Consider the following 56,297-nt stretch of genomic DNA (forward strand, 5'->3'; position numbering starts at 1 on the left):
GGCGCCTCGAAGAAAATCACCGGCGTGCGACCCGGCAGGCGCACGATCTCCAGCCTCAGCCCGCGCACCGGCTGCTGCTCCGCCCACTTCGCTGCCTCCTGCACGACGCGCTCGAGATAGCCGTGCTGCGCCCACTGCGGGTCGAACGCCGGGCTCTTTGCGGGCACCGCGATGTAGTCGGTCAACGCCGGCACGATCTCGTCATGCCATTTACGTTCTACGAAGGCGCGCAATTCGTCGTGGTCGAGTTGGCGGGTTGCCTCGGACGGGTCGGAGATCATGGTGTGGGTTCCCAGCAATGAAAAACCCGATGATAGACCCGAACCCCCGCCCGCCGACACCCCCTGCAACCAGTGTTGGCCATTCGGTCAAGGCATGGCGTGCGCTTAGGTCCAATCCGCGCGACAATGAGCTGTCAGATATATTCCGCCCTTTTTTCTGGAGAATGAAATATGGTGAGCCGTTCCGTCTTCGAGATCGTCGTTCTCGCAGCGGTGGTTGCGCTCTACTTTCTCCCCGCGCTGATCGCTGACAGGCGCCAGCGTCACGACCTGCTGATCCTCGCCGTCTTCAACGCCGTACTCGGCTGGACATTGCTTGGCTGGCTGCTGGCGCTCTTCTGGGCGCTTCAGCCGAATCCGCCGAAGGATCTCGGCGGCCAGACCAAGATCCGCAGCCGCCGGCTGGGCATGCTGCTCTTCTCGCGCCGGCTCGACGATCGAGTCCACGCACGCGAAACGCGAACCGCCGAGCAAAAGCGCTCGCCGCATTGAAGCTTATCCGTCCGGCCAACGTTACAAGCCATGGCGAGCACACGCCGCCCTCGCATGGAATAATCACCGGGGGATCGAGCTGCTTTGGCCGCGCGGTTTTGACCACGCGATATGAGGCTGAAGCGCAAAGCCAATACCCGTCGCTCGATTCACCCTGACACCTATCAGCCACACCCAACACGGAGCCCCGTCATGCCACACGCCGCCCCGCTGTTCGCCTTTGCCGCCGTCGCACTCGGCATGGCGCTCACGCCCGGACCCAACATGATCTATCTGATCTCGCGCTCGATCTGCCAGGGCCGCAAGGCAGGCCTGATCTCGCTGGGCGGGGTCGCGCTCGGTTTCGTGTTCTACATGCTGTGCGCCGCATTCGGCATTACCGCGTTGCTGATGGCGGTGCCCTTTGCCTATGACGCCCTGCGCCTGGGCGGCGCGCTCTATCTGTTCTGGCTCGCATGGCAGGCGCTCAAACCGGGCGGCCGGTCGCCGTTCCAGGTGCGCGAGCTGCCTGCCGACCGCCCACGCAAGCTCTTTCTGATGGGCTTCGTCACGAATCTGCTGAACCCGAAAATCGCCATTCTTTATTTGTCGCTGCTGCCGCAGTTCATCGAACCGCATCACGGCAGCGTACTCGCGCAGTCCATCGTGCTCGGCAGTGTGCAGATCGCGCTTTCGATCAGCGTGAATGCAGCCGTTGCCATGACAGCTGGAACGATTGCAACGTTTCTCGGCGACCGCCCGGGCTGGCTCAAGCTTCAGCGCTGGCTCATGGGCACAGTGCTGGCCGGGCTCGCCGTGCGTATCGCCGCCGAAGGCCAGCGATAAAGCAAACGGCCGGGCGCCTCTGGCCCGGCCGCAATTTCGTACCTGTCTGGCACGTCTGCCGCGCGTTTGCGCGCCTGCAGGTCTGCCTGGGTCTGGCGCTTCAAATCCCGCCGAGGGCCCTTCCGCCAGCCGGGCTGCGCATTTTGACGAATGCCGCGGGAATCGAGCGGGGTTCGATTTGCACCATGTCCTGGGCGAACATATCCTGGCGCAGTTCGCCGTGCTCGTCGAACCACTGGCAGATCAGCCAGTGACCGCTGGCAAAGCCAACCGGACCGGCATACATGACGGTCATGCGCGGACCGCCCGATTTCAGGGTGACAACGTCGCCAATTCCGGCCATGGCAGCGAGCGGCTTTTCGGCTACGTCGATGGTCGTATCAAGCATGATGTTCCCCGTTAAAAAAGTCGCACAGAGAAAAAAACCGGTGGGTTAGCGCCCCCGGCTCCCTACCGCCCTTTCGATAATGAGTATGGGGCGGTCATTAATGAGTTTCGCAAGACTAACAACTCGAATTAATGCGTGCAAGCGATTTTCATAACACCTGCTGAAAACCCTGTTATTCGCTGCATGGCAAAACACCGCCCAATCCTGCTTCGCACAATTTACACGGAAAGCCGGCCATGTCTGGCAAAAGCTACCGGGCAGGGCTTCCCCTTCAAACAGTCATATTATTTCGCATTCGCCACTGGAAAATGCCGCGTCGCAACCGCAATAAATATGGCAAGCCAGCAACTGGATTAACGATTACGTCCAAAAAATGAACGCCCGGGTGGCGCGAGTGGAAACGTTTTCTGCATCAATAAACCGTCCGTTCGATTAATCCCCCTGCTGTGCAAGCAAACCTTGGCGCTCGAGAGTGAATCCTCATGTTTTAGCCGATGGATACCGAAAATTATGCGGCTGAAATACGGCTGTCACTTAACTGGAATTGCAGTGCAGTGCAAAAAAAAGCCCCATCCGAGAAACCGGATGGGGCGGCGCGTGTGCAGGGCGCGGTCGGGCCGCGCTTATTCCACGAACGGCAGTGTAGTCTGGCCCTCGGCGCGCATGCCGAAGACGTTGAGCGTCATCGCGACGAGCGCGTAGTAGCCAAGCAGCCCGACCAGGTTAATCGTGGTTTCGTGGCCAAAGCGCTCCACCGCGCGCGCGTACGTTGCGTCGGAAACGCGCTTCGCGTCGTACAGCTCGGTCGTGAAGGCGTGGATCAGCGCGTCATCGGGCTCGTCGAACTGCGGTGTCGCGCCCGTGCGGATTTGCTCGGCCAGCGCCTCGGGCACGCCCGCCCCCAGCGCGATGGGATAGTGGATGTACCACTCGGCCTGCGCCTGCCAGCGTGCGGCCGTGACGAGAATCGCCAGTTCAGAGAGGCGTAGCGAGAGGCCCGTCTGATAGCGGCAGAACGCACCCAGGCGTTGCGCATGCTGCGCCAGTTCCGGGCTGTGGATCCAGCCGAGGAACGGGCCGTTCAGGTTGCCGCGCGGACCGGAAAGGATCTCGTCCAGCACGGCCTTCTGCTCTGGCGATGCCTGTGCGGCGTCGAAGGCGGGAAGCCGTGAAAGCGGGTTTTGCGTCATCGATGGACTCCGTTGGAGGTCATGGCCTGCCGCGCGCGACCGCTTGCGGTCGCAGCGCTTGCGGTGGGCGTGAGCGGCGGACAGTTAGTTGCACATCATTCAGTGACGGCAAAGCTTACGCCGGGCGCGCCGCACCCGTCGTGTCGAGCGCACCGTCGACCGCGGCGGCAAGCCGCTCGACGATCGTGTCGATGTTCTGTTCGGTGCAAATAAACGGCGGCGCGAGCAGCACATGATCGCCGTTGCGGCCGTCCACGGTGCCGCCCATCGGGTAGACCATCAGGCCGCGCGCGAACGCATCGCGCTTGATCGCCGCATGCAGCTTGAGCGCCGGGTCGAAGCTCGCCTTCGTGTCGCGGTCCTTCACCAGCTCGACGCCCACGAACAGGCCGCGGCCGCGCACGTCGCCCACATACGGATGGTCTGCAAAACGCTCGCGCAATCCTGCGCGCAGTTGCTCGCCGCGGGCGAGCACGTTGTCGAGCAGCTTTTCCTCGGCGATCACGCGCTGCACTTCGAGCGCAGCCGCGCATGCCGTGGCGTGGCCAAGATAGGTGTGGCCGTGCTGGAAGTAGCCGCTGCCGCCCACGATCGTTTCGTAGATCCGCTGGCTCACGAGCGTCGCTCCGATCGGCTGGTAGCCCGCGCCCAGGCCCTTCGCGATCGTCAGCAGATCCGGCGAGACGCCGTCTTCTTCGCAGGCAAACAGATGTCCGGTGCGGCCCATGCCCGACATGATCTCGTCGAGGATCAGCAGCACGCCGTAGCGGTCGCACACTGCGCGGATCTTGCGGAAGTACTCGCGCACGGGCGGCACTGCGCCGGCCGTTGCACCCACCACGGTCTCCGCAACGAAGGCCGCGACCGTGTCCGGGCCAAGTTCGAGAATCTTCTGTTCGAGTTCGTCGGCAAGGCGCTGCGCGTAGGCCTCGTCGGCTTCGCCCTCGTGGCGTTCGCGGTACGCGTAGCACGGGCTCACGTGATGCGATTCGATCAGGATTGGCAGGAACGGCTCGCGGCGCCATGCATTGCCGCCGATCGCGAGCGCGCCGAGCGTGTTGCCGTGGTAGCTCTGGCGGCGCGCGATGAAGTGGCGGCGCGCAAGCTCTCCCCTTTCCACGAAGTACTGACGCGCGAGCTTGAGCGCGGCCTCGATCGCCTCCGACCCGCCCGACACGAAGTACACATGGTCGAGCCCCTTGGGCGCGGCGGCAATGAGATGTTCGGCCAGCTGTTCCGAGGCTTCAGTCGTGAAGAACGAGGTGTGCGCGTACGGCAGTTGTTGCGCTTGCCGCTTGATCGCCTCGATCACGCGCTGGTTGCTGTGGCCCAGGCACGAGACGGCGGCACCGCCGCTCGCGTCGATATAGCGCTTGCCAGTGGAATCGATGATTTCGATGCCCTCGCCCGCCACCGCGACGGGTAGGGTTTGCTTCGGCATTCGATGAAACACCTTGGTCATATGTGTCCTCGATGAAGTCCGTGAATGATTAACGGGTCGCGCCGTCGGCATGGCGCGCGTTCGAATCGATAAAGACGTCGAGCACGCGCTCGCCGCCCTGCCAGACGTCGAGCGCCACGCCGCGCGGTTCGACGTGCATGCAGGCCGTGGCGAGCGTGTTTTCGTCGTCCGGGTCGTGCGGGTCGTCGCGGAAAATCGGCAGGCCAGCGCCCGCGCGGTCTTGCAGTGCCTGCACGAACGCCACGCCGTCGGGCTGCGTGCCAAGCGTGGGCAACAACTCGGCGAGACGGACCTGGCGATCGCGCGACGATTCGGTGATGATCTGCGACTCACGCTCGCAGCCCGCGTGGATCAGGTGATTCGCGTGGCCCGAGGGCGTGCTCACTTCGTGCACCGAAGTGCGCTGCGCGGTGGCTTCGACGCTATACACACGCACCTCGCCCGCCTCGTCTGTCCCGCCGATCGTGTGGTGGAAGCCGCTCGCTCGCGGCGTGTCGCGCAGCAGCGCGAGGGCGTCTGCCAGCGTCGCGCAATCGAGCACGGCGCGCGCGAGGACCATGCGCGGCACACCCGCGCGCGGGTCGCGAATGCGCACGTTGTTGATCGCTTGCGCAAGCCCCCCACGCGTGGCCGCAAAGGTATGTCCCGGCAGCGAGCCCGGATAGTAAAAGCTCACGAAACCGGGCTTTCCTTCCGGCTCGACCTCGACCACACTGCAGCGGCCGCGCAGCCAGGGGTCGCCGTCTTCGTTGTGCGCAATGAGGCCCGCGGCAGGCGTGCGCGCTGCAAGCGTCGTGCAGCCGTCCGGCGCGTTGTGGATCAGCTCGCCGCGGCAATTCCAGAGGAACAGGTCGTCTGCGGACCAGTCCAGCGCCTGTGCCATGGCGTCGATTTCCGCGACATAGGCCGGGAAATGGTGTGTGGCTGCGGCGCGCAGTTGCTGCGCGAACGCACTGCCGCGCCAACGGCTCACCGCCTGCCAGGCGCTGCTTTGCGCCATATAGTCGGCAAAGATAGGCTTCACGTGTGCGCCGAGCTGCCGCCCGATCGCCTCGGGCGAGCCAGCCGCCCGAATGGCCGGCCCCCGGAGGGTGTTTAGTTCCTGCATCGGTTTTCTCGCTTCGCTACCGCGATGGGTCTTCGGATAGTGTGCTTTATACGCCTCAACAACATATGTTGTCAATTTAAATGCAAATAACAACAAATGCAATACAAACGGATAAAACAAGGCCGGATGCCGTTTTGCGACGGCATCCTCCTGCGGAAAAGCGAGTGTGAAAGGGTGCGGAAATGCCGGAGCGGCGCGCTCAGGGCACGTAAACGCCGCGGGCGTTCAACGTACGCTCGACCTGCTCGAGCTGCGCGATCGCACCCGAGCCTTCGAGTGCCACCAGATGGGCGACAAGCGACTCGGCCAGCGCCGTCGCCGCCACGAGCGAAGGGAAAAACGACGGGCTTTCGTGCGTGAAGATCAGCGCCTTGTCGGCGTTCAGCGCGATAGGCGAGACGGCACTATCGGTAATCGCGATCAGGCGGCTGCCTTTGGCAAGCGCGGCCTCGGCCACGCGCACCGCCTCGACCGAGTACGGTGCGAAGCTGACAACAATCGTTGCGCTGTCGCGCTCGATGCCGAGCAACTGCATCTCCAGCGTGCCCGCCTCGCCGCCCAGCAAGGACACGGAAGGCCGGAACAGGCGGTAACCGTAGACGAGCCCGAACGCCACCGCATAGCACGAGCGGAAACCCGCCACATGCACGTGTTTCGCGCGGCGCAATACACGCGCCGCCTCGACCATCGAGCGTGTGTTGTGCGCAGCGCTCGCCTCCAGATTGTGCTGCTGCGCCACGAGCAGGTCGCGCGCGAGACCGTCCTTGGCGCTGCCCGCCACGAGTGAGCGCGCCCGCGAGGAAAGCGGCTCCGGCCGCGTTCGCACCCGCGCGACGAACAGGTCCCGCAGCTCGTTCCAGCCCGGAAAACCCAGTTGCTGGGAAAGCCGCACGAGCGAAGCGGGCTGCACGTTGGCGCGCTCGGCCACCTTGCGCATGGACGAGACGGCAACCTCGTCGGGGTGGTCGAGCAGAAAGGCAGCGCCGGTCTGGAACTGCGGGCTCAAGTCGGAGAAACGCGCGCGAATCAGCGCGGCGAGCTGGTCGAAACTGTCTGGCATGCGTCGCTCGGGCAGTGGGTGACAACAAATGTTACCACTCGTGTTGCCAGTTGTTGCAAGTCGGGACAGATTGGTGAGCGGCAAAGGAATTTTGCCGAATCGGCCGCTGCTTAATTAACTCGCCGAGTAAGTCCGAAGCTCCGTCTCAGTTCGAACCAGGTCGGGGTCGTCGATGGAGACAACCGCTTCGATTGCCCGCACATAATCTTCAGGCAGGTTCGCCTCCTTTGCGCCTACCAATACATGATGCTTGTACCAGTGGTATGGCAGCAGACCCGGTTGCTTTTTCGTGGCGACGTAGGTCAGTGCATACATTCCGCCAATCGCGGTCTCCACCCGAATACTCAATGGTTCGTAGCCCTTCCCCGCTCCCTCGAATGTGTCGAGCGCCTCTCGTTCGCTACTCACCACCGAGAAAATGACACCATAGACTCTGTCACCAGCGTTTCCTGTGTGCTCACAATCGCATTTACCGGAGCCGTCCTTTTTGCTCAATTTGTCGAACGCGAGTTTGTAGCCCGTCACGAACCCCGTGGTGACCACCTTCGCTGACGGCAGCCTCGCAGCGAGGCGTCGTACCGACATATTGGAGCCGTAAGCGAAATAAGAAAATTCGTTGCTCGAGTTCATTGCTGTGATTGCCCTCGTGACAATTGCAGCTCAGCAAGAAGAACACGGTGCCCATGTATCTCAAACCGGCCCTTCTGCTTCCGAAATGAGTTCGCAGCACGGTGCGAGGATGCACACGCCAGACTCATTGGTGGCGCATATTTAGGGCAAGCGGAATCGGGACATGAATATAACCGCCTTTCGTGTCGCCGTACGCATACGTCTGCCCTTCGATCAGGTATCTCGCGCACAGTGCACACAGTGCGGCATCGAAGTCGTCAATAGACTTCAATCCTGAGGCGTCGATTTTTGCGCTTTCCAGTACTTTGGGTCGTTGCCAGCGCTTTTGCTTCGCGGACGTTCCCTCCTTGCCCCGGAGCGCACAGGTCACGGCATGGGGAAACGTTTCGAAGCTCACACGCCCGCCTTCGAATGCGCGAGATGCCAGCAGCGGCCAGGTGGAAGAGAAGACTTCGTAAATCTGCTCTCCGTTGAACATCCACCGGTAGAAGCGACTCGGGTTCTCATCTGCCCGCTTTCGAGTTGGCGTGGCAAAGGAAAAGATATGTTGACGCGCAAGTTCCCTTTCCGCACGCCGCCCTTCGCCTTCAACGCCCCATCGGCAAGGAGCGTCTATTCCAACGGCCTGAACGTCGTACTCAAGACACGCCTGCAGCATCTGTTGAGGCGTTTTCGCATCCGGAGGCCGGAACGCTCGACCGCCCTCCAGAATGACTAGATGGCAGCCCTTTTTGTCTCCGCCTACATCGATGCCAGCGACCGTGCATGTGTTCAAGCGGTCCCCGCCACGCGTATCAAGCGTTGAACCGGGCTGCTAGCATGCTTGCAGCCCGGTGTGTCACTTAGGCTGCGGCGGCCGTGCCCGCACCTTCAGCCGCCACCTGAGGCGCGGCAACTTCGACAGGCGCCGCCACTACGAGCTTCGGCGCACGCACTTTTCGCGCGACGGGTGACTTCGCGGCTGCGGCGTTCCTCGCAGCAGCCTTGCGTGCCGGCGCTGCCTTCTTCGTAGATACCTTTTTGGTTGCCGTGTTCGTCTTTGCAGCCGCCTTCTTCGCTGCCGGCGTCTTGGCCGGCTTCGCCGCAGGCTCGGCCTTTTCAATCAGGAACTTCGACCGGTCCTTCGCGCCGGCGAGCCATGCCGGTGCGGTGCCACGACCGGACCACGTCGCGCCGGTTTTCGGGTCACGATATTTCGGCGGCTGCGGTCCACGCACGTAGTTACCCGCCTTAGGCGCTTTCACAGCGGCAGCCGATTTCGGTGCTGCATCGGCAACCAGGAACTTGCTTCGGTCCTTTGCCTTTGCAATCCACGCGGGAGCACGACCATGGCCAGTCCACGTCGCGCCAGTTTTGGGATCGAGATACTTCGCAGCGGACGAACCCTGCTTCGCCGTAACCGCTTTTCCCGGTTTGCGGCCGCGACGCTTGCCGACGAATGCCTCAATTTCGGCAAGCGTCACGGCATGCTTGTCCATCAAACCGCGAATCTTTTCGAGTACTGCCGTCGATTTCGTTGTCGCCAACGATTCTGCCTGAGCCTGCAACTTTGCGATTCGTGCCTGAATTGATTGGAGTGTGGCCATTCGTGGTTTTTCCTTTGATGAGATAGTTTTTCCCACTATGCCACATCGGACGACGAATACAACATTTGGTACCGAATTACTTTGCGTTCAGCAGTGAGAAACATTACTGTCTATTTCTGACCCGCTCGCAACGCCGCGTCCGAATCAGGCTGGTGAGTGAATTGGGTACGACACCGACGTTTGGACAAGATATGGAAAGAGAAATATACAAGGGATATGTTTTGTGGGGCCACGCTATCGCGCAACAATCGGAGATCCTCACGCCTGAACGCTATGCGGGGAGCGGCACCGTGACCCGGGACAACAAACTCATCAACGCTTCAGGCGTTCTGGATTTGTTTAATTCCGAGGATGCTGCGCAGGAGGCAGGACTCGCATGGGCACGTGCCTGGGTGGATACCAACGGATAGCGCCAATCGTTGCGCAATGATAAAACACACGCCTGCCCGGCGTACTTCGCCCCCTCCACTTCAATCCATCCTGTTCTTACGCGTTATTCAGAATCGGCGGCGTGCGCGAATTGATCATCGAAGCCCCTTTGCGCGACACAACCAGGATTTTTTCCCACTGAAAGAAGTTAGCGGTACAGCCGGAAGCATGCGGTAGAATACTGTGCAAACATACAGTACTATGGCGCAGTGAGTGCGCGGCTTGCCGAGTTTCCGACCGTGAACTTCGACTGGGAAAACAGATGAACAATCGTGCGGGCACTGCATTGCGGCGCAAATGCTCAAGGACCGCCCGGACAATTCCACAGTAGTTGCAACGTGACAAGCCACCGCACACGCCGCATTGCGCATCTCGACATGGACGCTTTTTATGCATCCGTCGAACTGCTGCGCTACCCCGAATTGCGCGGCAAACCCGTCGTGATCGGCGGCGGGCGCAATGCGGCACCAGAAGTCCTGCCCGACGGCACGCGCCGCTTTGCGCGACTGCGCGACTATGTGGGCCGCGGCGTGGTCACGACTTCGACCTACGAAGCGCGCGCCCTCGGCGTTTTCTCCGCGATGGGCATGATGAAGGCCGCACAACTCGCGCCCGATGCCATCCTGCTGCCTACTGACTTTGATTCGTACCGGCGCTATTCGCGCCAGTTCAAAGACGTGGTGCGCACGTTCACGGACCAGATCGAAGACCGGGGCATCGACGAGATCTACATTGACCTCACGGGCATCGAGGGCGAATCGAGCGAACTTGGAAACCGGATCAAGACGGCCGTGCACGAAGCGACCCGCCTCACTTGCTCTATCGCCATCGCACCGAACAAACTGCTCGCAAAAATCGGCTCGGAGCTGGATAAGCCGAATGGTCTCACCATACTCACGATGGACGACCTCGAGTCGCGCATCTGGCCGCTTCCGGCAAAGAAAGTGAATGGCATCGGCCCGCGTGCAAGTGAACGCTTGGCGAGCCTCGGGATCGGAACGGTCGGTGAGTTGGCCTCGGCTGACCTCGGACTATTGCAGGAGCACTTCGGGCGCACGTACGCCGCGTGGCTGGCCAGAATTGCCCGAGGCCTCGACGATCGCGCCGTCGTGGTTTCCTCCGAGCCAAAGTCCATGAGCCGGGAAACGACGTTCGAGCGTGATATGCATGTCGTGCGCGATCGTGCGGTCCTGACGCCGGCGTTGACGCGCCTTTGCGAACGGGTCACCGAGGATCTTCAGCGCAAAGGGTACCGCGGCCGAACGGTAGGCCTGAAAATCAAGTTCGCCGACTTCAAGATCGTCACTCGCGACCTCTCGCTCACCGAACCGGTGGCAGATGTCGTGGCTATCCGGCGAGCTGTCGGCGAATGCCTGAAGCGCGTGTCGCTGGATCGGAGAATCCGCCTCATCGGTGTACGCATTGGCTCTCTCGAGCGCGCCACGGGTACTGCATCCGCCGCCGTGCCGACGCAGGGCGAGTTGCCTTTCGATTGCTGACGCTCGATCGCCGGCGTTCGATCGATCCGAAACAGGCCTTTTTCGAACAATTCACTACGGGCAGAATTTCGGTTAGATTCTCGAAGCGTCTATTCCAGAAGACTTTCAGGCACATTTCAGCAAAGACTTCTTCGCATGAGCTCGCGCGTACCCACGGTCGACGTCTTCCGTCCATTTGAACATGGCATTGCCCACAATCATTTCAGTGTGCAGGGCGAACCGCCAGAACGTCGCTTGCTCGCCTGGCGGGATCGAGTGGGTCATCTTATTGACGTGGTGCCCTCGCGATCCGCCCTGGAGAGGCCGTTTCAGGCCTCAATTGACCGCTATGCGGTGAATAACCTTGTATTTACGGATTGCCGGTCGGACCTGCTTGTGCTCGAACGCTCTCAGGCACGGATTTCGACAGACCGGGTACGCGACTTCGTCTTCCATGTGTTTCTGGAGGGTGGCGTTGAGAACGTGGTTACGCGCGCCTCGCAGCGCGACAGTACTCCCTCGCCCGCCAGCATTCTTGCGCTCGATCTGAACCAGGCGATTCGAATGCAACGCCAGGCATGCAGGGTGATCACGTTTTTCGTGCCGGGCGAGTTGGTGCAAAAGGTGTTTCCTGATCCGGAAGCCATCCATGGCCGTATGCTTCACGCGTCGATGCCACTTGTGCCGCTGATTACCGAACACGTTGCGACGCTCAGTGGGAGAATCGCAAGCCTGAGCGCCGCGGAGGCGGACGGCGCCATACGCGAGGCGGCGGAGCTGCTTGTCGCAGCGTTTGGACGGCAAGCGGGCCTGAACGGCGACACTCGTGCGGCAGCCCGGGCGGCGATGTTCGCTCAGGTACGGCGCTATATTCAGGCGCACCTGACTGAAAGCGACCTCTCCCCTGAAAGTGTGCTCAATGCGCTTGCACTTCCTCGCCCAACCCTCTATCGCCTGTTTCAGCACGAAGGCGGCCTTGGCGCTTATATCCGAAACCTTAGGCTACGTCGCGCAGCCGATGAACTGGTCCGGTATTCGCACGTCACGGTGATCGAGATTGCCTACGGACTCGGCTTCAAAAGCGCCTCTGATTTCACACGCGCCTTCCGGCGCGCGTACGACATGGCGCCACAGGATTTTCGGGCGCTCGCTGGCAGGCGGCTGCAGTCGCGCTGACAGGCGTCGATTCCCTGTGCGCCAGGTTCATGGTCCGACGCACCGCTCCTTGAAAAACGTCAGCGCGCAAAAGCTCACGCAACACGCGGGCGCGACATGCCAAGCCGCAGACAAGGGATTGCCGCTCCATTTGATCAAACCGGTCACAATGAATTGAGCGGTGCTGCCGAATAGCGCAACACTGAACGCATACCAGCAGCAAAGCAGACAACGCGGAAGCCATGAATCCGGTGATCGCGGGCATGTGCATCACACGTGTCGCATAGCTCGGCATGAAGTAGACGATCGCGTACACCGGTATGGTTTGCCCCATGATCATCAGCGTCCTCCTCCCATGTGCGCGACACAGTTGGGCAAGCGGTGTGCCGGCATGTCTGGCGCTGTTGGTGAAAGTCGGTTCGTCGCGAAGCCGCAGGCGAACATAGAGGCCGACTGGTGCAATCAGAAGACCGATCACGAACGGGATGCGCCAGCCCCACGAAGCGAGCGCTGCCGGCGACACCGTGCTGGTGATTAGCAGCCCCAGGGATGCGCCCAGCAACGCCAGATAACACGCGCGAGCCCACGCAGGATTCATCGACCGCGAAACGCGGGCGAGCGTCGTCGTGCGAATGCGTCATTGACTTCAGTTGGCCGGGCTTGCTGCCAATGCAATCCGTGCCTTCTCCTCCGGACTATTCGCCTTGTAGTATTTGTCCGCCCACTTGCGGTCGGGTTGCAGCATCAGCCGTTGAACGGTTCTACGCTGCTGCGCTTCGATGCCAATGGCGCGAGCCCGATAGTGCTCGTATAGCCGCATGAACTCGGCGAGGTAAATGGCGGCAATTCGCGTGTCCTTTATTTCGAGCAGGTTCTCGTCATTGAAATGCTCCGAGTTGTTGCTCATGTTTGCCGAGCCTGTGTAGACAATCGGATTGCCTCCCTCGGCATCGATGACAATGAATTTATGGTGGATGATGACTGGTGCGTAACCAGGCGCGACTTCGCCGGGAAAAAGCCGAAGCTCAGGCTCGAATCCTTCGGGCACGGTCGCCGGGGAAAAGTACGACGCGTCGATGATATCGCGGTTTTCCTTGCTTCGATGATAGAGCGCGAGGTTGGCCAGAGACGTGGTACTCACCACTTCTCCCGCTTTTTGCGCCTCTTGCGCATTCTGAGCGGACTTTTCACTGATATTGTTGACGAGGCCGAACATCATTCGCCCCTTGTCGCCAGCCGCAAAGCAGGCGTCGCGAAGCGGCTCGTCAGTCGGCATGAAGAGGCAAAACAAAACGGAATGCTGCGCCTTGCCTATCGCTTCTACGATCGTGTCGATCTGGGTACGTTTGCTTTTCGCCTCCGGAGAGAAGCAAACGCGCACGGCTGCGCTTCCCACCGTTACGGCATCCGACCAACCATCCGCGAGTTCAGCGGTTTGATTGATGGGCGGATTGCTGGCGATGGCTTTCGTTCTGTCGTCATAGAGCTTCGCGAGATCGGCCGAATCGAACAGGTGGAGCACGTTGGCTTGTTCCGTGATGCCTTCCGTTGTGAAATTCGCAGAACCCGCAAGGACGAACGCCGGATTACCTTGTCTATCGCCCCTATCCGTCACGATCAGCTTGTCGTGCATGATATGAGTCTTGTCGCGGGGGCAGAAAGTCACAACGCTGTTCAGTGCATCGACCGTGGGTTGATTGGGTGACGGCGCGGGAGATTTGCCTTTTTCGCGCACCAGGTGCGAGTCGTAGACAACGGCAACATTCCCTTTTCCGTGGGCCGTTCCAAAATCCTTGAACGCCGGTATCGCCCAAAGCGGGTCGGTCAGATGATAGACAGCTGCTGCAGCGTGGGACGAATCCAGGAATATTTCCTTGAACACAAGCTGCATATCGTTAGCAAGCCACGTTCGAAGTTGAAGGGCCTCTGCGGCCGGCGGCGCGCTATGTGGATCGATTCCCATGGCCTTGACCTGCCGCGCAAAGGCCTGCGAGCTAACCACCGCGCGGTTGAACCACGTACCCACGCCGTCTTCGATATGCGCCGGAAGCGTGACCTCACACGAACTCGCCTCTGCGTTCAGCAGATTCGGACTGTCCGGCGTACCGACTACCGGATAAACGGTGTACTTGAACTGCTTGCCCCTGTCGGCCTCCTCGATGCGCGCGTCCCACCACATGAATTTTTGAATCGGCGCGGTGTTCGAAGGCGCATCGGGCTTCCCATCCGGCACGGGTCCTTTGAACGTGATTCGATTGGGGAGCCAGTTGCTTGCCGCATGAGATTTCCCGTCCGGACTCGTGAAACCGGGGGCTCGCTCGATGGCAAAACCCAGGAAGTCGGCGCGTGTGGCACCTTCTGGCCAGTCGAAAGCGAGCAAAACCAACGTGGGGGAGAGATAACTGCGGATCTTCGTCGACATCGTTCACCTCGTCTGTGTTGGCCAAAATCTGGAGTTTCGACCAGCAGTTTGTTGAGACAGTGAATGGTGTATGTTACGTAGATGTCGTTTCAATGACGCAGCCCAAGGTCAGTGAGTCTATAGCGTAAAACATCATGAAACCTGTTCGTACCATTTCGACCGTCGAGGTCCATACCGGCGGCGAAGCCTTCCGTATCGTCACGAGCGGATTGCCGCGCCTGCCTGGCGACACCATTGTGAAGCGTCGCGCGTGGCTAAAAGAGAACGCCGACGAAATCCGCACCGCCTTGATGTTCGAACCGCGTGGTCACGCCGACATGTACGGCGGCTATCTAACCGAGCCGGTTAGCCCAACCGCCGACTTTGGTATTATCTTTCTTCACAACGAGGGCTATAGCGACCATTGCGGGCACGGCGTGATCGCGCTGTCTACCGCGGCAGTCGAACTTGGCTGGGTTCAGCGCCAGGTTCCGGAAACGCGTGTTGGCATCGACGCTCCCTGTGGCTTTATCGAAGCATTCGTTCAGTGGGATGGCGAACACGCCGGTAACGTGCGATTCGTGAATGTCCCGTCGTTCATCTGGAAGCGCGACGTGATTGTTCAAACGCCGTCCTTTGGTACGGTGAAGGGCGATATCGCTTTTGGCGGCGCCTTCTACTTCTATACCGACGGTCAGCCGCATGGACTCACCGTGCGCGAGTCGTCGGTCGAGGAACTCATCCGGTTCGGCGCCGAGGTGAAGGAAGCCGCGAACAAGGCGTACCCCGTCGAGCACCCCGAGATCCCGGAAATCAATCACATTTACGGAACCATCATTGCCAACGCACCGCGGCACGAAGGTTCGACGCAAGCCAATTGCTGCGTGTTCGCGGACCGCGAAGTGGACCGCTCGCCAACCGGCTCCGGCACCGGCGGCCGCGTCGCTCAGCTGTACCTGCGTGGCGAACTTGGCAAAGACGAGACGCTTGTGAATGAGTCCATCATCGGCACGGTTTTCAAAGGACGCGTGCTCAGCGAAACGACAGTCGGCAACTTCAAGGCAGTGATTCCGGAAGTCGAAGGCAACGCGTTTGTTTGCGGCTTCGCAACCTGGATCGTGGACGAACGCGACCCGCTGACTTACGGCTTCCTCGTCCGGTAAGCGTTTCCCCCGATAACGCGCCGTTACGAAACTCGCACCGCCGTTGCACCTGTGTCCGGCCCCGCCGCCTACACTCCGAACCGCGCTCACCGGAAACGCACGATATTGAGTCAATTTTCAAGCTAAAATTTCCCACAAGCGATTATCATGAACGTCAATAACCGAATCAGGATGTTTGCCGCGGCGGCCACTTTCGGACTGGCGGCAGCCGGAACCGCACAAGCCGCAGGCTGCCTCAAGGGCGCTGTCGTGGGTGGCGTAGCCGGACATTATGCAGGTCACCACGCCGTGGTTGGCGCCGTCGGCGGGTGTATCGTGGGGCATCACATTGCGAAGAAGAATGCGGAAGAACGAGCCGCACAACATGAAGCGGCCCGCTCCCAGAAACTCACTACCTGATTCCGGGCCGGGCCTTTCGCTACCGCCGCCAGAGCCGCCCTTTCAAGCTGTGATATCGTGGCGGCACGCGACTTGCGCTATATTCTGCTCAAGAGTTGCATTCAGAGCGAAGCACAACTAGAAATGGACGAACGAAAACGCGAAAGCATCGTGGCCTATCTGCAGCGTCGGATGGCCGAATTTGGAATCGAACCGGACGATATTGCTGCCTCAATTGCTGCGGATGCCGCGCAATTGCGAGCCGCCCGTTACCGGGATGCGGCTGGCCACACGTGGGACGGCAAAGGCGACGCCCCGCGGTGGGTGGTGCAGGCGACAAGTGCGGGGCAGTCGCTCGAGCATTTTGCTATCGGCGAGACGGCCGAACAGCAGCCGGCCCAGCCCCCGAAGGTCGACTGGCGGCAGGACCCGTTTGCAGGCAGCCGTTTGGCAACTGTAAGGACAGAGCATAGCGGCGCGGCCTGAAGCCTTTCAATCGAATTCGACGTCACCGTTATTGCGCAGTTCATCCAGTCGTCGAATTTGTTCCGGCAGAATTCGGCCTTGCGACAAGGCAGGAAGGTCGTCGACATCGAAGAAGTGAGCCGCATTAGTTTCGGCTCCGGATATCTCGCCCGCTCGAACGATCTCCCCAAGAAAAACCAGCTTCCAGATGTGAAACACGGAAGGCGGATGGCCGTGCTTGAGCATGTCCCACACCGCCAGCAGCCGAACGACGTTGACCGTGTACCCGCTTTCTTCACGCACCTCTTTTGCCGCGTTTTCAGCCGGTGAGACACCTACGTCGGCCCAGCCGCCGGGTAAAGACCACAAACCGTCCACGGCTTCTCGCACGAGAAGAATTTGGCCGGCCGGATTGAATACGGCGCATCGCACATCGAGTTTAGGATTTGCATATCCCGTTTCGGAAGCAAAGAGCGCAGCAACTTCGCCCGATTGCAGGGATGCCATTTCCGCGAGTTGCTGATGCGCGATGCCGGCGATTTCCGCATACCTTTCCGTGTCGAAGGCGCTGGTCGCGTAGTGCAAACCCGATTGCGCAAGCGCCAATAGCCGGCGAGCCTGCGCAAGGCGGGCTTTCAACAACTCATTGTCGGAAGGCGTGGGCATGGTTGCGTGATCGCGAACTGGAATGAAGAATCGCTGGTTTATTTATTTGCCAGCGCTTCCTGATGCGCCTTTACGAAGTCGGCCATGCTGTTGAAGCGGAAATCGACTTTCGGTTGCGAGCCGGGATTCATTGTCGCGCCAAAGCCGGGCTGCGCATAACGGCGGTAGATCCAGCACGACGCCAACCCGCATTCATTGGCAGGCTTGTGGTCGTGAAAGAGACTTTCGGCAGTGTGAAGGATTTTCGCCTTCTCGATGCCACGCTCGCCGAGTTTTTCGAGCATGTAGTCGAAGTTTCGCAACGAGGGTTTATACGAGCCCACGTCTTCCGCAGTGAAAATAGCGTCGAACTCAACCTGCAGCCTTGCGTTGCTATAGGTGAACGTCTCATTGTCGACGTTCGACAGAATCACCAGCTTATAGTGCTTCTTGAGGTACTGCAGCGCGGCGACGGTGTCCTCGAATGCCGGCCAGTTCCGCACCGACCGCCCGTATTCCACGCACTCCTCGTGCGTGAACGGCAGCCCCCACTCCTCGGCCAGCCGCTTGTAGACAATGGGCAGCAGTTCCTGGTATCGCCTGGCTGGCGTGTATCGCTGCTGCGAGGACTCGTGACGCGCGTGGGCTTCCAGCACCTGGTCCTTCGTGAGCGCCGTGCCAGCCCGCTCGAGCAGCGGTTTAAGGCCCTCGAAAATGCCGCTTTCCCAATCGATCAGCGTGCCGTAGCAGTCAAAAGTCAGTGTGTCGAAGTCAGTCAATTCCACGGTTACTCACTCCTCTCGGAAGTGCTGGACGAAGATCACAGTGTATAGGCCGCTTCGACATCATGAATCAAACAATGGCGATCGATTCCGACCTGGCACGCTCCGGCCGCCAGAACGCGAATACAAGCAGTCCAACCAGCGCCTGAGCGGCCACGACGAACACCACGCACCCCGCCCAGCCCCAACGATGCCAGGCTGGAATGGGCAGCACGGAGCCGAGGCTGCCGCCAAAGTAATAGCAGGACAGATAGATGCCGATCGCCGTCGTCCGGGCCCGGGCGGCGGCATGGGAAATGAACGCATTGGCGCAAGCCTGCTCGACGAACACCGCCGTCGAACCGAGCGCGAGCCCGGCGAGAATCGCGCCAACACTCTCGGAGAGCGTGAGCAAGCTCCCTGCAATGGCGAGGCCAACCGCCGCGAGCGCAAGGTCGCGCGGCCCGCGGTGTCTCGCCATACGGCCCGAAATGGGCGTGACGACCACCGCCACGAGAAAAACCGCATAAATCGCGCCGATGCCCGCCGTCGAGAAATCGAACGGCGCGCGCGTGAGCCGCAGACCGACGAAGGTGAACGTCGCGACCTGAGAGGCAAGCACGCATGCGCCCACGGCGAACGAGGCGAGCACCGGGCCGCGCATCACGGGCTTCCATTGCGTCCGCGTCGCGCAACCGCCCTCCTCACGCACGGCCCCCGATGCGGGCAGGCTCGCGTAGATCGCGAGACCGGTGGCGAAGCTCAGCAGCGCCACGATGTCGAGCGCGTGGCGCCACCCGAGCATCGACGTGAGCAGGTTAGTGACAAAACGCCCCGCGAAGCCGCCCAGCGTCGTGCCCGCCACGAAGATCGCGCTCACTTCGGTGGCGCGATCATGGTGATAGCGCTCGCCGATATACGAGATCGACATGGCGAAAATGAACGGCATCAGCACGCCGGCGGCAAAGCGGGCCGCGAGGAATGACGCAAAACCCGACGCATGCGCGGACCAGACAACGGGTAGTGCCGACGCGAGCGCGGCGGCAACAATCACGGTGCGCCGGTCGAAACGCGCCGCCAGGGTGCCGACAAACGGCGCGATAATGGCGACGGCCAGCGTGGTTGCGCTCACACCCTGCCCGGCGCGTTCCGCACTCACACCGAACGCAACGGCGAGTTCGCGCAGAATGCCTTGCGTGGCGTAGAGATTGATGAAGGCCGCGAAGCCGCACAGGAAGAACGCGGCTCGAATGGATGGGTCTTTCACGCTTGACGCCCTGTCTGGTCCAACCGACAGTCTGAGGATCAGCCAACGCGTGCGCCAATACCGTTTTCGTCGCCATTGATACCGCCAGAACAAGAATGCTCGACCTGCGCCGCCTCCGCTATTTCGTCACCGTTGCCGAAGAACTGCACTTCGGGCGCGCAGCCGTGCGCCTGAACATTGCGCAGCCGCCACTCACGCGCCATATCGCGGCGCTCGAAGCCGAACTCGGCATTCGGCTTTTCGAGCGTTCGACACGCGCGGTCAAACTCACGCCCGAAGGCGTGTTGTTCCTCGAACGGGCGCGCAGCGTGCTCCACGCCGTTGGCGAGGCGCAGGCCACCGCGCGCAAGCTCGCACAGGGCGTGACAGGCCGTATTGCGATCGGCTACACGAGTTCGATTCCGATGTCCGATGCGTTCGCCGAAATCGTGCGCAATGCAGGCCGCGAACTGCCCGAGGTGGAGCTCACATTTTGCGAGGTCGCAACCGCGAGTCAGCATCGGCAGATCGTTGAGGGCGCACTCGATATCGGCTTTGGCTGGTCGGCAGCGAACGCGCTCGAAGACGGCTTGCGTTCGCTCGTGATCGCCCGCGAGCCGCTCGTTGCCGCCGTGCCGAGCGGCAGCGTGCATGCGCGCAAGCCGTCGCTCGACTTCGCCGAGCTTCGCGACGAGATGTTTCTGATCTTTCCGCCGGGGTATGGATCAGCGCTGACTGCAGCGCTCGATTCGTTGTGCGCGCAAGCAGGTGTGGAGCCGCGTATCGGGCCCACCGCTTCGCAGACTGCGACGCTCGTATCGCTCGTGGCGGCCGAGCGCGGCGTCGCCATCGTGCCGGCCTTCACAATGGCGCTACAACGCTCAGGCGTGGCCTATGTGCCGTTGAACGGCGCACCGGTGCTCGAACAGGCTGTCTCGTGGATCGAGCCGTTCACATCGACATGTGTCGAGCGCTTTGTCGAGCTTGCGCAGTCGGTTGCGCATCGGGAAACGCGCGGCGCTTGATCCGTTCTTGAGTCGCGCGCTTTTCAAACAGGTGCCGACGCCGCGCTCGCCGTTCGCGTGGCATGCGTGGCCCGCTCCAAGCGCGCCACGCCTTCGCGAATCTCATCCACGTTCGGCGCGGCGAACGAAAGGCGCAGCGAAGCGGTGTCCGGATCATCGGCGAAGAAAGCCTTGCCCGGAACGAAAATTATCTTGTTCGCTATCGCGTTCGGCAAGAGCGCGTCGATTGCCACGCCGGGAATACGCGCCCACACGAACATGCCGCCTTCGGGCTGATGAAACGCGATCGCATCACCGAGTTGCGCGCGCAATCCATCGCAAAGCGCTGCGCATTTACGCTGATACGCTCGCGTGATGTGCGGAAGATGCCGTTCGAGCGAACCCGCCTCCAGATAGTGCGCGGCGATCGCCTGGGTCCACGGCGTACTGCACAGGTCGACGGTCTGCTTGGCGATCACGCAGCGGCGCGTGATTTCGGCGGGCGCGATGGCCCAGCCTACGCGCAAGCCAGGCGCGACGACCTTCGAAAGACTCGAGAAATGCACGATCCAGTCGCGCGCGCCCTGCACTTCGCTTGCCAGCGCCAGCATCGACGGCACCGCGTTGCCTGCGAAGCGTAGATCGCCGTACGGATCGTCCTCGACGATCACGAAGCGGTATTGAACGGCGAGACGCAAGAGCGCCAGGCGCCGCTCGCGCGTGAGTGTGGCTCCGGTAGGGTTCGCGAAGGTCGGCACCGTGTAGAGCAGCTTCGGCCGGACAACCGCGCCCGAAGCGAGCCGCGCGGCGAGGCTGTCCACGTCGATACCGTCGCCGTCTACCGGCACCGTCACGACATGCGCCTGCTGCAGCCTGAGCGCCTGCAGCGTGGCCGGATAGGCGGGCTGCTCGGTCAAGGCCGTGTCGCCCGGATTGAGCAGCACGCGTAGCAAGAGGTCGAGGCCTTGCTGCGAGCCGGTCGTCACGAGCATCTCCTCAGTCGCGCAAGTCACGCCGCGGTGCGCCATCAGCGCGAGCAATTGCGTCTTCAACTCGGGCAGGCCGTCGGTAGGGCCGTACTGAAGGCAGCGCGTGGAAGACTGCCAGGCTTTTGCCGCTGCCGCCTGCAGTCCGTCGGCATCGAACAGATCGCTGGCCGGATAGCCGCCCGCGAAGGAAATCATGCCTGGCTCTCCCAGGTACTTGAAAAGTTCGCGAATGGGCGAACCGGCGGGATGCTGAAAGGGCGCGGTGAAATCGTACATGGCGTGGAGGGAGTCGATGACGGTTAAGCGCGGCAACGCACAAGCTTCGATTGTGGTCAGCTCTCGCGGGTGTATCAAACGAAATCTAATCACCACGTCATGCGGTTAGCTCATTAAGCCTTCGCGCCATAAAAAAAGCCCGTGAAATCACGGGCTTTTTGCACGGCCTCACGGCCAGCATCAGACGACATTCTTTTCGACGATCGGCCGGTTTTCCAGCACACGCGACCAGTCGAGCGAAGAAAGATCGAGCGTCGTGTATCGGCCATTCAGAATCAGCTCGCTCACGCCACGCCCGGTTGCCGGCCCCTGTTGCAGACCGTGCCCGCTAAACCCATTGGCGAATATGCAATTGTCGATGGCCGGGTGATAACCAATGATGGCGTTCTGGTCGAGCACGTTGTACTCGTAGTAACCGGACCAGCAGTTCTCCACGCGCAGCGCCTCGAACCCCGGCACGCGGTGCGCGAGCGTGGGCCAGATCACGTCGTCGAAGATCGCGTGATCGACTTCGTCGAGCGGCAGATCGTTGGGATCGTTGTCCGCGCTCGGCGACGTGCCGGTGATATACGTATTGCCCTCGGGGCGGAAATACACGCCCGACGGATCGATCAACAGCGGACACGCAGTGAGCCGCGCCGGCGACGACACGTTGAAAATGCTGCGGCGGCGCGCATAAACCGGAATGTCGATGTCCATCATTTCCGCAAGCTTGCGCGCCCACGCACCGGCCGCGTTCACGACCGTGTCGCACGCATGGCGTTCGCCGTCGCTCGCGATCACGTGCGTGACCTTGCGGCCACTGCGCACGACGCCGGTCACATCGGCCGCCACATAGCGTGCGCCGAGCGACTGCGCCTTCTTGCGCAGCGCCTGCACGAGGCCGTAACCGTCGAACCAGCCCTCGCCGCTGCGGCCGTACGCGCCGCTTGTCAGATCCTCGACGTTGAGCCAGGGAAACTTGGCATGCAACGCGTCGCGCGCCATGAGTTCGATGTCCGCGCCAAGGCTCGTTTGCAGCGCGTGATTCTCGCGCAGCGTTGCGTCGCCCGCTTCCGTGGCGAGGAAAAGATAGCCGCCCTCATGCAAATCGATCGACGGGCGGCTGCCGTTCACTTCGAGCCGCTCGCCAATGCCGCGCAGAAACTCGATGCCGAAGAGCGACATCTGGATCGACAACGGCGTGGAAAACTGCTGCCGGATCGACGCGGCCGAAAGCGCCGACGACGAGCGCGCATAACTCGGGTCGCGCTCGAACACGGTCACGGCAACCGTTGGGTCGGCCGCGCGCAGAAAATAAGCAATAGAACTACCGATTACCCCGCCGCCAACGATAACGACTTGAGAACTCACGACTTGCTCCAGATTGCGGATAACTGCGGCGCGCATTGATTTGTTTTGCGCGAATCGATCCATCGACCGGACGCGCAATGCGCCCGGTCTTGCCTGCTCAGCTCAGCGAAGCGCGCTTATTCGACGTTGAAGTCGATGCCCTGTGCGAGCGGCAGCGCCGACGAATAGTTGACCGTGTTGGTCGCGCGGCGCATATAGGCCTTCCACGCGTCCGAGCCCGATTCGCGGCCGCCGCCCGTTTCCTTCTCGCCGCCGAACGCGCCGCCGATCTCCGCGCCGCTCGGCCCGATGTTCACGTTCGCGATGCCGCAATCGCTGCCGGAGGCCGACGTGAAGCGCTCGCTCTCGCGCAGGTCCGTCGTGAACACGCACGACGAGAGGCCGTGGTGGGCGGCGTTGTTCGCTTCGATGGCGTCGCCGAAGTCGCTGTACTTGAGTACGTAAAGAATCGGCGCGAAGGTTTCCTTCAGGACCACTTCGGTTTGCGACGGCATTTCGACGATCGCCGGGCGCACGTAGAAGCCCTTTTCGTTGCCTGCCACCGCGTGGCGCTCGCCGCCGAACACCTTGCCGCCCTCGCGCTTTGCCTGCTCCAGCGCCGACTGCATGCGCGCGAACGACTGCTCGTCGATGAGCGGCCCCATCAGCGTGCCCTGTTCGAGCGGATTGCCGATCACGACCTTGCCATACAGCGTCTTCAGGCGCTCGACGGCCTTGTCGTACACGCTTTCGTGCACGAAGAGACGGCGCAGCGACGTGCAGCGCTGACCCGCGGTGCCGACTGCCGAGAACAGAATGCCGCGCAGCGCGAGTTCCAGATCGGCGGTAGCGGAAACGATGCCCGCGTTGTTGCCGCCCAGTTCGAGCAGCGAGCGGCCGAAGCGGCGCGCGACTTCCACGCCGACCGTGCGGCCCATTTCGGTGCTGCCCGTTGCGCTCACGATGTTCGAACGCGGATCGGCCACCAGCTTTGCGCCGACGTCGCGGCCGCCAACGACCAGGCTCGTGAGGCCTTCGGGCGCGTCGCCGAACTCCTTCAGCACGTCCTGCATGATCTTGTTGACGGCAACCGCCGTGAGCGGCGTTTTTTCCGAAGGCTTCCAGACCACGGCGTTACCGCACACGAGCGCGAGCGCGGCGTTCCACGACCACACGGCGACCGGGAAGTTGAACGCAGAAATCACGGTGCACACGCCCATCGGATGCCATGTTTCCGCCATGCGATGGCCCGGACGCTCCGAAGCAATCGTCAGACCATAAAGCTGACGCGAGAGGCCGACCGCGAAGTCGCAGATGTCGATCATTTCCTGCACTTCGCCCAAGCCTTCCTGGAAAATCTTGCCGGTTTCCAGCGACACGAGGCTGCCGAGCGCGCGCTTCTGTTCGCGCAGCTTGTTGCCGAGCAGGCGCACGAGTTCGCCGCGGCGCGGCGCGGGCACGTTGCGCCAGGTCTTGAACGCCTCCTGTGCCTTCGCGAGCACGGCGTCGACGTCCGCTGCCGACTGGCTCGCGACGCGGCCGATCAGCTCGCCGTTGATCGGCGAATGCACGGCGATGTCGCCCGCTTCCGCGAGATGGGAAATACCGAGATCCGAGAGGATGGAGGAGGCTTTCATAGGTAGAATCCCTTAAAAATTTCCGATACGAAACATTGCTACTTTAGGAAACTATACACGCGCATTTTTCTGGCGACAACACAAAAACCAAGGGATTTTCGCCATGCCGCGTGCATCGCATCCGCAGGGCCTTCCGCCACGAAGATCGCATGGGGCCGCCCCGCCGGTGCGTGCTTGATTTCCTATTGGAAACAATGCATTGGGCGCCGACAAAAGCGGCGCCCTTCGAAGAAGCAACAGCGGGTCAGGTCAGTCGGTGGTTCGCGTCGTGACCGGCACCCACGCCACGTTCTTGACCTGATACAGCGTCGAACTCGGGCTCTTCAGGTCGCCCTGGGCATTGAACGCGATCTTGCCCGTAATGCCATCGTAGTTCGTGGCCTTCAGCGCGGCATTGAACTGCGCCGGCGTTGCGGAGCCCGCCTTCTCCATCGCCGAGATGGCGACCCACGCCGCGTCGTAGGCAAACGGCGCGTAGGCGAGCATGTCGATGCCGTACTTCTGCTTGAACTTCGCTTCGAAGCCTTTGCCCTTGGGCAGCGTGCCGAGCGGCTGGCCGTATTCCCATACCGAAGCGCCATCGGCGGAATCGCCGGCGAGCTTGATGAAGTTCGCGTCCATGACGCCGCCGCCCGCAAGGAATTGCGCCTTCAGGCCAAGCTGACGCATGCGTTTGACGATCATGGCCGCCTGCGCGTCGAGTCCGCCGAAGAACACGAGATCCGGGTTCGTGCGCTTGATGCTCGTGAGCTGGGCGCTGAAATCCACGGCCTTGTCGTTCGTGAACTCGCGCGCGACGATCGTGCCGCCGCTCGCCTTCACAGCTTTCTCGAACTCGTCGGCCTCGCCCTGGCCGAAGGCCGTACGGTCGTCGATGATGGCAATGCGCTTGGCCTTCGTCACCGTCGCCGCATAGTTGCCCGCGTTGCCGGCGTTTTGCGAGTCGGTTGCGATCACGCGGTAGATGGTCGGGAAACCGCCCTGCGTGATGGCCGGATTGGTCGCCGCCGGCGTGATCATCGGAATGCCCGCCTTCGCGTAGATCTTCGAGGCCGGCAGCGTCGTGCCCGAATTGAAGTGGCCGATCACGACGGCCACGTTGTCGTCCACGAGTTGCTGCGCGACCTGCACGCCGATGCGCGGATCGCTCTGGTCATCCTGCGAGTCGATCACGAACTTGACCGGCTTGCCGCCGATGGTGGGATGCGAGGCATTCGCTTCGTCCACGGCCAAGCGCACACCGTTCTCGATGTCCTTGCCATACGCCGCGCCGCCGCCCGTGAGCGGGCTGGCCACGCCGATCTTGACGACCATTTCCTGCGCGCTCACCGCGCCGGCAACCAACATCAACGACGCTGCGATCGCGCAGCTACGACGAGAAGCGAGGAAACGAGAGTGCATGCGATATTCCTTCGGTATCTGAAGCCGGCACGTGATGCGTCCGAATAGTCGCGCGGACCTTCGGCGCACAGGATTCGTCTCGCGCCGCACGATGCCGGGCGGCGGGACGTGAACGGATTGTCTGCAGCGCTTACGCGTGCATCAAACGAAATCTAATCACCATGTAATGCGCTTTTCTCATCAAGCCCGCTCACGCGGGGAATACGGCAACGCGTGGCGCACGCCTTGCAGGCATTGGGAGATACCCGATAGCGCCGATCCGCCTGCTTGTGCATGAATGTTGTGAAAAGGCGGATTGTGCGGGCGCCCTGCCTTGCGCGAACTGGGTTTGCGTCAGAAATCATCAACTTGCAGATGACCGCATTACTTAGTCATGCATACTGATAGGCGGCATGACACAGTCGACGCCACACAATACGCAAATGTTATGATCGGAAACATAGAGTACGATACGAACAACTAGCGAACAACCAGCGAACACCCGAGTCCCCGAATGGAAACCTCGTCCCTCAAGCCCGCCGAGCCTGCTTCGGCGGAGCTGGGCAAGCGCGTCAAGGCGGCCCGGCTGAAGCACGATTACACGCTCGAGGCCGCCAGCCGCGTGTGCGGCGTGTCGCGCTCCACGCTCTCGAAGGTGGAAAACGGCGTGATGTCGCCGACGTTCGACGTGCTGCAGAAGATCGTTCACGGTTTGAAGATCGACCTCGGCGAACTGTTCGGCTCGGCGCCCAGGCCGCGCGCGAGCGGACGCCGCGCGCTCACGCGCAAGGGTGGCGGGCAGCAGCATTCGGCGGGCTGCTATCAAATGGAGTTGCTGGCAACGGAACTCGCGCACAAGGCGATGCACCCGTTTCGCATTCGCGTGACGGCGCACTCGCTGGACGAGTTCACGGAATGGGGCCGGCATGAGGGCGAAGAATTTCTCTTCGTATTGAGCGGCTCGGTTTGCCTCTACTCCGAGCTTTACGCACCGACGCATCTCGAAGCCGGAGACAGTATTTATTTCGACAGCCGCACGGGTCACGCGGCCGTCTCCACGAGCGAAGAGGACGCGGAAGTCCTCTGGCTCATCAACGAGCCGCACCCGGACACGCAAGACAGCGCGCCGGGCGTTTGATACACGCGCTTTACGCAGCGTTCGCGGTCATTTTGAAAATGCCGGTGGCGTTGCCCGCGTCGAAGCGCAGGTCGGTCTGCCAGCGGCGCGTGGCCTGATCGAACGTGCGCTTGCGCGTGATGAACTCGTAGAACGAACCTGGCACCTCGCGCGTCACGCGCTGGCCGTCGGCGGCGCGGAACTCGCGCACCACGGTGTCGGCGCGATACGCGGTTTGAAACACGCGGCCCGAGCGCGAAGTCTCGACGCTGGGCTTCATCGGGCGCCCCTTGGCCTTCTCGTCGTCCGAGAGCTTGAAGACGTCTTCCACGCGGTCGGTCGCGTGATTGAAGGCGTTGCCTTCCGTTGCGATCCACGCCATTTCGGCCGATTCCTGCAACAGCGTCTCGTAGTCCGAAACAGATGGCACATCGTGCTGTCGCGCGAATGCCCCGACGATCAAGGGCAGCAGCTGCAACGCCGCATCAATGGGCAGCGAGCCGTCACGTTCAAGCTCGGAGAGCTGCGCCACGGCCAGCGGCGTGAGCGGGTCTTTCGACGCGCCCACCACGTTCGTCACGGCTTGCTGGAACGCTGCCGAAAAGCGCTCGGGGTGCAGTTCGCTCACGAAGAACTGCGCGATCTCGTCGGGCGCGTCTTCGTGGGCATAGGCGCGCCCCGTCATGCCGAGCTTGTCAAGCGGATAGCGGCCGTTCAGGCGAAAGCCGAGCGGGCGCAGAATGCGCGTGAACGCCGCTTCGCCGGGCGGCAGCGCGCCGTTGTGCACCCAGCGCACCGTGCGCAGCGCCCCATGGTCGAAGTACACCGCGCCGCCCTGCGCCACCGTATCGTTGGTGTACGTGCGGCCGTTGGGCGAACGCTCCAGCAGGTCTTCAAACAGCGCCATGTTCATGGCCTGGGCGAGTTCGGCGCGCGTGACGGTGCCGCTTTCCCAGTCTTCGAGCATCGAAGGAAAGTTCAGCGTGGCAAAGAGGGTTTCGGTTTTCTCGCGGCCAAGCAGCGCGGACAACAAGCGTTCTACGTTCGAATTGCGCATCACCAATCTCACAGGAAACGACCGCATACCGACTGGCAGCGGTCATCAAACGGGCCGCTGGCCATCGGTTTCGGCCAGCTATACGTGAAACGCATTATTCGAATGGTTGCGCGCCGCGTAAAGCGAGATTAAATTGTCACTTGATGAGTTTCCGGAATCAACATGCGCAAGTTCAAGATCCCGAACATCGGTGCGCTCACGGCGTTCGAAGCCGCGGCGCGGCACGAGAGCTTCACGCACGCCGCCAAAGAGCTGTTCCTCACCGAAAGCGCGGTGTCGCGCCAGATCGCCACGCTCGAATCGAATCTCGGCGTGCGCCTTTTCGTGCGTGCCAAGCAACGGGTCGTGCTCACGCGCGCGGGCCGGCTCTACAGCACCCAGGTGCGCCGTGCGCTCGAAAATCTGGACCGGGACACGCTTTCCATCATCGCGCACGGCAGCGGCGGCGGTTATCTGGAACTCGCCGTGCTGCCGACGTTCGCTTCCGAATGGCTCATTCCGCGCCTGAAGGACTTCTACGATCGCACGCCCGACGTGCGTGTGAACATGGGTGTGCGCACCGAGACGTTTTCGTTCGAGGAATCGCATTTCGAGGCCGCCATCCACTACGGCAAGCCCACCTGGCCCGGCACGTCGTCCGATTTTCTGTTCGGCGAGGAAGTGGTGCCGGTGTGTTCGCCGTCGCTGCTCGCCCGGCCCATCAAGAAGGCGCATGAACTGCTCGCCTACCCGCTGCTGCACTCCACCACGCGCCCGGACGGCTGGACGCGCTGGTTCTCGGACCTCGGCGTGGAAGACAACGCGACCATGCACGGCGTGCGCTACGAACTGCACACGATGCTGATCGCGGCGGCCGCCGCCGGGCTCGGCGTGGCGCTGGTGCCGAAGTTCTTCGTGGAAGGTCAGCTCGAGCGCTTTGGCGTCGTCATTCCGTTCGAAGCGCCCGCGATTGCCGATGGCGGCTACTACTTCGTCTACCCCACCGAACTCAGCCACGGCAAGCCGCTGGAACTGTTCCGCGCGTGGCTGCTCGAGCAGGCAAGCGCCTACAGCGCCTCGCAAGGCCGCGACTGATCCGCAGGCCGCAGCGGGCACGATATACGATCAGAAAAAAGTTTCCTATAGGAAATAGTTGGGTTAGCATCGGAAGAAATCACTTCTTCGTCGCGAGACAGACATGGAAGACGTCGTCGTCATCGGTGCGGGCATTGTCGGGGCCTGCGCCGCGCTCAACCTGGCGCAGCGCGGCCTGCGCGTGCGTATCGTCGACAGCGCGCCGCCCGGTTCGGGCTGTTCGTTCGGCAACGCGGGGCTGATCGCGGTCGACCATGTCGCGCCGCTCGCGAGCCCCGAGACGATGGCCGGCCTGTCGCGCATGCTGCTGCGTCGCGACAGCCCGCTGCGTCTGCACAAACGCAGCCTGCCGCGCATGGCGCCGTGGATGCTGGAGTTCGCCGCCCAGGCGCAGCGCCCGCGCTTTCGGCGCAACACGCGCGCGCTCGCCAGTCTCGTAACGGGCGCGGCGCAAGCCTGGCGTCGTTTGCTGGATCGGCATATCGCCGCCGAACTCTTTCGCGACATCGGCTCGCTCTACGTGTTCGAGCAACCCGTTGCGCACGCAACGGAACGCGCGCAACTCGATCTGCTCGACCGGCACGGCGTGCGCTACGAGACGCTCTCGGCTGCGCAGGTTCGGCGCGACTATCTGCCATCGCTCACGCCGCATATCAGCCATGCGCGCTACTTTCCCGGCATGGCTTCGGTCACGAATCCGCAGCAGGTCGTCGAGCGCATTGTCGAGGCCGCGCTCGCAGCGGGTGCGAGTTTCACTTGCGCCGCCGTCGACGCATTGCGTGTCCTGCCCGATGGCCGCGTCGGCATCACGCTGAACGGCGAGACGCACTCAGCGGCGAAGGTGTTGATCGCAGCCGGCTCGCGCAGCGCCGAACTCGCACAGCAACTCGGCGCGAGCATTCCGCTGACCAACGAGCGCGGCTATCACGTCCAGCTCGCCGCACCCTCGCAAGACACGCTGCGCGTGCCCGTGAGCTTCGTCGAGCGCGGCTTCACGTGCAATCCGATGGCACAGGGCATCCGGCTTGCCGGCACCGTCGAGCTCGGCGCGCGCGGCGCACCCGACTGGCGTCGCGCCGATCTGCTCGCCACGCAATTCCAGACGCTCTTTCCCGGCGAGCCAGCCCCGCAGGTCGCGAGCCGCTGGTATGGCGAGCGCCCCACGCTGCCCGATTATCTGCCGATGATCGGAGCGGTCTCCGGCGCGCGCAATGCCTTCGTCGCGACCGGCCATCAGCATCTTGGCCTCACGCTCGGGCCGCTCACCGGCGAACTCGTCGCACAATTGATGGCGCGCGAGGCGCCCGCCGTCGATCTCGCACCGTTTCGCATCGACCGCTTTTGAGGCCGCGGCTGCCATTCACGCCGCCCCACCCACGCATCATTTGTCAGGAGAGACTCTTCGATGGAGCCCATCGCGATTTACGACGCAACCGCCACGGCGCGCCTGCTCGACTTCGGCGCGCTGCTCGACGCCCTCGCTACCGCCGCGCAAGACCATGACGCGGGCCGCATTCACGCACCCGTGCGCACGGGTGTGCCGCTCAAGGGCAACGGCGTCATGCTCTCGATGCCCGCCAGCGCCGACGACATCGCCATCCACAAGCTCGTGAGCGTGTGCCCCGCCAACACGGCGCTCGGCCTGCCGACCATCTTCGGCGCGGTGACGGTGTGCAACGGCGCGACGGGCCAGCCCGAGTTCATTCTCGACGGCCCGACCGTGACCGGGCGGCGCACCGCGGCGCTCTCGATGCTGGGCGTGCGCGTCTTTCACCCGGGCGCGCCGCGTGCGTTTCTGCTGATCGGCACCGGCCAGCAAGCGCGTTTTCATGCCGAGGCAATCGGTCAGCTGTATCCGGCGGCAACGCTCTACGTGAAGGGCCGCACCGAGGCGTCCGAAGAGGCATTCCGCGCTCACCTCGCGCAATCCGGCGTGCACGCAACGCCCGCGCACGGCGCGGTGCCCGAAGCAGTCGATGTGGTGATCGCCGCGACCACGAGCAAGACGCCCGTGTATGACGCCAAGGCCCGCAACGACCGGCTCGTGATCGGCGTTGGCGCCTTCACGCCCGACGCCGCCGAAATCGCGCAGGAAACGGTGCGCGCAAGCCGCGTGTTCGTAGACGATCTGGCAGCCGCGCGCGAAGAAGCCGGCGACCTGCTGCAGGCCGGCATCGACTGGGCGGACGTGCGCACGATCGGTTCCGCTGTGGCGGACGGCGCGAAGCAGGACGGCACGCCCGTGCTGTTCAAAACGGTCGGCAGCGGCGCGTGGGATCTCGCAGCGTGTCGAGTGGCGCGCGACAAGCGTTAGACCGCCAGCCGGATGCCCGGATTAGAATCGCACATCGGTCGCGCAGCGCGATCCTATCCGAGGCACAAGGCAGACGAACCATGACGACGAGCGCTCCCCAACCCGCCGTAAAAGTCCTGCGCGGCGGGGTCATCGAAACCACGCATGTCGCCCACATTGCCGTGGTCGACGCCCAGGGCCGCCTGCTCTACACATTCGGCGACCCGCATCGCATGACGCTCGTGCGCTCGGCAGCCAAGCCCGCGCAGGCGCTCGCCGTGGCCGAGACGGGGGCACTCGCGCGCTTCGGTTTCGACGACGCCGATCTCGCGCTCATGTGCGCCTCGCACAGCAGCGAGGACCGCCATATCGAGCGTACGCGCGCGATGCTCGCCAAGGTGTCCGCTTCGGAGTCGGACCTGCGTTGCGGCGGCCATCCGCCGTTGTCCGACGCCGTGTACAAGGCGTGGATCAAGCGCGACTTCTCGCCGGGCGCGGTGTGCAGCAACTGCTCGGGCAAGCACGCAGGCATGCTTGCGGGCGCGCGCTCCATCGGCGCGGCACTGGCCGACTACCATCTGCCTTCGCATCCCTTGCAGCAACATGTGAAGCGCGTCGTGGCCGAGGTTTGCGATCTACCCGAGACGGGCGTCGAGTGGGGCATCGACGGCTGCAATCTGCCTACGCCGGCCTTCCCGCTCGACCGGCTCGCGCGGCTCTTTGTCAAGCTCGCCGATGCGCAGGATCACGTCACAATCGCGACCGACGCACGCTCGCAGGCGCTCGCTCACATCTATCGCGCGATGACGTCGTATCCGGAACTCGTGGCGGGCGAAGGTCGCTTCTGCACGGCGCTCATGAACGCGTTCGAAGGCGCGCTCGTCGGCAAGCTGGGTGCAGCGGGCAGTTATGCGATTGGCGTGCGCGCAAGCGCGGCGACCGCGGCGCACACGGGCGGCCCGGCATTGGGTATCGCGGTGAAGATAGAGGACGGCGATCTGACCGCGCTCCATGCCACGGTCGTGGAAGTGTTGAGGCAATTGGGCATCGGCACAGCGGAACAGATTGCACAACTAAGCAAATTCGACGCCCCGCACATCGTCAACACGATGGGTGTCGAAACCGGCTACGTCGCGCCGCAGTTCACGCTGGAGCGCTGCGATCGCCCATTCGGCAAGTAAGAAAATGAGCAAGGCGCGGGCCTTGAAAACCCGCGCCAAACTCCCTCACAGCAACGCCACGACCTTCACATCGCTACGATCGGCCGATGCCACCACCTTGCCGTCCACGCGGCGGAACATCAGCGTCACCGTATTCTTGCCCACGCGCAGATCGCCCACTTCGAGCCAGTCGATGCCTTCGGGCAGCATGGGCTGCTCGACACGCACCTCGTTGCGCGCTGCGTCGATCGTCACGCCAAGACACGCTTCGAGCATCATGAACGGCGAACCCGCGGCCCACGCTTGCGGCAGGCAAGCCACCGGATACGCCGTCGGCGGCTCGCCGCGTCGGCGCGGGAACCCGCAGAAAAGCTCGGGCAAACGCATGTCGAACGTCACCGCGGCCTCGAACAGCGCCTGCAGCAAGCGCACCGCTGCGGCCTTGCGGCCATAGCGCGCAAGACCGCGCGCGCACAGCGCATTGTCGTGCGGCCAGACCGAGCCGTTGTGGTACGCCATGGGGTTGAAACGCGCCTGCCCCGCCGCGAGCGTGCGCACGCCCCAGCCCGTGTGGAACAGCGCCGATTCGAGCACTTCCGCCACCGCGCGGCCGCGCTCCTCCTGCGGCAGCCCAAACGCAAGCAGATGCCCCGCATTCGAAGCGAGCACGCGACACAGTTCGCCGTGACCGTCGAGCGCAATGCCGTAGAACTCCGACTCCGGCATCCAGAACTTCTCCTCCACGCAGCGGCGGATTTTCGCGGCGCGCGCGGCGTAGCGCGCCGCGTCTTCCACCTGGCCGCGATGCGTGGCGAAGCGCGACATCGTCTCGAACGCCGCGCTCGCGTACGCCTGCACTTCGACGAGCGCGATCGGGCCATCGGGGAAACGGCCGTCCGCATGGAACACCGAGTCGTGGCTGTCTTTCCAGCCCTGGTTCGCGAGCCCGCCTTCCGATTCGCGCCGGTAGTCGAGCAAACCGAGTTTGTTGCGGTCGCACACACCTGCGACCCAGGCCGCTGCGCGCTCGAGCGCCGGCCACAACTCGTCGATTAGCGAGACGTCGCCGGTGCGTTCGACGTACGCGCCCGCCAGCACGACGAAGAGCGGCGTGGTGTCGACCCCGCCGTAGTAGAGCGCGAACGGCACTTCGCCCGTGGCGGCCATTTCGCTCTTGCGCATTTCGTGCATGATCTTGCCGACCGCCGCGTCGCGGAACGCGGAGTTCTCGCGCGCCTGATGCTCGGCGAGAAAACGCAGCACGCCGCGCGCGAGCGCGGGCGTGAGCCACAGCGTTTGCAGCGACGTGATGACCGCGTCGCGGCCGAACGGCGTGGAGAACCACGGGATGCCCGCATACGGATACGGGCCGGTCGGCAGGTCGGTGGTGAGCAGCCCCAGATCGGCAATCGAGCGGTTGATCCACGCATTGAAGAGCGGATTGCTCGAGCGCAGGCGCGCCGCCGCGCGGCGGCGTTCGCGCATCACGATGTGCGAGTCGACCAGCGCGGCGCGCACGGCCGCGCGTCCCACGCGCTGCTCCTGCGAGTTCGCGAGGCAATGGGGCGGCTGGAAGATGCCCGCGCTTTGCGTGCCGGGCGCGGCGTCGGGCAGCGCCTCCACTTCGATCGCCACCGTGAGATAGATCGAGACGCAGGCCTGCGCGGGCAGATCGACCGTGAAGTCCGCGCGGTCGGCGAGGAGCTTGCTCGGCGTGGGCGAGAACTCGATCCGCACGCGCCGCGCCACGTGGTCGAGCCCGATGTATTCGAGCCGCACCTCGCCGTCTTCCACGCGCGGCGGCATGAGCGTGCCGCGTTTTTCCCGCTTCAGGCCACGCACTTCGAACATGTCGCGGAAGTCGCTCGCGAACGAGATGGAGAGCGGCACCACGGCGTCTTCGGTGCCGTAGTTCGTGAGTTCGATGGCCTCGGTCATCATCGTGCCGGAGAGCACGCGCTCGCGCTGCACGTGAATCACGCCTTCGGGCGTGGTGGTGCCGCCAAGCGGCGGCAGCGGACGATTGGTGAGGTGGGCCGTGAACACGGCGTTGTCGCTGCTCACGCTGCCCGAGAGCAGCGACGGCACGCGCCCGCCGAACGTGAGACGCAGCGACGAGAGCACGCGCGTGTCGTTGACGAAGAGGCCGTCGTCGATGCCGGTGATATCGCCAAGCGGATCGTTGACGATGAAGGTGCCACCCGACTTCAGCACATGCTGGTCGGCGCTGGCGACCTCGGGTGTTTCAGGCGCGATGAATGCGCCGTCGGTCTCTTGAGCGGGATGATCCACGCCGCTTGAGCGCGTGACGCCCCCGAGTGTTTCAGGATCCTGCATTGCGTGCCTCCTGGGTCCCATGCAAATGGTTACGGTACGGTTCGCTTGCGGATGATTGTAGTGGCTTCGGCGCACGCGTTGGCAGCCAATGCGTGAAGAATATGCGAAGGATACGCGCGAAATCGGTGGCAAATCCCGGCGCGAGCAAGGAACGTGCGCGGAAAAAATTGCGGGCGCCGGCACGACGTAACGTGCGGGCGCCCGTGGAGGCACAGCGTGGCGCACGCCGCAAGCGGCGCGCTCAAAGCATCAGCGTTGCGAGATCGGCTTGGCCTCACGCACCGTTTCGCCGACGAACAGCTGACGCGGACGGCCAATCTTCTGCTCGGGGTCGGCAATCATCTCGTTCCACTGCGCAATCCAGCCCACCGTGCGCGCCATCGCGAAGATACACGTGAACATCGAGGTCGGGATGCCCAGTGCGCGCTGCACGATGCCCGAGTAGAAGTCGACGTTCGGGTACAGCTTGCGCGACACGAAGTATTCGTCTTCGAGCGCGATCTTTTCGAGCTGCATGGCGAGCTTGAAGAGCGGGTCATCATGCAGGCCGAGTTCGTTCAGCACTTCGTAGCACGTCTCGCGCATGAGCTTCGCACGCGGGTCGTAGTTCTTGTACACGCGGTGGCCGAAGCCCATCAGCTTCACGCCCGAGTTCTTGTCCTTCACCTGCTCGATGAACTTCGGAATGTTATCGACCGAACCGATTTCTTCGAGCATGTTCAGCGCGGCTTCGTTCGCGCCACCGTGCGCCGGGCCCCACAGGCAAGCGATACCCGCCGCGATACATGCGAACGGGTTCGCGCCCGACGAACCCGCGAGACGCACCGTGGAGGTCGAAGCGTTCTGCTCGTGGTCGGCGTGCAGGATGAGGATGCGGTCGAGCGCGCGCACGAGCACGTCGTTGACCTTGTACTCTTCGCTCGGCGCGGAGAACATCATGCGCATGAAGTTCGCGCTGTACGACAGATCGTTCTGCGGATACACGAACGGCTGGCCGATGGTGTACTTGTACGCCATGGCCACGAGCGTCGGCAGCTTGGCGATCATGCGGATCGCAGACACCTCGCGATGCGTCGGGTCGTTGATGTCGAGCGAGTCGTGATAGAACGCGGACAGTGCGCCGACCGCCGCCACCAGAATCGCCATCGGATGTGCGTCACGGCGGAACCCCCGGAAAAAGAAGTGCATTTGCTCATGAACCATCGTGTGGTTCGTGACCATCGAGACGAATTCGTCTTTCTGCTGCTGCGTGGGCAGCTCGCCCTTGAGCAGGAGGTAGCAGCTTTCGAGGAAGTCGGCGTTTTGCGCGAGGTTGTCGATTGGGTAGCCGCGGTAGAGCAATTCGCCCTTGTCGCCGTCGATATAGGTGATCGCCGAGTTGCACGCCGCCGTGGACATGAAGCCCGGGTCGTACGTGAACATGCCGGTCTGGCCATACAGCTTGCGGATGTCGATCACGTCCGGGCCGATGGTGCCCTTGTAGACCGGCAGCTGAACGCCTTCAGCCTGGCCGGGGATCGTGAGCGTGGCGTGTGTCTTCGAGTCGATCATTGTGTGTCCTTGAATTGCTGTCACTTCGCAAAAACTTCGCAAAACTTCGCGCAACAGGACGCAGCCGCCGGGTACCCATTCGTCCGGGCCGGCAGTGCTGCGACCGCATGCCGCATTCTACGGCGCGGCGCAGCATCGATTGATAGCGCAGCCAGCAACAATCCCTCCTCAAGACCGCAACACTGCCAAGCTTGCGGCTTCCTTAACGCCGATTCCTGCAACAATATTTTTCTCTTGCAGCGCAACATGTCGCACCCTATCTTTGCGATACTGCTTGACATGCAAGGGTTTTCCATTACTTGCATTTTGTAATCTAGCCCGGTACCACTCGCGGGCTTTTCACCGCCACACGCGCTTAAAGCAAAACGTAAGGAAGCAACAGATGAACATCTCGGTCGATACCCTGTTCGCAGAAGACGAACAAGCAGAGGGCGCCGTCGTCACGGCACTCAATCATCAGGACATCGTGGTCGCACTGTCGGCGGCGCTCGCCAACGAACGCGTTGCCGTGCTGCACATGCTGTATCCGCGCACCGACGCGCGCACGCACCGCAGCCTCGATCATCTCGTGAACGCACTCAACGGCCACGGCCTGCACCAGGTCGCCCGCCTCGTTTCGCAGGAAGCGCACTATCTGGTGTTCAAGGATCCCGCGAAGGCATGGAAGGCCTTCCACGAAATCCGCAACGATTCGCTCGCGATCGGCGTGCACCTCTACTATGCGGGCCTCGTGGGCGAGGCTGCCGAGCACAAGCTGGACGCACACGCGCACGGCCGCGACTAAGCACAGGTCGTTCGGACTGCGACATTTCCCGCAGTTAAAAAATGGCGGCCCCTTTGCGGGGCCGCCATTTTTGCATCAGCGCGCGTCTGGGCGGCTCAGTGTGCCTTAGTGTGCCTCAGCGTCCGTGCCCGCTCACGAATCGATCGATCATTTCGTTGAACGCCGCGGGCCGCGCCAGATTCATTCCATGCGATGCGCCCGCCACCGTCGCGCGGCGCGCATCGGGCAACCAGGCTTCGAGCGCGGCCACGGCCCGGTGAAACACTTCGGGACTCAACTCGCCATCGATCAGCAGCACGGGGCATTGCACTTCGGCGGCGTGCTCGCGCGTGTACGCGGGCAGCGGATCCTGAAACTGCGGCGCAAGCGTGTGGGCGTTGTCGGTGGCCATGCGGCGAAACGCGTGCGTACTCTTCGCCCAGAAGCCGGGCCGGCTCACCGAATCGACGAACAGCTCCAGCCCCGCGTCCACCTGGCCCGATTCGATCAGCGCCACCGCGCGGGCGCGCAGCGCATTGACGGTCTCAGGCAGCGTGGCGAGCGTCTGGCCCGGCTGCTGCACCGGGCCGCCCGGGTCGGCGAGCGTGAGCGTGCGCACGTGCTGCGGATGACGCCGCGCGAACTGGAACGACACAAGGCCGCCGCGCGAATGGCCGATCACGTGTGCCGGGCCAGCACCCATGGCCTCGACGAACGCGGCAAGGTCATCCGCGTGCTGCCGCCAGCTGAAGGGCTGAGCGCGTGCGGCGTCCCCGGCGGGCCAGTAATGCGTGAGACTCACCGAAACACAGCGATAGTGCGGCGCGAGGCCGGCCAGCTGCGGCTGCCAGTAACGGTAGTCGCACAGCGAGCCGTGCACGAAGAGAAGGAGTTCGCCCTCGCCCCGTTCGATATAGGGCATAGGCAGGCCGCCAGGCAGTTCGACGAACGTACCGGGGGCCGGAAAAACGGCTGGATTCACGGCTGGACGATGTGGAGACAACGGGACAGCGGCGCACTGCGAAGGCTTGCGGGCAGCCCTTCGCGGCGCACGCCGGCAAAGTGGCGTATTGTCCCACGCCCGCGCCGCTTGCACCTGGCGCGGCGGCGCGCTCCCGCAGCGCCGCTTCGTCGCCAGTCGGCTGGCGCCGTTATTCGACGAATTCGAAGACGTGCTCGTTCATGAGCGAGGCCGCCGCGCCCGCGCCGCGCACCGCGCAGGTAAGCGGCTCGTCGGCCACGCGCACGGTCACGCCGAGCTCGGCGGCGAGACACTGATCGAGCCGCTGGAGCAGCGAGCCGCCGCCCGTGAGCACGATGCCGCTATCGGCGATATCGGTGACGAGTTCGGCGGGCGCCGTCTCGAGCACCTGCCGCACCGCGTTGATCACGAGACGCAACGGCGCGGCCAGCGCGTCCGCCACGTCGTGGCTCGTGATCTCGACCGTGCGCGGCAGGCCGTCTTCCATGCTGCGCCCGGTCGCGCGCATGCGTTCGACGGGTTCGCCGTAGAGCGCGCAGCCAATCGACTTTTTCAGGTGTTCGGCGGTCTGGTCGCCCAGCACGACGCCATAGAGCGTGCGCACATGGTCGACGATCGCGCGGTCGAACTGGTCGCCGCCCACGCGCACCGACCCGCTGCACGCCACGCCGCCCAGCGCGACGATGCCCACTTCCGTGGTGCCGCCGCCGATATCCACGACCATCGAGCCCGTTGCCGCATGCACCGGCAGCCCCGCACCCAGCGCCGAAGCGAGCGACTCGCCAATCAGGTTCACGCTCGCGGCGCCCGCCGCGAAGGCCGCCTCGCGAATGGCGCGGCGCTCGACGCGCGTCGCCCCCGCCGGCACGCACACCGTGAATGCGGCACGGCGTCCGAGCAGACGGCGCGGCTGCGCCATCGCCACGAAGCGGCGCATCATGTGTTCGGCAGCGGAAAAATTGGCGATCACGCCGTGCGAAAGCGGCCGCACCGTTTCCAGATTGGCCGGCGCGCGGCCGAGCAGATCCTTCGCCTCGCGGCCCACCGCGGCCACCGTCGTCTCGCTCGCGCCCGCGCGCCGCTCGAAGCAGACCACGGAGGGCTGGTTCAGCACGATGCCTTTGTCGGCGGTATAGATCAGCGTGTTGGCCGTACCGAGATCGAGCGCCACGTCCTGGCGGAACAGCCTTTTGGAAAAGAGAGAATGCGGCTTGGCTCGGGCCATATTGGTCTGATGTTCGGTTTCTTTGGCGACCCGGCAGACGATGCGCCGACGGATGGCATTCCCGATGGCAGCCTCATCCAGGCAGCGCGAACTAGCCGCGCGCCGGGCGGAACGGGCCTACGCGGCCGATAAGGTCGCGGCGACTCCCCGTATTAACGGCCGCGACCGGCGCGAACTTTAGCCGGTCCAGAAATAACTGCATAGGTTATCCGGAAAATATGGCCGAAATACGACACTGCGGGCTTATACGGCTGCCCTTTTATACCGATTTCCCTGCATTAAGGCATATTTTCGCGGCTTAACGGGGTCCGACCTCGTACCCCGTCAGCCATCCGGTAGACGGGGCAATCAGACATGTGCGAGCGCGCGCACCAGCGCGTCGCGCCCGAGCATGACGCCCTGCGGCGTGATCGTGTGGCCCACGCCCGGCAGCGCGAAAGCGGTGACGGCAAAGCCCGCGTCGCTGAACGCGACGGCGGCGCGCTCCAGTTCGCTCGCCGGAATCACCTCGTCGTCCTCGCCGTGCACGAGCGTGAGCATCGTGCGGCTTTTCGCGACCACGGGCGTGACGAGCCGGCCCGCATAGGCGACCACGGCCGCCGCGCCGGCCGCCTGCGTGGCCACGTGGTAGAGCGACATGATCGAGCCTTGCGAGAAGCCCACCAGCGCGAGCGCGTCGTGGCCGAGCCCCCAGTGGGCGAGTTCGGCCTCGAGCCGGCGCTCGAACACCTGCGAAGCGGCCACGACGCGCGCCTCGCGATTGCTCTCGCTGATGTCGCGCAGGCTGAACCACTGGCGTCCGCCAAAGCCGCCGTCGAACGGTTCGCTGCCGTCGAGCGACACGAATGCGACGCCCGGCAGCGCATCGCGCCACACGTCGGCGAGCGGCGTGAGGTCCTGTGCGTTGCTCCCTACGCCGTGGAGCAGCACGACGAGCGCGCGCGCGGCGCCATCGGCCGGCGCGAGACGCCAGCCCCCTTCAAATGCTTCCCAGCTCATGGTCGGACCTCCCCAGTGCTTACGAACGTATTGTGTGTCCAGTGCACGCTTTTTGCGCGGCGCGCAGCAGGCGCAAGGATACGCTCGCCGCGCGCCGCGTGTATGAAAGACTCCATTTCCTGGCGTTACATAAAGCCGAGCCATCGCGCGCGAAAGCCGTTCGCAAGCACGATCACCCTGCGCCGCATGGGGATGCTCCGCGGCCGGCGATGACCCAGGACGATTGCAGGTATCCTGTGCCGCAAACCGAACACGCGGAGAACACGCTTGAACCAACCCGCCGCTGCATCGCCGCCGCCCGCGCCACCGCCGCCGCTCCAGGGAGGCAAGCTGCTCCTCGGCACCATCGCGGTGTCGCTTGCGACCTTCATGAACGTGCTCGACACGTCGATCGCCAACGTCGCCATCCCGACCATCTCCGGCGACATGGGCGTTTCCGTGGACGAAGGCACGTGGGTCATCACCGTGTTCGCGGCGGCCAACGCCGTTTCCATTCCGCTCACCGGCTGGCTCACGCAGCGCTTTGGCCAGGTGCGCCTGTTCATCACCTCGATCCTCTCGTTCGTGCTGGCGTCGTGGCTGTGCGGCATCGCGCCGACCCTGCCCTTCCTCCTCGTCGCGCGCGTGCTGCAAGGCGCCGTGGCCGGCCCGCTCATTCCGCTCTCGCAGGCCATCCTGCTCGGCTCCTGGCCGAAGGACAAATCGGCGAGCGCGCTCGCGTTCTGGGCCATGACGACGACCGTCGGCCCGATCGCGGGTCCGGCGCTAGGCGGCTGGATCACCGATAGCTACAACTGGGCGTGGATCTTCTATATCAACATTCCGGTGGGCATTTTCGCGGCCTTCGTGACGTGGTCGATCTACCGCAACCGCGAATCGGCCACGCGCAAGCCGCCCATCGACGTGGTGGGCCTCGGCCTCTTGATTGCGTGGGTCGCCTCGCTCCAGATCATGCTGGACAAAGGCAAGGACCTCGACTGGTTCAACTCGCCCGTGATCGTCACGCTCGGCCTTGTCGCGCTCATCAGCTTCGCGTTCTTTCTGATCTGGGAGCTGACCGAGGACCACCCGATCGTCGATTTGCGTTTGTTCGGACAACGGAATTTTCTGGGCGGCACGATCGCAATTTCTGTGGCCTATGGCGTGTTCTTCGGCAATCTCGTGTTATTGCCGCAATGGATGCAGGAGTACCTGAATTACCGCTCGGTGGATGCGGGCCTCGTCACCGCGCCGCTGGGCATCTTCGCGCTGCTGCTCTCGCCCGTGGTGGGGCGGCTCCTGCCGCGCTCCGACGCGCGCATCATCGCGACGATCGCGTTCGTGCTGTTCGCCGGGGTGTTCTACATGCGCTCGCGGTACGTGCTCGAAATCGACACCTTCCATCTCGTGCTGCCCACGCTGCTGCAAGGCATCCCCATGGCGCTCTTCTTCGTGCCGCTCACGGCCATCATTCTCTCGGGACAGCCGCCGAGCCGCGTGCCGGCGGCGGCGGGCCTCTCGAACTTCGTGCGTGTGTTCTGCGGCGCGGTGGGCACGTCGATCGCGACGAATGCCTGGAACAACCGCACGATCCTGCATCACGCGCGGCTCACCGAGCAGGCTTCGGTCAGCAATCCGATTTTCGTCCAGGCAATCGAACAGACCCAGAAGGTGCTGAATCTGAGCGAGCCGTCCGCCCGCGCGCTGTTCGACTTCCAGCTCACTTCGCAAGCCGCCATGATGGGGCTCAACGACATTTTCTATATCTCGGCGGTCATCTTTCTCGTGATCATTCCGCTTATCTGGATCACGAAGTCGACGAGGGGCGGCGGAGGCGGCGGCGCGGCGGGGGCACACTGACCCGCCGGGTTTAGCCGAAGCGCGCGGGCAAATACGGCGCGGGATCGATAAACGGCGTTTCGCCGACGATTTGCTCGGCAAGGAGGCGCGCCGTGACCGGCCCGAGCGTGAGGCCATGGTGGTTGTGGCCAAACGCGAACCACAACCCGTTATGACGCGGCGCGGGCCCAAGCACCGGACGCATGTCGGGCGTGCAGGGGCGCAAACCCATCCACGGTGTTTCGTCGAGCCGGGCGCCCAGGCCGAACACGGGGCGCGCCTCGCGCTCCGCCGCGTCGAGCTGCGCGTAGTTCGGCGGACGCTCGCGCGTGGCAAGCTCCACGCCCGTCGTGAGCCGCAGGCCGCGGCGCATCGGCGCGACCACGTAGCCGCCTTCGATATCCACCACCGGACGCACGAGCGGCGCGCGCGCCTCGCTCGCGTAGTGCATGTGATAACCGCGCTTGACCATGAGCGGCACGCGGTAACCGAGCGGCTGCGTCACGAGGTCCGACCACGGACCGAGCGCGACGACGGCAAGCTCGGCGCTCACCGGACCGTCGGCGGTCTGCACGCGCCAGCCCTTGCCGTCGGCTGCGAGCGTGCGCGCATCGCCGCGCGCGAACGTGCCGCCGTCGCGCAGAAACAGTTGTGCGTAACCCTTCGTCAACGCGCCCGGGTCCGCCACGCTCGCGGGATCGATCCAGTGGATCGCGCCCGCATAGCCGTCAGCAAGCGAAGACTCCAGCGCGCGCAAGCCGAGCGCGTCGAACATCTGCACATGCAGGCCGTGTGCGTCGGCCACGCCTTGCGCCGTACGCATTTCACGCTCGAAGCCAGCGGGCGAGCGCCACGCTTCGAGCCAGCCGACGGGCCGCACGATGTCGCGCAGGCCCGCACGGGCGACGAGCGCGTCGTGCTCGGCCACGCTGCGCTCGATGAGCGGCAGCATGTCCCGCGCGGCCTGCGCGAGTCGCGCTGGCGACGACTCGCGCCAGAACGATGCGAGCCAGCGCGCGTAGGCGGGCAGCGAGCGCACGTCATAGCGCAGCACCGTCGAATCGTTGCGCACGAGGCGCAGCAGCGTGCGCCAGTCGCGCGGGAACCCGTAGGGCACCACCGACGACGACTCGATCAACCCCGCGTTGCCGTGGCTCGTTTCCTCGCCGGGCTCGCGGCGGTCGACGAGCGTGACCTGCACGCCGCGCGCCTGCAAATGCAGCGCGACGCTCACGCCCGCGATGCCCGCGCCGAGAACGATCGCGCTCCTGGTCATGAATCTGCCCTGAACACCGAAGTCATGACGATCACTTCGCGACGATATCGCGGCCGAAGTACTTCATCGACAGCTTCGTGAGCGTGCCGTCCTGGCGCAGCGAGTCGATGGCCGCGACCACCTTGGCCTTGAGCGCCGCGTCGTCCTTGCGCATGCCGAAGCCGGTGCCTTCGCCGAGCGTGGACGGGTCCTTGAGCGGCGCACCCGCAAAGTCGAAGCCCTTGCCTTGGGGCTTCGAGAGGAAGCCGTCGGTGGCGGTCTGCACTTCCTGGACCGCAGCGTCCAGACGGCCGGCCGCGAGGTCCGCGAAAATCTGGTCCTGGTTCTCATACGTGACCACGTTCACGCCTTGCGTGCCCCAGTGCTTGCGCACGTAGTCTTCCTGCGTCGAGCCCTGCAGCACGCCCACCGACTTGCCCTTCAGGCTCGCGGGCGTGGGCTCGAGACCCGAGCCGCGTTTCGCGACCATCTGGATCGGCATGACGTAAATGGCGGGCGTGAACGCAATCTGCTGACGACGCTTGTCGGTGATATTCATCGCCGAATTGATGACGTCGAACTTGCGCGCCTCGAGCGCGGCGATCAGGCCGTCGAAGCTGTTCTCCACCCACACGCACTTCACCTGCAGCTTCTGGCACACGGCATTGCCGATATCGATGTCGAAGCCTTGCAGATCGCCCGAGGGCGTCTTGCTCTCGAACGGCGGATAGGACGCCTCCACGCCGAAGCGCAGCGTTTTCGGGTCCTGCGCGTGCGCCGCGCCCGCCGTCAAACCCGCAAAGCACGCAAGGCTGGCCGCAGCCGCGAAGCGAATCGTCTTCCTGTTCATCGTCGTCACCCAAATCGTAATAAGTGTCTGTTCAAGCGCGGTGCGCTTTCGTGCGGCGCCCTTTCACGCGGGCCGCGGCCGCAGGAGGAATATAGACGAAAAATAAAAAGAAAGTCTAGAATGGACAAAAATGTCTACACCGTGATTCCGGAGCCCCAGCATGACCATGACGTCCCAACCTACCGCCGCGCCGCTCGTCGTCGATGCCGCCCAGGTGCGCGCCGCCCTGCCCAGCCTCGACGTGCGCGGCGAACTCGGCCGCCTGTTCGCCTCGCTGGGCCGCGGCGACGCCGTGCAGCCGCCGCAAACCCTGACGCTGTTTCCGAAGCAGGCTGGCGACTTCATCACCTATCTCGGCGTGCTCGCGCAAGCCGGCGTGTTCGGCGCCAAGCTCTCGCCGTACATCGCGGGCGCCGAAGGCCAGCCGCCTGTCATCACCGCCTGGACCGCGCTGATGTCGATGACGACGGGCCAGCCGCTCATGTGGTGCGACTCGGCGCTGCTCACCACGGAACGCACCGCGGGCACCACGGCGCTCGCCGTCGACCAGCTCGCGCCGCGCGAGGCGAAGCGCCTCGCCGTGATCGGCTCGGGCGCCGTCGCGCTCGCGCACATTCGCCATGTTGCGCCGCTGCGCGCGTGGGAGAGCATTCGCGTGTATTCGCCAAAGCTCGCGGGCGACGCTGCGCGCCAGGCCGAACTGCGTGCGCTCGACCCACGCGCAAGCGTGGCGCAGACGACCGAAGCATGCGTGCACGACGCCGACGTGGTGATGCTGTGCACCTCGTCGGGCAAGCCGGTTCTCGCGCTGGACGCCCTCACGAAGCCCGCGCTCATTACGTCGATCAGCACGAACGTCGCGCAGGCCCACGAGATCGATCCGGCAGCGCTCCCCTCGCTCGACGTCTACTGCGACTATCGCCACACCACGCCGCAAAGCGCGGGCGAAATGGTGCTGGCCGCGCGCGAGCACGGCTGGTCGCCGGAATCGATCGTGGGCGATCTCGCGGAACTCGCCAACGACGCGTGCCCGCGGCCGGCCTACGCGCGCCATGCGTTTTTCCGCTCGATCGGCCTCGGTCTCGAAGACATGGCCGTCGCGCACGCGCTGTACGAGCATCTGCGCAACGTCCGTTGATACGCGGCGTCGAGCGATGGCAGTATCATCGACGTCCTTCCTGCCGCAACCCGGTCCCCGCCCGATGCCGAAACGAGAAAGCGACACCATCCGTGTGAAAAAAACCGCCAGCCCGCAAACGTCGCGCGACCTGCTGCTCGCGCGCTACGCGCACGTGGCGGACAGCATCACGACGCTGTTCTTCCCGTTCGCGGAAGTCGTGATTCACGACCTCGCGGACCAGACCGTGGCCTACCTGTCGAACAATCTTTCGAAGCGCGAGATCGGCGACGACTCGGCACTCGAAGACGTTGAGGAAACCACGCGCGACAAGCTGATCGGCCCCTACGAGAAGGTGAACTGGGACGGCCGGCGCATGCGCTGCGTGAGCACGGCGCTGTTCGACGACGAAGGGCGCGCGGCAGGCGTCATGTGCATCAACTTCAACATCGCCGCGTTTCAGGACGTGCAGGCCACACTCGACCTGTTCCTGCGCGGCGCGGGTGTGATCGCGCAGCCCGACGAACTCTTCAAGGACGACTGGCAGGAGCGCATCAACACGTTTTTGCACGGCTGGCTGCGCGAGCGGCAGATCGCGCTCAATTCGCTCACGCGCGAGCACCGGCGTGAACTCGTTGAGGCGCTGTATGCCGAAGGCGCGTTCAAGGGCAAGAGTTCGGCCAACTATGTGGCGAAGGTGCTGGGCATGGGGCGGGCGACGGTCTACAAGCATCTGCGCGAAATGAAAGCAGACGGCGAGTAGCGCACAACGATGCCGTGGCGGTCAACGCGAGCCGCTACAATCGCGGGACCGCGGCGGGCGCTCCGCCGCGACTGCCCTGCGCCGCCCATGAATCACACGTTCGACTACACGCCCATCCTCGACGCCATCCATCGCGACCTGCAGCCGTATATCGGCACGGGGCGCGTTGCCGACTACATTCCCGAACTCGCCACAGTGCGCGCCGATCACTTCGGCATGGCCATCGTGACCGTGGACGGCCAGGTGTACCGCACCGGCGACGCCGACGTGCGCTTTTCCATCCAGAGCATTTCGAAGCTGTTCGCATGCACGCTCGCCTTCCAGCTGCTTGGCGACGCACTGTGGCAGCGCGTGGGCCGCGAGCCCTCGGGCACGGCGTTCAATTCGCTCGTGCAGCTCGAATTCGAGGCCGGCAAGCCGCGCAATCCGTTCATCAACGCGGGCGCGCTCGTCGTGACCGACGTGCTGTGCCGCCGCTTCGTGCAGGCGGAAACCGCGCTCGTCGATTTCATGCGGCGGCTCTCGGGCGAACCTGGCATCGGCTACGACCTGCGCGTCGCGCAGTCGGAACTCGCGCACGCCGAGCGCAATCGCGCGATGGCGCATTTCATTGCGAGCTTCGGCAACCTGGAAATGCCCGCCGACGCCGTGATCGACGCCTATTGCCGCCAATGCGCGATCTCGATGAGCTGCGTCGAACTGGCGCGCGCGGCGCTGTTCCTCGCGAACGGGGGCGTCTCGCCCGCAAGCGGCGAACCTGTGCTCGACGCGAGTTCGGCCAAGCGGCTTTCGGCGCTGATGCTGACCTGCGGCACCTACGACGCGGCGGGCGACTTCGTCTACCGCGTGGGCTTGCCTGCGAAGAGCGGCGTGGGCGGCGGGATTATCGCGGTGCTGCCCGGCGAATTCGCGGTGTGCGTGTGGTCGCCGGGGCTCGACGCGACGGGCAATTCGCTGGTGGGTTCGCTGGCGCTCGAGTGGTTGACGACGCGCACCGGGCGCTCGATTTTCTGATGCTTCGGTGAACGCCATGCCACTCCATATCCGCGAAGAAACCCCTGCCGATCATGCCGTCATTCATGCGCTGACCGAGGCCGCTTTCCGGCATGCGCCGCATACGAGCCACACGGAGCAGCGGATCGTCGATGCGTTGCGAGAAGCGGGAGCGCTGGCGATTTCACTGGTTGCCGAAGACGGCGGTGAGATCGTCGGGCACGTGGCGGTTTCGCCCGTCGCGCTTTCGGATGGATCGACCGGCTGGTTCGGGCTCGGGCCGATTTCGGTCGCACCTGCGCGTCAAAAGCAGGGCATTGGCGCGATGCTGATGAAACTCGCCCTGGATGCGCTGCGGGCACGAGGCGCGGCGGGCTGCGTCGTGCTTGGGGACCCGGCGTACTACGCACGCTTCGGGTTCGTGCCTGAAGCCACGCTCGTGCTGCCGGGCGTCCCCGCTGAATACTTTCAGGCGATCGCGTTGTGCGGCGAAGTGCCCGCCGCGAACGTGCACTATCACACGGCGTTCGAGACGGGCTGACGCGCGCCTTAAAGCGGCGGCCTCTCGAGCCTGAGCCAGCGCTGAACCGAAGGCCGCTGCCACTGATTCAAGGCGTACTGCGCCAGCCGCTGCGGCACCGGATCGCCATTCAGAACCAGACGGTTCAGCATCAACGCCAGGTCCACGTCGGCAATCGACCATTCACCGAAGAGATGCTTGTCGCCTTGCGCGAGCAGCGCTTCCGCCATCGCAAAGAGCTTGTCTGCGGCGAGTTGCGCCGCGCCGGAAAGTGGCGTCGCAGTCGGGCCGTAGAACACGACCTCGGTCGAGCGCTCCTGGCGAATTGGCATGAGATCGCTGCGCAGCCACGCCTGAACCTGTCGCGCGCGGGCGCGCTGTTGTCGATCCACCGGATAGAGCGCAACGCCGGGAAACGCTTCGTCCAGATACTCCGTAATCGCCGAGGACTCCGAGAGCGCGAAGCCGTCGTGGATCAGGGTCGGCACGCGCCGCGTGAGCGACTTCGCTGCGAAATCGGGCTGCTGGTTCTCGCTTTTGCCGAGATCGACCGTGGAAAGCTCGAACGCAAGCGCCTTCTCGTGCAGTGCGACGAACACGGACATCGCATACGGACTGGCGTATTGAGCGTCGGCGTAGAGGTGGAGAGTTGGATGGGTCACTGTGGGCTCCGTGGTTAGCGCCGAAGATAGTAGCAAGCGCGCCCGCCGTCCTGCTAATCTCCCTCGCCCGTGCTGCTCACGCCGTGCTCGAAACCAGCCCCGTAGTCTTGCCGCTGGCGACCATCAACTGCGCCAGCGAACTCTGCACGCTCTCCAGTTGCGACGCGATCTGGCTGACCTGGCTCGCATCCGATTGCGACGCCGAACTCAGCGCGCTTTGCGCACTCTGGATCTGCGCCTTGAGCTGGCTGATCTCGCCCGAGTTCGAACCTTGCGCCGCCGCGCCCGACGTTTGCGACGACACCTGCGCGAGCTGCGCCTGAAGCGACGCGATCAGCGTATTCAGTGCATCGAGTTCGCTCGATGAAGAACTGCTGGAGGACGAAGCGCCGCCTCCCCCACCGCCCCCGCCTGCTCGCGTGCCGGCCGACGTGCTTTGCGTGGAAGTCGCATTGCCGCTGCCGGACGCGCTCGAAGCGCTCGCCGAGGAGCCAGCCGAGCCCGTCGAGCCCGTCGAGCCCGTCGCGCTGTCGGCGTTCGAGTTCGACGATGCCGTGCCCGAGGACGCGCCGTCGCCTGCGCCGCTCGTCGACGTCTGCGCGCCGGTGTTCGCATTCGAAGCGGCGCTGCCGTTCGTGCCGCTGCCGTAAGCGGTCGTCGTCGCACTAATGGGTTGAATCTGCATGTGATCTTGCTCGCCGTGAGTTGAGACGTTACGTGTCGCCGAATAACGCCGTACTCGTGTCTTATCGGCAAGCCTGAAGGGTTCTTGAGGCTGCCCGGCGGTTTTTTGATGCAGCGCCAGATCGCCGCCCTCTCCAGTCCGGCCACATGGAGAGCAACAACGGTGCTGCGGACGCCCGGCAATCAACCTGCCGACGAGTCGTGAAAAGGCTGGCGCCGACTGTAGATCAATGAATCCGCAATCGAAAAGACCCCGGCGACATCCCTTTCCAGCCTTGATACGCGCGGATGAACGAGTTGGGTTCCTGAAACCCCAGCAGAAAAGAGATCTCGGCCAACGACAGCGCCGACTGCTTCAGGTAATGGTCGGCCAGTTCGGCCCGGGTCGACGTCAGGATGCGTTGAAAATTTTCGGCTTCGGCACTCAGCTTACGCTGCAGCGTGCGCTTGCTCATGGCCAGCCTGTCGGCGACCGCTTCGACGCTCGTCTCGCCGCTCGGCAGCGCCTCGACGAGCACCGCCCGAACCCGCTCGGTCGTGCTGGCGCGAGCGTCCATGTCGGCCAGCTTCTGGTTCAGCTTGCTTTCGAAGAAGTCCCACATGGCGGCATTCGAGGTCAGGAACGGCCTCGCTGCATCGGCGGCTGAGAAACGAACCTCGGTTCGATCACCCTGACGCAGTGGGCACCCGAAGTACGCTTCATAAGCCGCGAGGTTTCGCGGCAGTTCGGGTAGCCATGCCCCCTGCGGCACGATGTGCTCGCGCGTACCGACCCGGATCAGTTGGCAGAAGAACACCAGTTCGGCCAGGCAGAGCGAACGCGGGAGCGGGCCCTGTGCGCCATAAACGCTCAAGCTCAGGCGCGTCGATTCCAGGCCCTGATCCACGTCCAGCAGCATCGGACCAATCAACGGCTTGTAGTGGCGCAGCCGCGCGGCAGCGATGTTGAAGTTCGGGCTGCACAGGCTCGCGAAGATAGGGGCATCGAAGGCCTCGGCCTTGAAGTGCCCGGCAAAGAGCAGCGGCACTTCCCGCTCGCCCGCGGCCAGTTCCATGCCGTGCCACAGCCGGAAGTAGTCAGGCGCCGACAGCGCGATGTCGCCACGCTGGAACAGATCGGCGGGCAGCCCCGCGTGGGCCAGCACCACGGCAGGATCGATCTGCATGTCGCTCAGCATCGCCCTCCAGTTGCTGGCGATCACGAATCGGTTGGCTGGTTTCATCGTGTACTGCCCTATGCAACCGGGTGATCAGGCCTTTTCCATGGCCTGGCGCGACATCTTCAGCATGGTCTTGCGCGGCAGCAGCGGCACGACCCAGTTCAGCAGGAATTTGAGCTTGCCCTCATTGAACGCGACGAGTTCGCCGCGCTGCATGGCAGCGTAGCCGCATTGCGCCACCGACTGCGCCGACTTCGCCTGCTTCCAGATATCGACACCTTCCAGGTTGCCTGCCGCGACGAACCCGGTCGCCACCGCCCCGGGGCACAGCGCGGTCGCCGTAATGCCAGAGACCGCCACCTCTTCGGCAATCGCCTGCGTGAATGAAGTCACATAGGCTTTGGTCGCGTAATACACCGCCTGCAGCGGGCCGGGCATGAACGACGCAGTCGACGACACATTCAGGATGCGACCGCGATTGCGTTGCACCATGCCCTTGAGATACAGGTGCGTGAGTTCGGTCAGCGCGACCATATTGACCTGCATCATCGCCTGAGCGGCTATCAGGTTTTGCTCGTGAAAGAGCCCATGCCCGCCAAAGCCGGCGTTGTTGATCAGCACGTCGATCGTGATGCCAAGTGCCTGCGTCTGCTCGAAGATACGTTGCGCGGCGCCCGGCTTCGACAGATCCTCGGCGATCACGGTCGCGGCGATACCGTGCTGCACCTCCAGTTCGCGCTTGAACGCGTCGAGCTTGTCGCGCGAGCGCGCTACCAGCACGAGGTCGCCTTGGTTCTTTGCGTGAATCCGGGCCAGTTCCTGGCCGATGCCGCTGGATGCGCCGGTGATCAGCGCGGTGTTGGATTGCCGGGTCATGAATGCCTCAGTCGGTGGTGCTTCGATTGACGTCATCATAGGACTGCGGATCGCGCCAGGCACTGGCGAGCCGTGCCAATCTGCTATCAAATCGCGTCATCAAGGCGATTCGTTTCGGCGCGGACGAAAGCGCTAAGCCGTCAGAAACGCCCGCTGCAACCGTTGCACGCCATCCGTCAGCTCCTCCGCATTTAAACTGCCAAAACCAAGCCGCAGAGCAGGCAACGAGCGATGCTTCGCGGAAAACTGACCGGCGGCCAAAAACCGGACGCCCTCGCGAGCCGCAGCGTCCTGAAGCGCGGCCATGTCGATGTCCTGCTTGCAAACCGTCCAGAGGGCGAGGCCTCCAATGGGAAGCTCGAAGGAGAGCCATTCGTCGAGATGCGTCGCGAGCAGGCGCGCGAGAAGGTCGCGTCGCTCGGCGTAAATCTTCATCACCTTTTTCGTATGGCTGTGAATGACGCCGCTCGCCAGCAGATCCGAGACCGCCGCCTCCGTCGCAGGGTCGCCTTGCCGGTCGATGATGGTGACTTCCCCCGCCGCGCGGTCGATGAACGGCTGCGGCGCGATCAGGTAGCCAATGCGCAGCGACGGCGTAAGCAGCTTCGACATCGACCCGACGTAGACGACCTTGCCTCTGCGGTCGAAGCTCGCGAGCGGCAGCATCGGCCGATGCGTAAAGTGGAATTCGTGGCTGTAGTCGTCTTCGATGATCGCGAAGTCGAACTGTTCGGCGAGCGCCAGCATCCGCATGCGCCGGGCAGCGGGCAGCAGGACCGTGGTGGGAAACTGGTGATGCGGCGTCACGTAGACAGCGCGCACGCGCTTGCGGTAGCAGAGCTTTTCCAGCTCATCGACCTTCAGGCCGTCTTCGTCCAACCCCACCGTGACGATCTCGGCGCCCGCGGCGCGGAACGCTTCGCGCGCCGGCGGATAGGTCAGCTCCTCGACCACGACGCAATCCCCCGGACGAATCAGCACGCGCGCGGCGACATAGATGCCCATCTGACTGCCGCGCACGATACAGATGTTGTCTTCGTTCGCCGTGATCCCCCGCTCGCTGCTCAGCATGCCGAGAATTTCGCGCCGCAGGCGCAGCGTGCCGCGAGGGTCGCCATAGCCAAGCCGGTTGCGCTGTGACGCCGCGAGCAGCGCCTTGCGCCAGGCCGCCGCCAGTTCGGCCACCGGCACGAGGCGGGTGTCCGGCGCGCCGTCGTCGAACGTGAGATAGCCGTCCTCGCCGTAGAGGCATTGAACGTCCGGGCCGCTGCCCGCCAGCCTCACACCCAGATCGCGTGCGATGCCCGAGTCGGCCGGCTTCACGGCCTCGATGCCTTTTTCCGGCAGCGCCGAGGACACGAACGTGCCGCGCGTCTTTTCCGAGGTCAGCCAGCCTTGCGCGGTGAGTTCTTCATACGCGAGCACCACGGTCTTGCGGTTCACATCCAGCGCCTTTGCCAGTTCCCGGGAGCCCGGCAACGGCGCGCCGGGCGTGAGGCGCCCACGCCGTATCTCCTGAATGATGGCCTGCACGATCTGGCGCGCCACCGGCCCGCCCTCGCGCTGGATCACGATTTTCAGATCCCACGTTCTCAGCATCGTCCGCTCCAACTGGACCCATGGAAATAAAAAAACTGGAGGTTTTATCTGGCCCAGTAGCGACCATACCATCCCCTCATCGAAATGCCTATTTGCCAATTGCGACGTTTTCTACCCACAACACAGGCTGTGCATCGAAAGGGGCTGAACATGAGTCACACGCAACTACGCTCGAACTGCCTAAGCTTTGTCGAGCTTCTGGCTCAAGGCATCGCCTTGATCTCTCCCACGATGACGGCGGCGCTGATCATCCCCGTCATGTATGGCAACACCGGCGAGTGGAGCTGGCTTTCCTACGTGCTCGGCACCGTCATGCTGCTGTTCGTCGCGCTGAACCTGAACCAGTTCGCCAAGCGCTCGACCTCGTCCGGCTCCATGTACAGCTATATCTGCCGAGGCCTCGGACTCACCTCAGGCGGCATTGGCGGGTGGTCGCTGATCTGGGCCTATCTCGGCATCTCGATGGCCGGCATCACCGGCTTTTCGATCTTCGCGGGCAAGCTGCTCGACATGGTCGGTCTCAGCGTGCCCTCGGTCGTGCTGTTCGCGATTTGCGGCGGCGTGGCGTTCTACCTCGCTTACAGGAACGTGCAGCTTTCGGCCATGCTGATGCTGGTGCTCGAGGGCGTTTCGATGCTGCTCATTCTGGTGCTGTCGGTCATCGTGCTCGCCGAACACCATTTCGTCGTCGACACCGCGCAGTTCACGGTCTCGAAGCTTCCCTGGTCCAATGTCGGGCTGGGCGTCGTCGTCGCGATCTTCAGTCTGGTCGGCTTCGAGTGCGCCACGGCGTTCGGCGACGAAGCGCAGAATCCGCTGCGCAACATTCCGCGTGCGGTTATCTGGAGCCTGATCATCTCGGGCGCGTTCTTCGTCTTCGTGACCTACGCGATGATCATCGGCACGCGCGGCTATCACGAGCCGCTGGACCAGATCGATGCACCGTTGAACGTGATGGCCCAGATGGCTCACGTCGGGCTACTGCAAATTCCGCTGTCGGTCGGCGCGATGGTGAGCTTCTTCGCCTTGTGCCTGTCGTGCATCAACGCGGGCTCGCGGGTCATCTTTGCGATGGGCCGCCACGGCATCTTCCACGGCGCGATTGCCGGGACTCACCACAAGAATGCGACGCCGCACGTTGCCGTCGCGATCATGGCGGTCATCGCGTTCGCTGTCCCGACCGTGCTCGTGCTCTGTCATCAAGCGGCGCTCGATATCTTCAACTGGGCCGGCACCATGGCCGCGTTCGGGTTCCTCGTGCCTTACGTGCTCATCACGCTCAGCGCACCGTTCTATCTCCTGCGCCTGGGTGAGCTACGCGGCCGTGACTGGTTCCTGTGCGCCTGCTCGCTGCTGCTTCTGCTCATTCCCGCGGTCGGGTCGGTCTACCCGATCCCCCCTGCGCCGATCAAGTACTTCCCGTACGCCTACCTCGCCTATCTCGCCGCCGGTGCGCTCTGGGTGGGGTCGTTCCACAAGCGCAAGCCGCACGTGTCGATTTCGATCCGCGAGGATCTGGAGCGCATGCATGCGCAGTTTCAACTCGGCGAGCAATGAACATGCGCGCAACCTTGCATTCGAGCCGATGGCTCTCGGACGACGTTCGGGAACTGGTCCTCAAGCCACAGGGTCGCTTTTGCTTCCGGCCCGGCCAGTACGTGGGCATTGGCCGATCCAGCGGCCCGAGCCGCTGCTACTCCATGGCGTGCGCTCCCTCGGCGGACAACCGGATCGCACTGCACGTGCGCCGCTGGCCCGGTGGCGCGTTCTCGGACCGGGTCGTCAGCCGCACGCGTATTGGAGACGAGTTCGACATCACGGGGCCGCTCGGGGCTTTCGCGTTCCCGGAGGGCGACGGTCCTGTCGTGATGCTGGCCACGGGAACCGGCGTAGCCCCGTTCCTTGCCATGCTCGAAGCGTTCCTGCCGACGAACCCGCGTCGTCGCGTCACGCTCTATTGGGGGGCACGCGCGCAAGGTGACTTCTACGCAACCGACGTGCTCGACGCCTGGCAGGCGACACATGCGGGCTTCCGGTTCGTGCCGGTTTTGTCCGGCAGCCAGGCGGGCTATGTGCAGCACGTGGCGGCAGGCGCCCTGAGCGAGCCCGCGCATACGCATGTGCTCGCCTGCGGCAACCCACGAATGATTGAGGATGCCTACGCAATTTTCGTGGCGGAAGCCACTGTTCCGGTCGCCACGTTTGCCTCGGATGCATTCGAAGCAGCGTCGGACGTGGCGACCATCGCGAACGATCCTAGCGCGCTGGATTCCGTTCGGCTGAGCGTCGACGGCCAGTTCGTTGCTGCCAGGGTCGGCGAGTCGGTCCTGAGCGCGCTCAAGTCTGCCGGGCTGCCCGTCATGTCGGTCTGCGGCGGCAAGGCGTCGTGCGGGACCTGTCTGGTGGAACTCGAACCCGCATGGATCGAGCGCGCCGCCCCGTGCTCCCGAACCGAGCGCAATCTTCTCGCCTGCCTTCCGGAAGCCGGTCCGTCAAGCCGGCTCGGCTGCCAGCTACGCATCACCCCTGAACTCGACGGCCTCGCCATGCGCCTGCCGTCGGTCAACCCCACAAAAAAGGAGTCGTCCGTATGAACGCAGTGCTCGAACAAGTGCAACTCGAACAGGTCGGTGCCGAATTCTCCGAAGCGCCGATGCTCATGGTGCGCGACAAGACGCGCAAGATCATCCACGAGATCGCGGCGCGTTGTCAGCCCGGCATGGTCGAGGAAGATGCGGTGGAAATCGCGAAGGAGATTCTCGCCGCCAACAAGATGCTTCGCGGCTGGCACGATGTCTATGTCCGCTTCGGCTCGAACACGACCAAAACGTTCGGCGCCGATTCCGAGCCGGGCGTCGTGCTCAAGGAAACCGACATCATGTTCGTCGACATCGGCCCCGTATTCGAGAAATGGGAGGGAGACGGCGGCGACACGTTCGTCTTCGGCAACGATGCCGACATGGCGCGCTGCGCCGCAGATGCGCGCAAGCTTTTTCATATCGTGCGCCAAAAGTGGCTCAGCGACGCAAGCACCGGGAAGGTCCTCTATGAGTTCGCCGTCTCGCAAGCGCAGGCGATGGGGTGGGAATTGAATCTCGACCTCTCCGGCCACCGGGTTTCGGACTTTCCCCACGCAGCAACGTACGAAGGCCCGATGGCCGACGTGGATTTTTGCCCGTCGCGACTGCTTTGGGTGCTGGAGATTCACATTCGGCATCCGAAGTTGAACTACGGCGCGTTCTTCGAGGACATGCTGCTCGAAGACTCTTTCTTCGAGTAAGGAACGTCGCCAGTTTGCTCGCCTCATGAGCGCCCGCAGCGGCTGGATGGCTGCGGGCCGTCGCCCCCTGCTTTCATCGATATCTTCGTCCGTATGCCAGTCACTCCAGTCCCGCCGCTTCGCGTAGTCGCAGTGCGACACGTCCACTTCGAAGACCTCGGAACATTCGAGGAGGTGCTTAGGTCTCGGGGCGCTGAGATTCAGTATCTCGATGCGGGTCTTGACGACCTCTCGGCAATCACGCCCGACGGTCCGGATCTGCTCGTCATACTCGGAGGGCCGATCGGCGCTTACGAGGAAGACCGGTATCCGTGGCTCGGCAATCTGAAAGTCGTGCTGGCGGAACGGATTGCCCGAGATCTTCCGACGCTTGGCATCTGCCTCGGCGCGCAGTTGATCGC

General features: G+C 63.6%; 55 protein-coding genes (2 of these 55 only partly in view). 24 read left to right on the forward strand and 31 right to left on the reverse strand.

What is annotated here, in order from left to right:
- Window positions 1–281, reverse strand: partial view of a M20 family metallopeptidase gene (locus U5A58_RS15170; protein ID WP_321962014.1) — the beginning only. Its footprint begins 1,180 nt before the window's first position; the window shows 281 of its 1,461 coding nt (coding positions 1–281); it begins with the start codon at window positions 279–281; the stop codon falls past the left edge of the window.
- A 171-nt stretch (window positions 282–452) separates the two neighbouring features.
- On the opposite strand from U5A58_RS15170, the gene U5A58_RS15175 reads away from it, so the two are divergent.
- Complete coding sequence (locus tag U5A58_RS15175) at window positions 453–773, forward strand: superinfection immunity protein (protein WP_321914620.1); 321 nt, start codon at window positions 453–455, stop codon at window positions 771–773.
- 192 nt (window positions 774–965) lie between these two features.
- Window positions 966–1,598: a LysE family translocator gene (locus U5A58_RS15180; protein WP_321962015.1), complete on the forward strand. Its 633-nt coding sequence runs from the start codon at window positions 966–968 to the stop codon at window positions 1,596–1,598.
- 100 nt (window positions 1,599–1,698) lie between these two features.
- Here U5A58_RS15180 and U5A58_RS15185 read toward each other — a convergent pair whose 3' ends face one another.
- From U5A58_RS15185 to U5A58_RS15220, 8 genes are all read right to left on the reverse strand, one after another.
- Complete coding sequence (locus U5A58_RS15185) at window positions 1,699–1,986, reverse strand: YodC family protein (protein ID WP_321914618.1); 288 nt, start codon at window positions 1,984–1,986, stop codon at window positions 1,699–1,701.
- Window positions 1,987–2,609: 623 nt separating this feature from the next.
- Complete coding sequence (locus tag U5A58_RS15190) at window positions 2,610–3,176, reverse strand: carboxymuconolactone decarboxylase family protein (protein WP_321962016.1); 567 nt, start codon at window positions 3,174–3,176, stop codon at window positions 2,610–2,612.
- Between the two features lie 115 nt (window positions 3,177–3,291).
- Window positions 3,292–4,638 carry an aspartate aminotransferase family protein gene (locus U5A58_RS15195; RefSeq protein ID WP_321962017.1) on the reverse strand — a complete coding sequence of 449 codons (1,347 nt, stop codon included), beginning with the start codon at window positions 4,636–4,638 and terminating at the stop codon, window positions 3,292–3,294.
- Between the two features lie 28 nt (window positions 4,639–4,666).
- Entirely contained in the window at window positions 4,667–5,746 is a 1,080-nt protein-coding gene (locus tag U5A58_RS15200; RefSeq protein ID WP_321962018.1) for a C45 family peptidase, read from the reverse strand.
- Window positions 5,747–5,945: 199 nt separating this feature from the next.
- Window positions 5,946–6,806 carry a MurR/RpiR family transcriptional regulator gene (locus U5A58_RS15205; protein WP_321962019.1) on the reverse strand — a complete coding sequence of 287 codons (861 nt, stop codon included), beginning with the start codon at window positions 6,804–6,806 and terminating at the stop codon, window positions 5,946–5,948.
- Window positions 6,807–6,920: 114 nt separating this feature from the next.
- Complete coding sequence (locus tag U5A58_RS15210) at window positions 6,921–7,436, reverse strand: gamma-glutamylcyclotransferase family protein (protein ID WP_321933343.1); 516 nt, start codon at window positions 7,434–7,436, stop codon at window positions 6,921–6,923.
- Window positions 7,437–7,560: 124 nt separating this feature from the next.
- Complete coding sequence (locus tag U5A58_RS15215; protein WP_321962020.1) at window positions 7,561–8,211, reverse strand: DUF429 domain-containing protein; 651 nt, start codon at window positions 8,209–8,211, stop codon at window positions 7,561–7,563.
- 67 nt (window positions 8,212–8,278) lie between these two features.
- Window positions 8,279–9,058 carry an H-NS family nucleoid-associated regulatory protein gene (locus U5A58_RS15220; protein WP_415774228.1) on the reverse strand — a complete coding sequence of 260 codons (780 nt, stop codon included), beginning with the start codon at window positions 9,056–9,058 and terminating at the stop codon, window positions 8,279–8,281.
- Between the two features lie 155 nt (window positions 9,059–9,213).
- Here U5A58_RS15220 and U5A58_RS15225 point away from each other — a divergent pair, with 155 nt between their 5' ends.
- From U5A58_RS15225 to U5A58_RS15235, 3 genes are all read left to right on the forward strand, one after another.
- The gene (locus tag U5A58_RS15225) at window positions 9,214–9,432 is read left to right on the forward strand and encodes a hypothetical protein (RefSeq protein ID WP_321914636.1); all 219 of its coding nucleotides are present in this window, start codon (window positions 9,214–9,216) and stop codon (window positions 9,430–9,432) included.
- A 357-nt stretch (window positions 9,433–9,789) separates the two neighbouring features.
- Window positions 9,790–10,950: a DNA polymerase IV gene (gene dinB / locus U5A58_RS15230; RefSeq protein WP_321914635.1), complete on the forward strand. Its 1,161-nt coding sequence runs from the start codon at window positions 9,790–9,792 to the stop codon at window positions 10,948–10,950.
- A gap of 135 nt (window positions 10,951–11,085) precedes the next feature.
- On the forward strand, window positions 11,086–12,105 hold the full coding sequence (locus U5A58_RS15235; RefSeq protein ID WP_321962021.1) for an AraC family transcriptional regulator: 1,020 nt from the start codon (window positions 11,086–11,088) through the stop codon (window positions 12,103–12,105).
- Here U5A58_RS15235 and U5A58_RS15240 read toward each other — a convergent pair.
- Together U5A58_RS15240 and U5A58_RS15245 are read right to left on the reverse strand one after the other, a co-directional pair.
- Window positions 12,023–12,682 (reverse strand): MFS transporter, encoded by a 660-nt coding sequence (locus tag U5A58_RS15240; RefSeq protein ID WP_321962022.1) that lies wholly within the window; start codon window positions 12,680–12,682, stop codon window positions 12,023–12,025. The two genes, U5A58_RS15235 and U5A58_RS15240, sit on opposite strands and share 83 nt — an antisense overlap.
- Before the next feature lie 48 nt (window positions 12,683–12,730).
- Window positions 12,731–14,506, reverse strand: coding sequence for a phospholipase D-like domain-containing protein (locus tag U5A58_RS15245; protein ID WP_321962023.1), 1,776 nt, complete (start codon window positions 14,504–14,506; stop codon window positions 12,731–12,733).
- A 134-nt stretch (window positions 14,507–14,640) separates the two neighbouring features.
- On the opposite strand from U5A58_RS15245, the gene lhpH reads away from it, so the two are divergent.
- The 3 genes from lhpH to U5A58_RS15260 all read left to right on the forward strand — a co-directional run bounded on the left by lhpH (window position 14,641) and on the right by U5A58_RS15260 (window position 16,512).
- Window positions 14,641–15,648, forward strand: a complete 1,008-nt coding sequence (lhpH, locus tag U5A58_RS15250; RefSeq protein WP_321962024.1) for a trans-3-hydroxy-L-proline dehydratase — start codon at window positions 14,641–14,643, stop codon at window positions 15,646–15,648.
- Window positions 15,649–15,795: 147 nt separating this feature from the next.
- Window positions 15,796–16,047, forward strand: a complete 252-nt coding sequence (locus U5A58_RS15255; protein WP_415774229.1) for a hypothetical protein — start codon at window positions 15,796–15,798, stop codon at window positions 16,045–16,047.
- A 123-nt stretch (window positions 16,048–16,170) separates the two neighbouring features.
- Window positions 16,171–16,512 carry an H-NS family nucleoid-associated regulatory protein gene (locus U5A58_RS15260; RefSeq protein WP_321962151.1) on the forward strand — a complete coding sequence of 114 codons (342 nt, stop codon included), beginning with the start codon at window positions 16,171–16,173 and terminating at the stop codon, window positions 16,510–16,512.
- 6 nt (window positions 16,513–16,518) lie between these two features.
- Here U5A58_RS15260 and U5A58_RS15265 read toward each other — a convergent pair whose 3' ends face one another.
- From U5A58_RS15265 to U5A58_RS15275, 3 genes are all read right to left on the reverse strand, one after another.
- Entirely contained in the window at window positions 16,519–17,157 is a 639-nt protein-coding gene (locus tag U5A58_RS15265; RefSeq protein WP_321962025.1) for an NUDIX hydrolase, read from the reverse strand.
- A 38-nt stretch (window positions 17,158–17,195) separates the two neighbouring features.
- Window positions 17,196–17,921, reverse strand: coding sequence for a haloacid dehalogenase type II (locus U5A58_RS15270; protein ID WP_321962026.1), 726 nt, complete (start codon window positions 17,919–17,921; stop codon window positions 17,196–17,198).
- A gap of 67 nt (window positions 17,922–17,988) precedes the next feature.
- Window positions 17,989–19,164: an MFS transporter gene (locus tag U5A58_RS15275; protein ID WP_321962027.1), complete on the reverse strand. Its 1,176-nt coding sequence runs from the start codon at window positions 19,162–19,164 to the stop codon at window positions 17,989–17,991.
- Window positions 19,165–19,259: 95 nt separating this feature from the next.
- Between U5A58_RS15275 and U5A58_RS15280 the strand changes: the two genes are divergently transcribed.
- Window positions 19,260–20,168: a LysR substrate-binding domain-containing protein gene (locus U5A58_RS15280; RefSeq protein ID WP_321962028.1), complete on the forward strand. Its 909-nt coding sequence runs from the start codon at window positions 19,260–19,262 to the stop codon at window positions 20,166–20,168.
- A gap of 23 nt (window positions 20,169–20,191) precedes the next feature.
- Here U5A58_RS15280 and U5A58_RS15285 read toward each other — a convergent pair whose 3' ends face one another.
- The 4 genes from U5A58_RS15285 to U5A58_RS15300 form a co-directional block, all read right to left on the reverse strand.
- Complete coding sequence (locus U5A58_RS15285; RefSeq protein ID WP_321962029.1) at window positions 20,192–21,412, reverse strand: PLP-dependent aminotransferase family protein; 1,221 nt, start codon at window positions 21,410–21,412, stop codon at window positions 20,192–20,194.
- Between the two features lie 180 nt (window positions 21,413–21,592).
- Window positions 21,593–22,765 (reverse strand): FAD-binding oxidoreductase, encoded by a 1,173-nt coding sequence (locus U5A58_RS15290; RefSeq protein ID WP_321962030.1) that lies wholly within the window; start codon window positions 22,763–22,765, stop codon window positions 21,593–21,595.
- Between the two features lie 116 nt (window positions 22,766–22,881).
- A complete protein-coding gene (locus tag U5A58_RS15295) occupies window positions 22,882–24,381 on the reverse strand; it encodes an aldehyde dehydrogenase family protein (RefSeq protein WP_321962031.1) in 1,500 nt (499 codons plus the stop codon).
- 249 nt (window positions 24,382–24,630) lie between these two features.
- Entirely contained in the window at window positions 24,631–25,728 is a 1,098-nt protein-coding gene (locus U5A58_RS15300) for a branched-chain amino acid ABC transporter substrate-binding protein (protein ID WP_321934144.1), read from the reverse strand.
- A 547-nt stretch (window positions 25,729–26,275) separates the two neighbouring features.
- On the opposite strand from U5A58_RS15300, the gene U5A58_RS15305 reads away from it, so the two are divergent.
- On the forward strand, window positions 26,276–26,899 hold the full coding sequence (locus U5A58_RS15305) for an XRE family transcriptional regulator (RefSeq protein ID WP_321962032.1): 624 nt from the start codon (window positions 26,276–26,278) through the stop codon (window positions 26,897–26,899).
- Between the two features lie 10 nt (window positions 26,900–26,909).
- Here the strand turns inward: U5A58_RS15305 and U5A58_RS15310 are convergent, their stop codons facing one another.
- Complete coding sequence (locus tag U5A58_RS15310) at window positions 26,910–27,935, reverse strand: DUF1338 domain-containing protein (protein ID WP_321962033.1); 1,026 nt, start codon at window positions 27,933–27,935, stop codon at window positions 26,910–26,912.
- A 162-nt stretch (window positions 27,936–28,097) separates the two neighbouring features.
- On the opposite strand from U5A58_RS15310, the gene U5A58_RS15315 reads away from it, so the two are divergent.
- The 4 genes from U5A58_RS15315 to U5A58_RS15330 all read left to right on the forward strand — a co-directional run bounded on the left by U5A58_RS15315 (window position 28,098) and on the right by U5A58_RS15330 (window position 32,483).
- A complete protein-coding gene (locus U5A58_RS15315; RefSeq protein WP_321914596.1) occupies window positions 28,098–29,009 on the forward strand; it encodes a LysR family transcriptional regulator in 912 nt (303 codons plus the stop codon).
- A gap of 103 nt (window positions 29,010–29,112) precedes the next feature.
- Window positions 29,113–30,354, forward strand: a complete 1,242-nt coding sequence (locus tag U5A58_RS15320) for an FAD-binding oxidoreductase (protein ID WP_321962034.1) — start codon at window positions 29,113–29,115, stop codon at window positions 30,352–30,354.
- Window positions 30,355–30,414: 60 nt separating this feature from the next.
- The gene (lhpI, locus tag U5A58_RS15325) at window positions 30,415–31,323 is read left to right on the forward strand and encodes a bifunctional Delta(1)-pyrroline-2-carboxylate/Delta(1)-piperideine-2-carboxylate reductase (protein WP_321962035.1); all 909 of its coding nucleotides are present in this window, start codon (window positions 30,415–30,417) and stop codon (window positions 31,321–31,323) included.
- An 80-nt stretch (window positions 31,324–31,403) separates the two neighbouring features.
- Window positions 31,404–32,483, forward strand: a complete 1,080-nt coding sequence (locus U5A58_RS15330; protein ID WP_321962036.1) for an asparaginase — start codon at window positions 31,404–31,406, stop codon at window positions 32,481–32,483.
- A 45-nt stretch (window positions 32,484–32,528) separates the two neighbouring features.
- Here U5A58_RS15330 and U5A58_RS15335 read toward each other — a convergent pair whose 3' ends face one another.
- Both U5A58_RS15335 and gltA read right to left on the reverse strand, forming a co-directional pair.
- Window positions 32,529–34,799 carry an amylo-alpha-1,6-glucosidase gene (locus tag U5A58_RS15335; protein WP_321914592.1) on the reverse strand — a complete coding sequence of 757 codons (2,271 nt, stop codon included), beginning with the start codon at window positions 34,797–34,799 and terminating at the stop codon, window positions 32,529–32,531.
- 249 nt (window positions 34,800–35,048) lie between these two features.
- Window positions 35,049–36,350, reverse strand: coding sequence for a citrate synthase (gene gltA / locus U5A58_RS15340; RefSeq protein ID WP_321962037.1), 1,302 nt, complete (start codon window positions 36,348–36,350; stop codon window positions 35,049–35,051).
- 382 nt (window positions 36,351–36,732) lie between these two features.
- On the opposite strand from gltA, the gene U5A58_RS15345 reads away from it, so the two are divergent.
- A complete protein-coding gene (locus U5A58_RS15345; RefSeq protein WP_321914590.1) occupies window positions 36,733–37,134 on the forward strand; it encodes a hypothetical protein in 402 nt (133 codons plus the stop codon).
- Window positions 37,135–37,249: 115 nt separating this feature from the next.
- Here U5A58_RS15345 and U5A58_RS15350 read toward each other — a convergent pair whose 3' ends face one another.
- From U5A58_RS15350 to U5A58_RS15360, 3 genes are all read right to left on the reverse strand, one after another.
- On the reverse strand, window positions 37,250–38,035 hold the full coding sequence (locus U5A58_RS15350; protein WP_321962152.1) for an alpha/beta hydrolase: 786 nt from the start codon (window positions 38,033–38,035) through the stop codon (window positions 37,250–37,252).
- Window positions 38,036–38,264: 229 nt separating this feature from the next.
- Window positions 38,265–39,320, reverse strand: coding sequence for a rod shape-determining protein (locus U5A58_RS15355; protein WP_321914589.1), 1,056 nt, complete (start codon window positions 39,318–39,320; stop codon window positions 38,265–38,267).
- Window positions 39,321–39,668: 348 nt separating this feature from the next.
- The gene (locus U5A58_RS15360) at window positions 39,669–40,319 is read right to left on the reverse strand and encodes an alpha/beta hydrolase (protein WP_321962038.1); all 651 of its coding nucleotides are present in this window, start codon (window positions 40,317–40,319) and stop codon (window positions 39,669–39,671) included.
- A 267-nt stretch (window positions 40,320–40,586) separates the two neighbouring features.
- On the opposite strand from U5A58_RS15360, the gene U5A58_RS15365 reads away from it, so the two are divergent.
- The gene (locus tag U5A58_RS15365) at window positions 40,587–42,158 is read left to right on the forward strand and encodes a DHA2 family efflux MFS transporter permease subunit (protein ID WP_321962039.1); all 1,572 of its coding nucleotides are present in this window, start codon (window positions 40,587–40,589) and stop codon (window positions 42,156–42,158) included.
- A 10-nt stretch (window positions 42,159–42,168) separates the two neighbouring features.
- Here the strand turns inward: U5A58_RS15365 and U5A58_RS15370 are convergent, their stop codons facing one another.
- Together U5A58_RS15370 and U5A58_RS15375 are read right to left on the reverse strand one after the other, a co-directional pair.
- Window positions 42,169–43,413 (reverse strand): FAD-binding oxidoreductase, encoded by a 1,245-nt coding sequence (locus tag U5A58_RS15370; protein ID WP_321962040.1) that lies wholly within the window; start codon window positions 43,411–43,413, stop codon window positions 42,169–42,171.
- Window positions 43,414–43,444: 31 nt separating this feature from the next.
- On the reverse strand, window positions 43,445–44,242 hold the full coding sequence (locus U5A58_RS15375; RefSeq protein ID WP_321914585.1) for an ABC transporter substrate-binding protein: 798 nt from the start codon (window positions 44,240–44,242) through the stop codon (window positions 43,445–43,447).
- 166 nt (window positions 44,243–44,408) lie between these two features.
- Between U5A58_RS15375 and U5A58_RS15380 the strand changes: the two genes are divergently transcribed.
- The 4 genes from U5A58_RS15380 (at window position 44,409) to U5A58_RS15395 (ending at window position 47,656) form a co-directional block, all read left to right on the forward strand.
- Window positions 44,409–45,380, forward strand: a complete 972-nt coding sequence (locus tag U5A58_RS15380; RefSeq protein ID WP_321962153.1) for an ornithine cyclodeaminase family protein — start codon at window positions 44,409–44,411, stop codon at window positions 45,378–45,380.
- 64 nt (window positions 45,381–45,444) lie between these two features.
- A complete protein-coding gene (locus tag U5A58_RS15385; RefSeq protein ID WP_321962041.1) occupies window positions 45,445–46,122 on the forward strand; it encodes a transcriptional regulator in 678 nt (225 codons plus the stop codon).
- Window positions 46,123–46,209: 87 nt separating this feature from the next.
- The gene (locus tag U5A58_RS15390) at window positions 46,210–47,136 is read left to right on the forward strand and encodes a glutaminase (protein WP_321962042.1); all 927 of its coding nucleotides are present in this window, start codon (window positions 46,210–46,212) and stop codon (window positions 47,134–47,136) included.
- Between the two features lie 16 nt (window positions 47,137–47,152).
- Window positions 47,153–47,656, forward strand: coding sequence for an N-acetyltransferase (locus tag U5A58_RS15395; RefSeq protein ID WP_321962043.1), 504 nt, complete (start codon window positions 47,153–47,155; stop codon window positions 47,654–47,656).
- Between the two features lie 8 nt (window positions 47,657–47,664).
- Here the strand turns inward: U5A58_RS15395 and yfcF are convergent, their stop codons facing one another.
- The 5 genes from yfcF to U5A58_RS15420 form a co-directional block, all read right to left on the reverse strand.
- Complete coding sequence (gene yfcF, locus U5A58_RS15400) at window positions 47,665–48,297, reverse strand: glutathione transferase (RefSeq protein WP_321962044.1); 633 nt, start codon at window positions 48,295–48,297, stop codon at window positions 47,665–47,667.
- A gap of 76 nt (window positions 48,298–48,373) precedes the next feature.
- Window positions 48,374–48,982 carry a hypothetical protein gene (locus U5A58_RS15405; protein WP_321962045.1) on the reverse strand — a complete coding sequence of 203 codons (609 nt, stop codon included), beginning with the start codon at window positions 48,980–48,982 and terminating at the stop codon, window positions 48,374–48,376.
- Between the two features lie 226 nt (window positions 48,983–49,208).
- Window positions 49,209–50,204, reverse strand: a complete 996-nt coding sequence (locus tag U5A58_RS15410) for an AraC family transcriptional regulator (RefSeq protein WP_321962046.1) — start codon at window positions 50,202–50,204, stop codon at window positions 49,209–49,211.
- Window positions 50,205–50,231: 27 nt separating this feature from the next.
- Window positions 50,232–51,017 (reverse strand): SDR family oxidoreductase, encoded by a 786-nt coding sequence (locus tag U5A58_RS15415; protein WP_321914577.1) that lies wholly within the window; start codon window positions 51,015–51,017, stop codon window positions 50,232–50,234.
- Window positions 51,018–51,149: 132 nt separating this feature from the next.
- Window positions 51,150–52,616 (reverse strand): PLP-dependent aminotransferase family protein, encoded by a 1,467-nt coding sequence (locus tag U5A58_RS15420; protein ID WP_321962047.1) that lies wholly within the window; start codon window positions 52,614–52,616, stop codon window positions 51,150–51,152.
- 150 nt (window positions 52,617–52,766) lie between these two features.
- Between U5A58_RS15420 and U5A58_RS15425 the strand changes: the two genes are divergently transcribed.
- From U5A58_RS15425 to U5A58_RS15440, 4 genes are all read left to right on the forward strand, one after another.
- Entirely contained in the window at window positions 52,767–54,173 is a 1,407-nt protein-coding gene (locus tag U5A58_RS15425; protein ID WP_321962048.1) for an APC family permease, read from the forward strand.
- A gap of 2 nt (window positions 54,174–54,175) precedes the next feature.
- Window positions 54,176–55,210, forward strand: coding sequence for a flavin reductase family protein (locus U5A58_RS15430; RefSeq protein ID WP_321962049.1), 1,035 nt, complete (start codon window positions 54,176–54,178; stop codon window positions 55,208–55,210).
- Window positions 55,207–55,896, forward strand: a complete 690-nt coding sequence (locus tag U5A58_RS15435) for a M24 family metallopeptidase (protein WP_321962050.1) — start codon at window positions 55,207–55,209, stop codon at window positions 55,894–55,896. Before U5A58_RS15430 ends, U5A58_RS15435 begins: the two co-directional genes overlap by 4 nt.
- A 93-nt stretch (window positions 55,897–55,989) precedes the next feature.
- Window positions 55,990–56,297, forward strand: partial view of a glutamine amidotransferase gene (locus U5A58_RS15440; protein ID WP_321962051.1) — the start only. Its footprint extends 436 nt past the window's final position; only the first 308 of its 744 coding nucleotides appear in the window; the start codon lies at window positions 55,990–55,992; the stop codon falls past the right edge of the window.

The sequence above is a fragment of the Paraburkholderia sp. J7 genome, assembly GCF_905220155.1.
Taxonomy (GTDB): Bacteria; Pseudomonadota; Gammaproteobacteria; order Burkholderiales; family Burkholderiaceae; genus Paraburkholderia.

Coding starts and splice junctions, on each gene's coding strand:
- U5A58_RS15395 (WP_321962043.1), top strand. CDS start 47,153: ATGCCACTCCATATCCGCGAAGAAACCCCTGCCGATCATGCCGTCATT.
- U5A58_RS15380 (WP_321962153.1), top strand. CDS start 44,409: ATGACGTCCCAACCTACCGCCGCGCCGCTCGTCGTCGATGCCGCCCAG.
- U5A58_RS15300 (WP_321934144.1), bottom strand. CDS start 25,728: ATGTTGGTTGCCGGCGCGGTGAGCGCGCAGGAAATGGTCGTCAAGATC.
- U5A58_RS15425 (WP_321962048.1), top strand. CDS start 52,767: ATGAGTCACACGCAACTACGCTCGAACTGCCTAAGCTTTGTCGAGCTT.
- U5A58_RS15210 (WP_321933343.1), bottom strand. CDS start 7,436: ATGAACTCGAGCAACGAATTTTCTTATTTCGCTTACGGCTCCAATATG.
- U5A58_RS15320 (WP_321962034.1), top strand. CDS start 29,113: ATGGAAGACGTCGTCGTCATCGGTGCGGGCATTGTCGGGGCCTGCGCC.
- U5A58_RS15415 (WP_321914577.1), bottom strand. CDS start 51,017: ATGACCCGGCAATCCAACACCGCGCTGATCACCGGCGCATCCAGCGGC.
- U5A58_RS15360 (WP_321962038.1), bottom strand. CDS start 40,319: ATGAGCTGGGAAGCATTTGAAGGGGGCTGGCGTCTCGCGCCGGCCGAT.
- lhpI (WP_321962035.1), top strand. CDS start 30,415: ATGGAGCCCATCGCGATTTACGACGCAACCGCCACGGCGCGCCTGCTC.
- U5A58_RS15390 (WP_321962042.1), top strand. CDS start 46,210: ATGAATCACACGTTCGACTACACGCCCATCCTCGACGCCATCCATCGC.
- gltA (WP_321962037.1), bottom strand. CDS start 36,350: ATGATCGACTCGAAGACACACGCCACGCTCACGATCCCCGGCCAGGCT.
- U5A58_RS15435 (WP_321962050.1), top strand. CDS start 55,207: ATGAACGCAGTGCTCGAACAAGTGCAACTCGAACAGGTCGGTGCCGAA.
- U5A58_RS15295 (WP_321962031.1), bottom strand. CDS start 24,381: ATGAAAGCCTCCTCCATCCTCTCGGATCTCGGTATTTCCCATCTCGCG.
- U5A58_RS15355 (WP_321914589.1), bottom strand. CDS start 39,320: ATGGCCCGAGCCAAGCCGCATTCTCTCTTTTCCAAAAGGCTGTTCCGC.
- U5A58_RS15265 (WP_321962025.1), bottom strand. CDS start 17,157: ATGCCCACGCCTTCCGACAATGAGTTGTTGAAAGCCCGCCTTGCGCAG.
- U5A58_RS15310 (WP_321962033.1), bottom strand. CDS start 27,935: ATGCGCAATTCGAACGTAGAACGCTTGTTGTCCGCGCTGCTTGGCCGC.
- U5A58_RS15255 (WP_415774229.1), top strand. CDS start 15,796: ATGAACGTCAATAACCGAATCAGGATGTTTGCCGCGGCGGCCACTTTC.
- U5A58_RS15260 (WP_321962151.1), top strand. CDS start 16,171: ATGGACGAACGAAAACGCGAAAGCATCGTGGCCTATCTGCAGCGTCGG.
- U5A58_RS15410 (WP_321962046.1), bottom strand. CDS start 50,204: ATGAAACCAGCCAACCGATTCGTGATCGCCAGCAACTGGAGGGCGATG.
- U5A58_RS15205 (WP_321962019.1), bottom strand. CDS start 6,806: ATGCCAGACAGTTTCGACCAGCTCGCCGCGCTGATTCGCGCGCGTTTC.
- U5A58_RS15335 (WP_321914592.1), bottom strand. CDS start 34,799: ATGCAGGATCCTGAAACACTCGGGGGCGTCACGCGCTCAAGCGGCGTG.
- U5A58_RS15235 (WP_321962021.1), top strand. CDS start 11,086: ATGAGCTCGCGCGTACCCACGGTCGACGTCTTCCGTCCATTTGAACAT.
- U5A58_RS15195 (WP_321962017.1), bottom strand. CDS start 4,638: ATGACCAAGGTGTTTCATCGAATGCCGAAGCAAACCCTACCCGTCGCG.
- U5A58_RS15190 (WP_321962016.1), bottom strand. CDS start 3,176: ATGACGCAAAACCCGCTTTCACGGCTTCCCGCCTTCGACGCCGCACAG.
- U5A58_RS15240 (WP_321962022.1), bottom strand. CDS start 12,682: ATGAATCCTGCGTGGGCTCGCGCGTGTTATCTGGCGTTGCTGGGCGCA.
- U5A58_RS15330 (WP_321962036.1), top strand. CDS start 31,404: ATGACGACGAGCGCTCCCCAACCCGCCGTAAAAGTCCTGCGCGGCGGG.
- U5A58_RS15405 (WP_321962045.1), bottom strand. CDS start 48,982: ATGCAGATTCAACCCATTAGTGCGACGACGACCGCTTACGGCAGCGGC.
- U5A58_RS15185 (WP_321914618.1), bottom strand. CDS start 1,986: ATGCTTGATACGACCATCGACGTAGCCGAAAAGCCGCTCGCTGCCATG.
- U5A58_RS15370 (WP_321962040.1), bottom strand. CDS start 43,413: ATGACCAGGAGCGCGATCGTTCTCGGCGCGGGCATCGCGGGCGTGAGC.
- U5A58_RS15180 (WP_321962015.1), top strand. CDS start 966: ATGCCACACGCCGCCCCGCTGTTCGCCTTTGCCGCCGTCGCACTCGGC.
- U5A58_RS15345 (WP_321914590.1), top strand. CDS start 36,733: ATGAACATCTCGGTCGATACCCTGTTCGCAGAAGACGAACAAGCAGAG.
- U5A58_RS15375 (WP_321914585.1), bottom strand. CDS start 44,242: ATGAACAGGAAGACGATTCGCTTCGCGGCTGCGGCCAGCCTTGCGTGC.
- U5A58_RS15420 (WP_321962047.1), bottom strand. CDS start 52,616: ATGCTGAGAACGTGGGATCTGAAAATCGTGATCCAGCGCGAGGGCGGG.
- U5A58_RS15285 (WP_321962029.1), bottom strand. CDS start 21,412: ATGTACGATTTCACCGCGCCCTTTCAGCATCCCGCCGGTTCGCCCATT.
- U5A58_RS15315 (WP_321914596.1), top strand. CDS start 28,098: ATGCGCAAGTTCAAGATCCCGAACATCGGTGCGCTCACGGCGTTCGAA.
- U5A58_RS15200 (WP_321962018.1), bottom strand. CDS start 5,746: ATGCAGGAACTAAACACCCTCCGGGGGCCGGCCATTCGGGCGGCTGGC.
- U5A58_RS15350 (WP_321962152.1), bottom strand. CDS start 38,035: ATGCCCTATATCGAACGGGGCGAGGGCGAACTCCTTCTCTTCGTGCAC.
- U5A58_RS15280 (WP_321962028.1), top strand. CDS start 19,260: ATGCTCGACCTGCGCCGCCTCCGCTATTTCGTCACCGTTGCCGAAGAA.
- U5A58_RS15245 (WP_321962023.1), bottom strand. CDS start 14,506: ATGTCGACGAAGATCCGCAGTTATCTCTCCCCCACGTTGGTTTTGCTC.
- U5A58_RS15385 (WP_321962041.1), top strand. CDS start 45,445: ATGCCGAAACGAGAAAGCGACACCATCCGTGTGAAAAAAACCGCCAGC.
- lhpH (WP_321962024.1), top strand. CDS start 14,641: ATGAAACCTGTTCGTACCATTTCGACCGTCGAGGTCCATACCGGCGGC.
- U5A58_RS15305 (WP_321962032.1), top strand. CDS start 26,276: ATGGAAACCTCGTCCCTCAAGCCCGCCGAGCCTGCTTCGGCGGAGCTG.
- U5A58_RS15225 (WP_321914636.1), top strand. CDS start 9,214: ATGGAAAGAGAAATATACAAGGGATATGTTTTGTGGGGCCACGCTATC.
- U5A58_RS15175 (WP_321914620.1), top strand. CDS start 453: ATGGTGAGCCGTTCCGTCTTCGAGATCGTCGTTCTCGCAGCGGTGGTT.
- U5A58_RS15430 (WP_321962049.1), top strand. CDS start 54,176: ATGCGCGCAACCTTGCATTCGAGCCGATGGCTCTCGGACGACGTTCGG.